Genomic DNA, 40,893 nt, shown 5'->3' on the forward strand with positions numbered 1-40,893 from the left:
CGGAACTTGTCTGTCAGGTTACGCTCTATCTGCAATACCCCGCCATACTGGTTCAGGATAATGTTGCCGGCTTTGTCGTCGAGGTACGTCTGGCGGCTGTAAGCTACATCGCGCTGGTAGTTCAGGCCAGTTACAATGTCAAAACCTGCAAAATTGTTGTTGTACTGTAGTTCACCATTCAGGCGGTGGCTCAGGTCAATAAATCCCGGGAATGCAACTGCTGGAGAACCTTCAAATATCTCGCCTGCTTTGGCGCCTGTTCTTGAGTATTTGTGTGCCTGCTCTTGTGTAGCACCCTTGCTAAGTAAAGTATAGTAGTTGGTGGTACGGGCGTTTATCTGGTAGGTATCGCCGGCATCGTTCCAGGTGGCGTATAGTTGGCCAAATACTCTAGGCGTTACAATACGGCCCTGCAGGTACTGGAATGTCCAGTCGTTGATCTGGTTACGACCGTTGTTAGTTACGCCAAGGTTAGAGCCCTGCCCGAAGCCATAGTCTGCAATAAGGTCTATTTTATCGGTTGGGCTATAGTATAACGCCGATCCAAAACGCTTCGACTCAAACTTATAATCTACATCATATTCCGGTACGCCCACGGTGCCTATATAAACCGAATCCTGGAACTCGAAGTCATTTCCGGTGGTGTATTCGCCGGTTACTTTAAACGCAAATTTCGGGCTGATAACGCTGGCATGGCGAACGCGGGTGCTTAGTACATCCTGGTTACCGGCACTTAAGGCAACTGTTGTGCCTTGGTAGCGGCGTGGGTCTTTTGTAATAGTGTTGATGATACCGTTGTGGGCATTCGGGCCATAAAGCGCCGAAGACGGACCAAGAATAACCTCTACACGCTCGATGTCTTCTTTTATAGTTGTGTTGTAGAAACCGGCTGGCAAGCCAGTACCGCCCGGCAGCATCGAGTTACGGCCATCCGTCATCTGGTACATTTTCACGTTGAAGGCATTGTTAAAACCACGTGCGTTTATACCAACCCCGATCACACCAGAACGAACCACTTCCACGCCCTGTACCTTATTCAGCACTTCGCCAATGTTGAACGAAGGAAGCTCAGTTAAGTCACGGGAAGAGATAACACCAATGGCAGCAGGCGCTTCGGTAATTTTTTCCGGGCGACGGGTTGCTGACACCACGATCTCATCGCTCACCAGCGACGAAGCTTTCATGGAGATGGTGCCTACGTTAGCGGAGCCGCTGGCGTCAACTGTAATAGCAATTTTAGGATAAGAATACCCCACATAAGTAATGCGCAGGTTATAGTTACCAGCCGGCACGCCGGTAATGGTAAAATCGCCGGATGCGTTGGTAGTTGCTCCTTTAGATGTGCCCTCTACCAGCACCGAAGCGCCGATCAAAGGTTCCTGTGTGTCAGCGCCCAATACCCTACCGGTAATGGATCCGCTTTGTGCCAGCGCCATCTGTGTAATACAGAAAAGCGACAGCATGAGTAAGTAAAGTTTTTTCATGAGTAGGTCAGTTAATTTATGTTTTATAGGTTAGGTGTTAATTATTTTTTTCATTTATAAACTCCCGGACAGCTTTATTAAAGGCCGCGGCTTGCTCGTACTGCACAAAATGTCCCGCTTGTGGCAACAACAGCACTTGGCTGTTCTTTATGCGTTCTTTGCCTATAGTTGCCACTGCCTGGGTCGTTAAGGTCGGGTTCAGGTATTTGTTTGGTATCAGGGCATCTTGTTCCCCGAATATGATCAGGGTTGGGGTTTGTAGTTGCGTCAGCTTTTCGTGAACCGGTTCGTCTACCATAGCGGCTACACTGGCTGCTACCGCCTTACTATAGTTTGCAAAGTCCGGCGAGGTAGCCATCTTCATTCTGTCATCCACCATAAACTGCGCATCGGCAGGCATCTGGTAAAAGTTGATTTTAATGTTAGCTGCGGCTTTTTCGGGACTGGTGTTCTGTACACTTTCCGGCGTTACCGTCATTTTAAACAGTTGCTTCTGCTGCTCGGTAAATGTCTCTAATCCGGCAGGTGCTGCCAGTACCAGTTTCTTTACCCGCTCCGGGGCCTGCAGTGCAGCGGTAATGGCAATCTGCCCACCCATCGAATGGCCAACTAAGGTCGCCTGCTTTATTTTCAGCTTATCCATTAACTGCAGCACGGTTTGCGCGTAAGCGGCCATGCCTACCTCTATGTTCTCTTTCGATGATTTTCCGTAACCCGGCAGGTCTATGGCTATAGTTCTATAGTTTGTGCTGAGGTCTTCAATGTTCTTGTTCCAGGCGGGCAGGTAGCTGCCGAGGCCGTGTATAAAAATAAGTGTTTCGGAGCCCTTGCCCTGGTCGGTGTAAGCTATAGTGGTGCCGTTGGCCAGCCTCAGTTTTTGAGTCGGGTATTTATAGTTCAGGTTCTCGAATGTGGGGTCTGTGGCCGGGTTTGCTATAGTTGCGCCGGTGGCTATAGTTGCCGGCGACTGGCATTGGGCATTAAGGCCAGCCAGGGAAAGCAGCAACAGCAGTGCCGGAGTTTTATACTTCGTTCTCATAAGCAACAGGTTGTTTTAAAGCGTTAGAAGTTACCATTTCTTTGGCAGGTTCTGGCTTCCGGAAGGCATAATAAAGGGCAAGGCCAACTATAACCGAAGCAAGTATAGCCAGTGCGGCGGCAATGCCGGGGTTGCGCACCGGCGCATCCATGTAAGATGTAAGGCCACCGTAATAAATAGCAAAATGTACCACCACCGATGTAAGCGAAGCCGCGACCGGCGCAACAAGCGGCACGCGCTTCAGGAACATGCCAAAAAGCACCGGCACAAAGGCAGCAGAAAAATAAGCATACACCCCGTTCTGGGCAAAAATACCAACGCTCAGGTTCGGGTTCTGCAGCTGGTCGAAGGTGAGCAGAATGGTAACTATAGCCAGCACAACAATTACAAGCCGGTTTATCAGTACGCTTTTAGTTTCTGAGTTTATGCCGAAAAGTGGTGTGATGATGTCAGAAGTGATGGTGATGGAAAGCGACTGAATAAGCCCTTCCAGCGTAGAAAGCCCCGCCGAGATAAGGCCCATAACAACCAGCAAGCCCATGTATACCGGAAACTCCTGCACCACATACGCTGACATAATGCCATCTACAGGTATGGCAGTGCCGTTTATAGTCAGGTCTGGGAAGGTAAGGCGGGCATAGAGGCCGGCGATAACCACTAGGAAGAACAGCGCCTGTACGATAATGCCTACTAGCAGGTATTGGTTTACATCCTTGGCGTCTTTCAGCAGCAGCGATTTGGTAATGATGTGCGGCTGGCAAACAATGGCTACCCCTATAATGATCTGGCAAAAGATACTTTCAAAGCTATCCCTGAACAGGAAACTGTCGGGGTTGGTAACAGTGGTAAGTGCCGGGTCTATGGCAGCAAGTTTATCCAGGAAGCCATGCACGCCGTTGCTGAAATGCTCGTAACCCGAACCTAGCAAGATTACAGCAACAATAAGCATCAATACAGCCTGCACCAGGTTGGTATATACCATAGAGTTGGCACCGCCAAACATCATGTACCCGAACACAAACACCACAATGCCCACACAGGCATACAGTTCGTTCAGGTTAAGCACGCTGGCCAGCACTTTGGTCAAGCCCACACAGATCAGAACTATAAACGTGATCAGCAGCAACGACAGAAAGGCAAAGAACAAGGTGTAGCCTTTGCTTTTGTAAACAGCTCCCATCCACTGGGCCATAGTTTGTGCTTTTACTGCTGTGCCCATCGCCCGGAAGCCTTTGGTAAGTATTACCAGCGACACCAGGGCGGCGGCAGGCAACGCAATACCCATCGAGATGACACCGCTGATACCGTAAAGGGCTACAAAACCGGGATTGATAATAAAAGTGGCAGCGCTCGTCATGGAGGCAGCCAGCGCCAGGCCAACAGCTACCGGTGAAAAGGTAACACTGCCAAGCGCATAATCAGCGATGGAGCTGGTACGCAACGCACCGCGTATCACGAAAAACAGGATAACAGCAGCATAAGCAATTACCAGTATCCAGCCTGCTGTTACAAGTTCAGAAGACGCTAAGGTGTTCATAGGGGTGGGGCTATTTGTAATAAAATGTTCTATTAATTTAGATAATATTACACATAGCTCCACAGCTATACTTGCCAACTTCGCTTTTTTCGAGGTGAAATCGGGAAGCTGTGAGGTGAGGCTGTTTAATAGTTTCGGGTACTGAGTTAAAGGTAAGGCGGGTATAAGTGGCTGTAGGCTGGCGCTGATCTTCGATTCGTGATTTACGCTGTTGCCGGATTTGCAATTCTACCGGGCCAGTTCCCAACTATAGTCGTATCTGCTGATGAACTCATCCCTTACCCCTACAAAGAAGGACTCGCTGGGAATTAAATCTGTTCTATCCTCTTTTTTGTCATCCTGAACGTGTTACATCCTGAACTTGATTCGGGAAATCTTGTAGCCTATAGCGAGAGCTTAACTTCCCTTCCACCAGGTTTCTTTACAGAATGACAGCAAATTCTTAAAGCTTATGCTTAGCCTTAAAAGTCCCCTTTAAAGAGTGCAGGGGCGATAATCGTTTTCTGAACCTGAATACAGTGTGCTCTAAATTATCTGCAGCCGCTTGAGCAATGCATCTTTATGTGTGTTACCGATCGGGATGCTTTTGCCGCCGATCAGGATGTTATTGTCTTCGATAGCCTCGATGGCCGTGAGGCGTACAATATAGGAACGATGAACCCGCATAAAATCTTTGGCAGGCAGGTGCTGTTCCAGGTTTTTCAGGCTTTGGCTAACCAGGTACAGGTGCTGTTGCGTTTTAATATTGCAGTAGATATCCTGTGCTTCTGCCCAAACTATATCTGCTAAGGCCACTTTCTCCAGGCGGTTGCGCACCTTCAGGAACAGGGTATCGTGGAGCAGGTAATTATCAGTTATCTGATTAGTTGGCGCTTCGGGTGTAGTTTCTATAGTTGCAGCTGTGGGTGGTTGCTGTCTTAAGCTAGCGTTGTGGATGGCTACCTCTATGCTGCTTTGCAGAGTGCGCACATCAAAAGGCTTTACCAGGTAAGCGTGCGGGCTGGTGAGTTTGGCGCGGTCAATGGTCTCTTTATCCGACAGGGCCGTCATAAAAATAAATGGTATTTTACTCACCTTAGCAAGTATAGCTGCCGTGTCAATCCCATCCAGTTTACCATCCAGGGTAATGTCAAGTATAGCCAGGTCGGGGTTGTGCTCATGTATCTGCAGCAGCAGCTCTTCGCCAGAGCTCACAATGGTGCACACTTCATAGCCCATTTCCTCCAGCGAAAACGCCAGGTTCTGAGCGATCACCACATCATCTTCCGCTATCAATAACTTTACGTTGGCCATACCAGCTGCTTTTACCCGATCAAGATAGAAAATTTACTTTTAAGAGCATGTTTAAAATTCATTCTTTGCGCTGCAAATCATCCAAATAAAGACCTGCCTTCATCTTTTTCTTACCTCGTAGCACTGCTATGCGGCTCACAAAACATTTCGCCAGAGCCTTTTCTGTCTGATTTTACCTTGCAAAAACGAAATTTAAACATGCTCTAACTAAGAAGCCACTACAGCTTGTGTTAACTATAAGTATAGCTTTTTGCTTATTTTTTGTAAATTGATGAATGCATTTGCCCTACACGCTACAGTATAACCACCGCTGCAACTGGCTTTTTTGCCTGCTGCTGTGGCTGCTGTGCCTGCCGGTGCTGGCTGCCCAATCGCACCCGGATACCGTAGCGCTACAACCAGGGCAACAGGTGCTGGCGCACCAGCTACAGGTCTACCACGATGCAAGTGGCAAACGTTCGGTGCAGGAGGTGGAGCATTTATACTTCGGGAAGCTGGACACGGTAGCTACGTTGCAGGCCGGTAAAACAGTGCATTGGGTACGGGTGGTGCTGCAAAACAACAGCAAAAACGAGCAGGAACGATACCTGTACGCCGGTGACTGGAGCAAACTGCAACTATATACGCTACAACCTGAGGGCAACTATACAACCCTGCAAACAGGGCAACTTGTGCCGGTGCAGGAGCGGGACGTGCCGCAATATAAACCGTACCTGCGACTTAAACTGATGCCCCAAAGCCACACACTGCTTTACCTGCGCCTGCAAGGCGACCTGAACCTGTACAAACCACAGCGCCTGAGCCTGGAACTATACACCCCGGAGCAAGTGATAAAGCAAAACAACAACCGCTTACTGGTGCAGGGCCTGTTTATGGGTATTATTTTAGTGATGACGCTTTATAACCTGGTGCTGTTCATATCAGTGCGCGACCGTAGTTATTTATACTATGTACTGGCGCTGCTGGGCACGGGCTTATACTTTATGTTTTACCACGGCTTTGCCCTGGAGCTGCTCTGGCCAAACGCCCCTTACTGGAACGCTCATAGCTTTGCGTTTATAGTTACGTTCAATGGCCTCTTCCGGCTGCTGTTTACCCGTAGTTACCTGGGCACCAAACAAAACCTGCCGCTCTGGGACAAACTGCTGTTACTGCTGGCTATACTTTATGCGCTGCCTATAACCATGGGTTTACTGTCGTACTTTACACCGCTGGACCTGTTGCAGCCTTGCGTAGATTTGATAGGCATTATTGGCGGGGGCGTGCTGGTAGTGATGCTGCTGGCAGGCATTGCGTCGCTGAGGCAAGGGTACAGGCCGGCTTTCTACTTTCTGGTTGCCAACGTGTTTTTTGTGGCAGGCGCACTGCTGTTTATACTAAAAGAAACACACCTGGTACCCGATAATTCTTTTACCGTGTACTCGGCACAGGTAGGCGTGGTAGCGCAGGTGGTGTTATTCTCGCTGGGACTTGCCTACAGGCTAAACACCGTAACCAACAAACTGGCTACGGAAGTGCTGGAGAAAAAACGCCTGGAACTGGAAAAGGAAACCGAACGCAAACGCTTAATAGAGCGCCAGAAAAAAGAACTGGAAGTAACCGTAGAGAACCGCACCGCCGCCCTGCGCCTTAAAACACAGGAACTGAACCAGACCGTACGCCAGTTGCGGGCATCAGAGCACAAGCTGCGCCGCCTTAACCAGCTAAAAGACCGTTTTTTTTCGATCATCTCCCACGACTTGCGCACGCCGCTAGCCACTTTAGATTCTTTCCTGAACATCCTGCTTAACTTCTCTGACCGCATGAAACCGGAGCAAATGCAGAAACTGGCCAACCACACACAACTATCGGTGCGTAACCTGCAGGCCCTGCTCGAGAATTTGCTGCAATGGGCCGCCTCCCAAACCGCTTCCGATCACTCCATGCGCTTCGAGCCGGAACCCCTAAACCTGCAGCAACTGGTACAGCGCAACATTACCCTGCACCAGGATACCGCCGCAAACAAGCAACTGCAATGGCAGCTACAGGAGCCGGAGCAGATGCAGGTTTTTGCCGACGCTAACATGCTTGATTTTGTATTCCGGAACCTGCTGCACAATGCTATTAAGTTCTCTAACCCCGGCGGCGAGATAAAAGTAAGCGCAAAAATAAAAGCCGGCCGATTTGCCGAAGTGTATATTGAAGACAATGGTATAGGCATGAGTGCCGATGTAGTGAAATCGCTTTTCCATACAGACCAGCCTGCCATTACAACCAAAGGTACCGCTAACGAGAAGGGCACTGGCTTAGGGCTGCTGCTGTGCCGCCTGTTTGTAGAGCGTTGCGGTGGAAGCATCAAAGTAAAAAGCGAAGAGGGCAAAGGCTCCTGTTTCTGGTTTACGATACCATTAGTGCCTGTTAAACCCAACCGTACTATAGCCCGCGAACTGGAAGGAGAAATTTGCTAAGGGTAACAAACCAACTATAGTTTCACTTTCTCAAATATTCCGATAGCTTTGCCAGATACCTACACATAAAACCTGCCATGAAACACACCTTACCCGACGGACTACAGCTATACTATGAACTGCACGGCGATGTAAATGCTACGCAGGCTATTGTTTTCCTGAACGGACTTTCGCAGTCTACGGCGGCCTGGGGCGGGCTGGTACCGGTGCTGGGTAAAAAGTATAGGTTAGTGCTGATAGACCTTCTGTTTCAGGGGCAGAGCGATGCAGCGCCAAAACACCGCAGCTTTGAAGGCCACGCCGCCGATGTAGCCGACTTGCTAAAAACGCTTGATTTACCGGACACCTTGCTGGCTGGCATATCGTATGGCGGGGCGGTGGCGCAACGCTTTTTAGTGAACTACCCGGATCTGGCGCAGGCAGGGGCATTGCTTTCAACGTTCCCGTACAAGGATGCTTTTTTTGATGCCATAGGCTATAGTTGGGAAGCTGCTTTAAAAGCCGGAGGTTATCCGCTGATGCTGGATGTGATGCTGCCAACGGTGCTGGGCCGTAGCTATTTCCTGAACCCGATTATCACGATAGAGAACCTGAAGAACGCTAAAACTACCCAAAGCCCGACACCTGAAAAAATCCTGAACCTGACACAGGCTACCAAGGAAAGCAGCAATTACCTGGAAGAATTGAAAAAAGTAGAAGTACCTGTATTAGTGGTGCAGGGCGAAGAAGATTATTTGTGCACTATAGAAATGGGCAAAGCCATGTACCAGGCACTTCCCAACGCCAAGCTGGAGATACTGCCAAACGTAGGCCACACGCTAAACCTGGAGTGCATCCCGGACCTGATACAGTTGCTGGATACTTTTGCTACAAAGGCGAGGCAGACGGTATAGCTTGATACTTTAAAAAAGCAGCACTGGCTTTTAACCCATTCCTGGTTTGGTAGTAAGCCAGCGCAGCTTTACAGTAGTTATTTCACGGTTTCCCGATCCCAGTTCCGGATCATATCTGCTATACTCTTATCGGCCTTTTCTGCTAGCAGCAAGGTCAGCTGTTCATCGGTTAGTTTTTCTTTATTGCTTTTAAAGGCATCCCACCATCTTTTGCTTACCTGTTTGCCACCAGCCTCATAAATGTTTCCGGCGGCTATATGCCAGCGGCTCTGGTACCAGCCATAATTCTTCGGGTGCTTCTGCCCTATTTCGTTGTAGCGCTGGTCAGCATCCTGCAGGCTGGTATAGGTATACTCGCTGGCCCCGCTGCTTACCACCATGCGCGGAAATAGCGTGAGTGCGGGTAACGCAGCAGGTTCTTTCTCGGCAATGTAAGTGTGCAAAAGTGTATTTGTAAACAGCTCGCCCAGCCATTTGCGCTGCATATTTAACCCAGCTTGGAAATGGAAAGCATGGCCCAGTTCATGCAGGGCTAGTAAATCGAAGAAAGGTTGCATGCTCAGGTTACCCGCGTCGTCCTGATATACTTCCCGGATTTGCTTACTTAAATCTTGGGGTAGCTGGTTTAGTGGAGGTATAAAACTTTTCCAGAATGGATTGTCTTCAGCTGCTACTATAAGTGTTTGGTCGTCAGTATAATGCGGCATGCCATATACCATGGGCCCTTTCGTATACCTGGTCCAGTCGTCCGGGCTCAGAATGAGGAGTGTTACGGCCGGTTTAAACCCCAACATCTGTTGGTAATAAGCCATGGCTTCGTCTATACGGTGGGCTATGGTTTCTGCACGTTGCTTGTGACCAGTGCTATAGTGCACCTGTGAAGTATGGCCCTGCAGGGCGTGGAGCTGACTGTAATGCTGTGCCCCGGCAGGCTGTGCTGACAGTAAGGCAAATGCTAATAAAAGTAAGATATACGGCTTCATAAATCTGTGTTTTTAGTTTACCTAAAGTTCAGATAATGTACCGACGGGAAATAGTATAAAAACGACAACTATAGGCGCAATTCGGCCTGCAGGCGCACCGGGGCTTTTTGCAGGTCTTTTTCGATGGTGCCCGGTGCCACACCAGCAAACTGTTTAAAATCACGGATAAAATGCATCTGGTCGAAGTAACCACAACTATAGGAAATGTGAGTCCAGCTTAGTTCCGGGTAATTTTCGTGCATGCGGTAGGCTTTAGAGAAGCGGACAAGACGGGCAAAGAATTTAGGCGTAAGCCCGATCCGCTCTTTACTCACCCGCTCAAACTGGCGCAGGCTAAGGCAGGCAAGTGAGGAAATTTGCTCTATCGGGGCGTTTCCATTATGCCGCATCAGTTCCAGCATCGCCCTGTCAAAAGGGAGCGCTTGTTTCAGGGTCTTTACTTTGCTTAGCAAAAACTCCTCGATCACAATCTTTATCTCATCAAAGCTTTGCGCTTCCTGCAGCCGCTCGTTTACCAGTGCCATTTCGTTGCCATACACATCAGTCGCGTCAAAGTGGCTATCGATCATCTCACACATTGGTATGCCCATAAACCGATGCAGCCCACCCGGATGAAAGCCAACCCGCACAGCTTTGTGGCTTCTGTTGATATCGAGCATTACGCGGCTAACCTGCGGCCCTACAATTACGCTGCGGGGCTGTTCTACAAACTCAGTAGTACCTTCCTTTTTTACTTTGATGCGATCGTTGATATAAAAGAAAAGGGAATTTTGCGGGGCAGGAGGATAAGGGCAGGCGGACGAGGTCGGACCTACTTCGGCATGAATCACCATAATGCAGTTAACGAATTCCTGCAACAGAATGTGCGGTGTGTAGAATTTAGTCTGCAAGGCGCTACTTTTTAAAGTTTAATACACAAGTTGCTATTGCCCGGATTATAAGATAATGTATGCTTTTGTTTATGCTAAGTAATTTGCTGTCAGTAGCTTATGCTGGGTTGGTGTTTGTGGGTACGGATGGCTATAGTCAAAGTTTTAATGAGTGAAGCTGACCGCTATACTATAGTTTCTCTTCCAGCCACAAAAAACCGCTGCTAAGAGTAAACAAAACAAAAAACCAGATCAGCGAAACGGGCTCATCTTTATAAGCTATAGCGCTTTCGGTTGCTTTTATAGTTTGCCTTGCGATAAATTCTTCCGTAGCCATTTTACGGTTAGCTATAGTTTCAAACTCCCAATCCGAAGGTTGCTGCACATAAAAAAAGTATGGCGCAGCGTCCGGGGTTTCTACTTTATGCCAGCCAGATTTTCCAGGCCAAAAAGTGCCGCTATACTTTTCGGGTTGATGCACGTTTTGGGCCAGTGGCAGGTTTATAGTTGTGGAGTCGGTTAAGCTGGTTATAGTTGCAGTTGGCGGGGTTGCGCCTGTAGTTAAAGTATAATCTGTAAACGAAAGTATAGCTGGCTTGCGGGGCTGCGGTACCTGCGGCTTTTCCAGTTGCCAGAACTTATCCCTAACCTCTTCTTTAACGATAGCTGCCAAAATGGTAGCCCAATAACTGGCATATACGTTTTTGTTACCCTCCAGCTGCCACTGAAAAGTTTGCGGCACATAGCTCATGGCTACTTTTCCCCAGCCGGCTTTTTTGGCTGCAACCAACAGGTTGTTGCCTTGCGCGGCTACCAGGCCTGTAACTGCCTCAGTGGGTGCCAATGCATAAGCCGATGCGTTTATAGTTGCCTGGTTTCCGGGCCAGCTGGCGCGCGTGCTGCGGCTACTATGCTGCGAGAGGCGTTTGCTCCGGAAGCCGGTAAAAAAGCCCGTAGTTTTACCTGAGGCCGGCTCCGTAACTATAGTTAGTACACCCAAACCATCTTGGGTTACGGCTCTTTGTAAAGTTGCTCTTTCACGGGCGCTTAAATTTTGGAGCACCTGCTCGTCTGTTATTACCACATCAATGTTTTGCAGCAGTTTAGGGGTTAGCTGGCTCAGGTCGGTTTTGGGTGTATTCACAAATTCGGTCTGGCTGATGTTGCGGCTAACGGTAGCGCGATAGGCCACTTTGTGCTGTTGTGCGGCCAGGTGGTTTTTCAGAAATTTAAATTCGAAGGAAGGAGTTGCGGCAAGCAAAAGTATCTGCAACTGCTGCTGCTCTTTTACCTGCACCGGGACATGGCCCAGCGTATCCTGCTGCCCGTCGGTTTTGGCCAGTAAAGTATAAACCCACCGCCCGGTTTGTTTAGGTGCGTAGCGTAGGTTAAACGTAAAGGTACTATCCGGTTGCAGTTCTACGGAATCGCGGAGCTGGCCTGCTGCTTGCAGGTATAGTTTGGTTTCTGATGCTGTTTTATACTTGCCGGCTATAGTTACAGTCTCTCCCAGGTTTACGCTCTCTGGCCATTGCACAGCACTTATGCCCGCCGGTGAGGCAGACAGGTGCGGTACAAGTTTGATTCCTTCCAATGTTTTTAGTTGGGCCTCGTCCAGGCCATATCCAAGTAAATGCAGTGTTTTAAGGTTGGGTTGCTGCTGGCGTAGGGTATGCAGATCTGCTAAAGAAATGGCATGTTCTGCTTCGGCCTCTAAACTATAAATTACAGGTTTTGCGGGCTGCCGGTTGAGCAAAGCATTTAGCGTGTCGGTGTGGTAGCCTTTGGTTAAAAGTGTAGCTGCGCCCGGGTTAATGGCATGTTGTATAGTTGGCGGAAAAACGATCAGCACCAGACATATGCCTGCTACCAGGCTTGCCAGTAAACGCCAGGCCAGCCGCTTCCGGGCAGGTCTGCGCCATGCCAGCCATAGCAGTAGCCCCACAACCAAGGTTGCTAAAAGCCAGGGTAAATATGCCGGAGTTGTATACACGCTTTACTTCTGATTCAGTTGTTTTAAATATTGCTGCGATAACCTGCTTCTGACTGCTTGCTGCGACTGCGGCGTTGGTGTAGCCGGCGGCAGCAGGTTAACCCAGGCGCGCTCCACAGTAACCAAACAGGTTTTGCACAGCGTTTTGCCAGCCTGCATCGCTGTAAGTATCATTCGCAGGTCACGTAGCGCTTTCAGGTTGCTGCCGGGCTTCTGCAGTGTTTGCCGCGCCAGCTCCTGACCAGCTTTTTCAAGTATGGCCGCATCGGTAGGCTTGTATTTGCCGGTTTGTTTATAGGTTGCCAGCCATTGCAGTGCAGCTTTGGTTTGTGGCAGCTGCTTTTCGGTAACTATAGTTTTGCTTTCTGATGGGGCTGTTATCTTGTTTAGTTCACCTGTCAGGCGTAGTTCAGGCTCTTTAAGCGGTGGTGCCTCAAAGCCGGTTTTAGCTACATACGCCCGTTGCGATTGCTGCACTTCTTTTAACATGCGCAGCGCTTTGTACTCGTAGGGCAGGGCATCTTTGGGTTTGTGCGTGCGCAGGCGCAGTTCGGCATCCCACATCTGGGCCAGGGCTCCTTTTAGTTTGGCTTTCACGGCGGGCTCAAAAATGGTAGCTTCGCCTTCCTGGTCGTGTTTGTGCATGTAGGGGTCAAGCAGCGCTTCCGGGCTGTTCTTGTCTTCAAACTCCTTGTGGTCGTGGCCATCGCCTTTGTAGTGTTCTTCGCCTTCGGGTATGCCGCCACCCGGCCCGATGCCGCTTTCAAACTCCTCACCCAGAAATTTACCATACCGCAGCCTTAACAGTTTCTGGTCTACGCCCAGGTTGTTGGCACGTTCCTCAAACTGAGCGCGGGTTATAGTTTTCTGCTCTTTCAGTAGTTTTTCGGTGTCTATAATGATCTGGCGCTGGCTCCTGAAATACTCCGGCACCGGGTTCACGCCCATCGACAGGTCAAAGGAATTGTCAACTATAGTGGTATCTTCTATCTGCACAAAATAGGTTTCGGAGCGGGTATAGCCACGGTGGCGGTCCCAGGCCTGCAGGTAAAAGTATAGTTCATCGCCGTAGGTCATGCCCAGTTTTTGCAGGTCCAGGGTTTGTTTTACCGCATAGTTTTTAGGGTTGCCATTCAGGTTTAGGTTGATCTTTTCTTCCCTGAACTTCACAGCCTCGCCGGTTCCTTTGGCTACGGTAGCCACCATGTTCGCTTCCCGGATGCCGTAATCGTCGGTTAGCTGGGCCTGTAAGGTTACGCGCTGCGGCTGCCCAAACAGTATCTCGGTATACTGTTCAGGCTTCTGTATGGCTATAGTTGGTGCCTCGTCGGGGATGATCTCTAACGTATAAAACGCTGATCTCTGCCCGTTCAGGTTAATCGTGTAAAGTCCCGGAGTAGTAAAGCTGCGCGACAAACTATAGCTGTTGCCTTGTTTTTTGAAGTTGATGGGTTGCTGTTCGTTTAGCTGCAGCTGTAATATTGCAGGTTTAGTTGTGCTGATGCGCCAGGAAACGGTGGCTCCTTGCTCTATTAGCAAATTGGGGTTCTGGGCACGGTAAGTGCCTTTGCCGGTGTAAGCAGGTGGTGTTACCGTTATTTCTGTTTTCTCAATTTTAACAGCTGTATCTGCAGCGGTAACCGGATTGTCAGGAAAATCAACTTTTATAGTTTCGGGCTGAGGTGCGGTAAGCGGTGCGGCCGGCAGATATAAAATACCCGCCGAAAACAGTAAGCCTACACCCAGTAAAGTATAAGTGGCAGTGCTGCGCAGAGTAAATATCTTTTCGTTCTCCGGGTGAAGCTGCTGTAGCGTTGCTGCAACGCGTTGTTGCTGTAGTTGCTGAAGCAGGTTTTCGGGTGCCTTCAAAAGTAATTCGGTGCTGTCCTGTAGCTGCGGATATTGCCTGTTTAGGTGCCGTGCAACCTGTTGTAAGCTTGTTTTAGTAACTGCCCTCCAGCCAAGTACAAAGTATAAAACTGCCGCCACAACTATAGTTACAGCCGTTGTAGCTAATAACGAAACTTCTAACTGCCAGCGCCAAAGTATAGCCAGGCCTACAACTATAGCCGCCAATGCCTGCAGCGCATACAGCCACAGCTTTGCCCGCACGTACCGCCCGCGAATTTGGTGTAGAATATGGATGCTTTCCGGTGTGCTCATTTATAGGTTGCTGCGCCTGTTGGCGATAATCCGTTCTATCAAAAATAAAATAAAAGCTGCCAACACAAACCACTTCAGTAATGGGATTTGTGCTGTGTTTAGTTTGGGTATAGTTGCGGCTTTTATAGTTTTGGCTGGTAACAATTGCTGGTCATCTACAGCGCTATAGTTGTAAGTTGGCTGCGGTTGCGGTAAAAGTAAAGGAAGCAACATTTCCGGGAGCTGCGCACTCTGCCCCAACTCACTCCAGGCAGGCGCAAACCCACTCCGGAAAGTATAGATTTTGCCCTTGCCATAGTTGTCGGAGTAAAGTACAGGTTCTCCGTTGGCTGTGGCCCAGAGTTGGTTCTGTTGCTGAGGTTGCAACTGGCTAAGCTGGTGTACTTTTATAGTTGTGCTGCCTATCCCTGTTATATGAGTTGTTACAGGTTGCGGTTTTTGACCTGGCTGCACCCATATGTTTAGTCCGTTATTAACTTGCTGCGCTATACTTTCAGGCAGTTCGTCTTTTCGAAGCCAGAAAACCCAATCCGCCTGTGTCGTATCTGCCTTAAATTGAAAAGGAAAACCTGTATAGTTGCTGATTGCCTGCAACGCAGCTTTCAGGTACTGCACTTCAGGTTGTTGCGCTTCATCGGTGAATATAGCTACCTGCAAAGCGCTGGTTCGTATTTTTACTTTATTACTGCTACCAGATATGATAGCTTCTAAACTGTCCTGCTGGTGTTTTAACTGTAGTTGCTGGTTGCGGGGCAGCGCTATAGTTTGTGCCGATGCAGCTGTTTTGAACTTGCTGTAATGGGTACCTTCTCGGGAACTATGGCCAAGTATAAGCAGCAGACTGTCGGGTTTAATTTGAATGGCCGCCTGTAGCCAGGTTATACTTTTATCAGTAGCCACCGGAATCCATTGTATATGCTGGGAAATACTTTCGGGACGGGTGCCTGCAAAATACTGCTGCTGGTCTGAAGTGAAAAGCAATACGCTATCCTGTGGTAATTTATACTTTGCTGCCAATGCCGGCAAAAGGCCCCAGTAGTTATAGTTACTATTCACCAAACTGTCCTGTGTGCGGTTGCTGATCTGTTGCCATTCTTCCTGTGATAGCTGTTTGAAATCCGGAGTATAGCTATGCAAACTATAGCCGCGCTGCAACAGCGAATCTATAGTTGGTTTGATGGGTTTTAGGGCAGAAGTATAAAGCAACTCTTCACCGATAACTATAGCCTTAGCTTCTTTTTGCTTTTGTGCCTGATGCTCCCAAACTGGTTGCGCCAGCGCCACGGCCAGAAGTATAAGTATAAGGCAGCGCAGCACCAACAGCCAGAAGTTGGTCAGCTTTATACTGCTCCAGCGGTTACTCGCCGACGCCTCCAGCCAACGCAGACTACCCACCTTTACCGTCTTCCCCTGCCGTTTATTCCACAGATGAATAGCAATCGGTATAACTATAGCCGCCGCTGCGAAGAGAAAGTATGGTGCGAGAAAAGACAAGAGAGTTTAGGAGTTAGAGAGTTAAAAAGTTAAAGAGTTGTTTTTTTCTGTCATTCTGGAAGAATCTTGAGTGCAAATAGCAAAGGCTTAACCTCCCTCTTACCAAGATCTTTCCAAAATGACAGGTGCGTGCCTGAGCTTTATTTTTTGAGTAAACAATCAACAATTTAACATCAGTAATTAAACCATCACCCATACAGCAGCCGTTTTTGCAGGAATGTTCTCAGCGCCTTATCTAGTGGCTCGTCGGTAACAAACCTGTCGTAGGCGATCTGACGGTTGCGCATGTCTTTTTCTATGTCCTGCAGCCACTCCTGCTGTTTGGCTAAATAGGTTTGCTTTTGAGCGGCGCTGCTTACCTGCAGCGTTTGCCCCGTTTCCAGGTCCTCAAAGGTGAGGGTGCCGTTATAGGTAAACTCCAGCTCGTTACGGCTCATGAGGTGTGCCAGCAGCAGCTCGTGCCCCTGTGCGCCCAGTTTGTATAGCAAATCTTTTATCTCATGCTCATGCTCATACAAATCCGACAGAAAAACGGTAAGCTCTTTCTGCCGGCGGGCCGCAAATAGGTTAGCTGCCACCTCCATGCCCGGAAACTTACCTTGCGGCTTTACCTCGGCCAACTGGTGCCAGAAGCGCTGCAGGTGCATGTTGTCTGATCGCGGCGTCAGGTTAATGAGTTGGTTCTCGTGCAGTACATACAGTCCCACCGCATCGCCCTGCGTAGTCGCCAGGTAAGCCAGCGAGGCCACCATAAACCGCGCGTAATCCATCTTGCTGATACCATTTACATCTTCGTGTGCCATCGAGGCGCTGCCATCCAGAATAAACCGCACCGTGATGTTGGTGTCTACCTCGGCCTCCCGGATGTAATAGCGGTCGGAGCGGGCAAACATCTTCCAGTCGAGTTGCCGCAGATCGTCGCCGGGCTGGTAGCTGCGGTACTGGCTAAACTCCAGCCCCGCCCCACGCCGCAAACTCTGGTTCTGCCCCGCCAAAAAGCCCTCCACCACCGTTTTAGCCAACAGCGGCAGGTCTTTTATGGTAGCCAATACCTTCGGGTCGATGAATTTATGGGTGGTCAAGGAGTAGGATTTTAGAGTTTTATGTGATGGATGGGCTTATCTAATTGTATCAATTGCAACTAACTCATTATTTTGCCATACTTCCTCAATTTTGTAATCATCTTTATAAATTATCTTCTTTCCTTCAGCAACACCATTTACATAATCCATTTCAATAAAAAGCTCTTTTCGGGGATGATAAACTGTAAACTTCCCGTGTGGTTTTCTATTTACTAAATCAGCTAAACTATAACTGTATTGCTCATAAAAGCTGCTGGCAAAAGCACGGGCAGGTGGTACAATATTAGGGGCTTTCATGTATACTGCTTCTTTCCAGTTCTTTTCAATTACTTTGTCACGTTGAAAGAATATTAAAGTATAGCAGTAATTAAGCGACTTAAAGTTTTCTAAAAACTCAATGATAGAATTCCGATCAGTTGAACTAACATAAAACAGATATAGATTTTCATTTTCATGCCCATGCCAACATCTATTTGGGCTCTGTTGATAATCAAGTAGCTCAAAAGTTGTACTGCCTATTTGAGTTAACCTCTTTACAGCAGGTTGGCTCCAATAGACAGTATAGTTTGTTAGATAATGAAAAGAAGAAACGATTAAAAGCAAAACCGCTACAACCAGAAAAATATACAGATTTGTCTGATTTTTAAATATCTTATATGGTTTTCTATGCTTCATAAAACCTATACCAAACTCTGCCGCAACTTCAGATCCACCAACTCAGCCTCAATAGCTGCCTCATCAAGTATAATATCTACCCCACCGATTAACTCTTCACGTACTTTGAGCATATACTTTCGGGTGTCGGTATAGAGTACAATGGCTGCGTCGTAGTGTATAGTTTCGTAGAACTCCTGATTCCAATCCTGGTACACTTCCAGCATCAGCACCTGCGACGACAGTACCTTTATCTCTGAGTATTGCCCTGACTGCAGCAGCTTTTCGCAACGGAGCGGCATTTTACTTTCTTCTATGGCAAACTCGTAGTAAGTGGTGCTTGTATCAGGCGTAAGTTTATAGTCTGCGCTGATGTTGATGAAAGTGAGGTCGCCGCGGTTGGTTTTAAGGCCAAGCGCAAACTCCGGAGCCCAGTACAGCAGCTTATCGCCATTTGCTTCAACTTTTAGTCTGTCAGTGAAGAAGTAACAGATCCTTTCTCCCACAATTTTCCTCAAGAGTTGTGTGCTCGTCTCTGTCAGTTTTATAGTTGCTACTTCTTCCATCTGTTTCTTTTTGTAATTATGGCGCGAGCGTCTTCGCTCGTGCTTATTATAGTGTGGCCTCTGGCCACTTTATGACAGATCTACACGGGCCAGAGGCCCAGCTATAGTTAGTCACAGCGAAGACGCTCGCGCCATGATTTACTACACCAACACTGCTTTTGGCAGCTTTATACTTTGCAGCAGCTCGTCTACTACATTATCCGGGGTAATGCGCTCTGCTTCGGCGGCAAAGTTTACCAGTACGCGGTGGCGCAGGACAGGATAAGCCATTGTTTTTATATCATCTATAGTTACAGCAAACCTACCATGCAGTAAAGCTCTGGCTTTGGCGGTAAGTATAAGTGCTTGGCCGGCTCTTGGACCTGCTCCCCAGCGGCAATAGTTTTTTACGAAATCTAAAGTTGTGCTGTCGGGGCGGGTAGCACGTACCAGTTGGTTTACAAAGCTCAACAGGTCTTCGTTTATGCTTACCTCGCGTACCATTTGGCGCAACAGCATTACTTCTTCACCGCTAAGTATAGGTTGTACCTGTGCCTGCCGTGTGCCGGTGGTGCTGGATAGTATATTTAGCTCCTCCTGCTCGGTTGGGTACTTTATTTTGATGAAGAGCAGAAAGCGATCGAGCTGCGCCTCCGGTAGCGGGTAGGTTCCGGCCTGTTCTATCGGGTTTTGGGTTGCCAGCAGAAAAAAAGGTTTCGGCAACGAATATGTTTTACCGGCATAGGTTACTTCGTGCTCCTGCATGGCTTCCAGCAAAGCGGCTTGCGTTTTAGGTGGCGTCCGGTTAATCTCATCGGCCAGCACAATGTTCGAGAATATCGGACCTTCGTTAAATTTGAAAAAGCGCTTGCCGGTGGCGTGGTCTTCTTCCAGCACCTCAGTACCAAGTATGTCTGTCGGCATCAGGTCCGGGGTGAACTGTATTCTTCTAAAACCTAGATCCATAGCGCTACTCAGCGTGCGAACCAGCAACGTTTTAGCCAAACCTGGTACACCTTCCAGCAAACCGTGTCCGCCAGCCATCATGGTTATCAGTACCTCGTCAAGTACCTCTTCCTGGCCTACAATTATTTTCTGTATCTCCTGCTTTAGCTGCGGTAGCTTGCCTAACAGGTGGTTTATGTCTTGTTCAGTCACAGTTCTTAATTACTAATGATGAATGAATAATGACTAATTATTGAGCAGCTTTCGCAGTCTATTAATCATTACTCATTAATAACTATTCATTAACTAGTTAGCGCATACATAATAATGTTTACGCCAAATTTGGTGTTGTCTTCGGCCAGCCAGCGTTTGTTTCTAAAGTCGTAATCCCATTCGCAGCCATAGTCTTTGTTGCTGTAAAGCACGGCTACGCGGCCGTTTATCTCTATCGCTTTCAGGTAGTCGTGCACCAGGTCGTCGCCCCAGCCGTTTAGCTCAAAACTTGTAGTAGGCGGGCCGTCCTCGAAGGTAAAAAAGCTGCGGTATAGTTTATGGTTATTGGGTATCTTCTTCAGCGCTCCCGCCCCAAATATCTGCCGCATCTGCTCCTCAAACGACTTGGCAAAAAGCCCATCGATGTCGTGGTTGCAATCGTCTACAAACACGAAGCCACCGTTGCGCACATAGGTCTCAAAGTTCTTTCGCTCTTTCTGGTTAAACTGCACCAGTTTGTGCCCGCTCAGGTAGCTAAATGGGTAATGGAACAGCTCCGCACTCTCCAATGATACCACTTTCTCCTGCTCGTTTACCTTTACAGTAGTGTATTGGATAAGCGAGTGCATCAGGTTGCTTGGCATACGCGGGTCGGTATCCCAGTTGCCGGATCGGTATTGCAGGCGTACGAAGGTAAAAGGTTGCACTTATAAAACAGATAGTGTTTAAACTAACTGTCATCTCGAACAACGTGAGAGATCTATTTCGAACACTTGTATCAGATCTCTCCTATCGTCGAGATGACAGGAAAATTATACTATAAATCTTCAGCAATTACACGGCATCCGATAAGCTGGTGAAGGTAAAGTCGCGCACTTTCATCGGCGGAATAAGGTTGCCACTGATGCGTTGCGGTTTACCAAGTGCCTCCAGGTTATTAAGCATGATAATCGGGCTCTCGTTGAAACGGAAGTTCTTAACCGGGTACATGATCTTACCATTTTCAATGTAGAAAGTACCGTCGCGGGTTAGGCCGGTAAAAAGTAATGTCTGCGGATCAACGGAGCGGATGTACCACAAACGGGTAACCAGTATACCGCGCTTGGTGCTCTTGATCATATCTTCCAGCGACTGGGTGCCACCTTCCATAATCATACCGCCCGGGTTTGGCACTGACTTGGCTCCTGTTTTTTGGGCCCAGTAAAGCGAGTTCGACAGGTTCTTTACAACGCCCTTCTCAATCCAGGTTGTTTTTTCACGCGGGCGGCCGTCTCCTGAGAAAGGTGCTGACGGAATTTCAGGGTGAGCAGGGTCAGAATAAACGGTTACACGCTCATCTACCAGCTTTTCGCCCAGCTTGGTTTTGCCACCTGCTTTGCTCAGGAAACTGCGGCCTTCTTCGGCGCTACGCTGGTCCAGGCCACGGAACATGCCTTGCAGTAAATCTATAGATGCGGCTGGCTCCAATATAACAGTATACTTACCCGGCTCCAGGGCTTTAGCGTTGCGCGAGCTGGCAGCTTTCTGGGCAGCTATTTCCGATGCTTTGCCTGTATCAAGCTTACTGGCATCTGAGAAATCCTGGGTTACGTAGCCGGAGCCGGTTCCGTCTTCGGTACGCATCGTTACCGAAAAGTCTATTACCGTAGCCGGATGATAAGCGAACAGGCCTTTGTTGTTCATCTTGGCCGTAAAGTCGGTATAGTGCTCCAGGAAGCCCGCAGCCGTAAGGCTTTTAGCGTTTGCGGCCGCTATACTTTTTGCGGCAGCCTCTGCTCGGTAAGCTGGGTCTATTTTAGCTGTGGTATCAAAATGCTCTTTGGTAGTGATGTATTTCTGAGGTCCCAGTAGCGGTACATATTCCGGGCTTTCAGGAGCCAGGCGCGCAATTTCTTCAGAACGACGAATTACTTTTTCCAGTGATTTATCGTCGAACTCGTTTATAGTTGCCACACCAGAACGCTTGCCAAAACGCGACTCCACAGACATAGCCGTGTTTTCTTCGGCACCGCTGGTAGATACTTCGTTTCGGGCATAGCGTATGTTGCCGCCATTATTGCCGCTAAGTGTAATCTCACACTCATCAGCCTTTGAATAAGCAAGCGCTTTTTTAAGTATAGCCTGTGCTTCTTCTTTACTTAATATTGCCATGTTTAGATAGTTAAGAGTTGAGAGTTATGAGTTAAGGAGTTAGAAAGTTAAAAAGTTAGAAGGTTAGAAAGTTGGCTACTGTAAGTGCTGGCGTTTCTAAGAACATCTACTTTTAACTATTAACTTTTAACTCTAAACTAAATCGTTAGATTTTACGGGCAGTGTTTATCACATTTACACCGTTGAAACGGGTGTGGGCAGAGCCGTGTGATACTGCGCTTACCTGGCTTGGCTGACCTTTGCCATCGAAGAACGAACCGAACAGGCGGTAGTCGCTTTCGTCGCAGGAGCCGGCACAAGAGTTCCAGAATTCCTGGGTGTTGCTCTGGTAAGCCACGTCCTCTAACATACCAACAATTTTACCTTTGCTGATTTCGTAGAACACCGTACCCCCAAACTGGAAGTTATAGCGCTGCTGATCGATAGAGTAAGAACCACGGCCTGCAATGTAAATGCCTTTGTCTACTCCAGCTATCAGTTGGTCTACATTCTTTTTCTCTTTGCCTGGCGCCAATGATACGTTTGGCATGCGCTGGAACTGTACAGAACTCCAGTTATCAGCGTAAGCGCAACCATGCGATTCTTTCTCGCCAATTATATGCGCCTGGTCGCGGATGGCCTGGTAGTTTACCAGCACGCCGTCTTTAATCAGGTCCCACTGTTTAGTTTTTACACCCTCATCATCCCAGCCTACTAAGCCAAGCGAGCCTTTCTGTGTTTTATCGGCAAAGATGGTTACTTTATCAGAGCCATACTTAAAGTTCTTCGATCTCCATTTGTCCAGAGTGGCAAAAGAAGTACCGGCATAGTTGGCTTCGTAACCTAGCACACGGTCAAGCTCCAGCGGGTGACCCACCGATTCGTGTATAGTTAAGCCCAGGTGGTTCGGGTCAAGTATAAGGTCATATTTGCCGGCTGCTACTGATTTGGCGGTTAGTTTTGCGCGGGCCTGCTTGGCTGCCAGGGCGGCATCTTCCAGCATGTCGTAGGCATAACGGTAACCCATCATACCTGTGCCTTCCGGTCCTTTAATTTTTTCAGATGCCTTCGGGATCATGTACTCATAACCCATGCCCATTGGGGCGCTAAGCGCTTCGCGGGTTCGGAACTTACCGGATGCTTTATCTACAGCAGTTACTGTAAAGTTTGGCCAGATGCGGTGAATATCCTGATCGATGTAAGAGCCATCGGTAGAGGCAAAATATTTCTGCTCGTTTATCTGGAATAGCGCCGAGTTTACAAAGTTGGCACCGTTATCAAGTGCTTTGGCGTTGGCGGCCAACAGCAGTTCTGCTTTCTCGCCAACAGGTACTTCAAAAGCGTTTTTCTCGAGCGGGGTTTTCCAGCTTACTTCGCCGTAGCCTTTTACAGGGGCCAGGTGTACCGGCTCTTTCTGTAGCTTGGAGTTGGCTTTGGCAATGGCTACGGCCTGTTCTGTTGCTTTGGCTATCCCTTTATCCGATACATCGGAGGTAGCGGCAAAGCCCCAGGTGCCATTAGCCAGCACACGTATACCTACGCCATAAGACTCTGCGTTTACGATGTTCTGTACTTGTTTTTCGCGGGTAAACACATACTGTTGCAGGTAACGGCCTATGCGCACATCGGCATAAGAGGCGCCTTTGCTTTTGGCAGTGTTAAGGGCTACGTCGGCAAGTTTCTTTTTAAGAGCCGTATCAACGGTCTCCAGCAGGCGCTCCGGCGAAACCGTGTCGCCAAAGACCGGGATGGAGGTAAGCATTAAGCCCCCAAGCCCCATGGCCGACAATTCGAGGAAGTTTCTTCTTTTCAAAGTAAGGCAGGTTAGTAAAGTTTGTAGGTTTAGTTTTCGGTAACTAAGTATAAGTATATCTGAATAGTTTTCAAAACATAAGCCTACTAAATAAGCTTAACCCACCACAACTATAGACTAAACACCTGATAACCTATATAAAGCATGAGTTGCTTAGTAAAAGGTATAAAACAAAAAAGCGGCCCTGTTAAGGAGCCGCTTATCTGTAATCAAATAATTAACTGTCAGGATTCTCGTACCAGGCCTTCGAGGCCTTCTTCTTTCAGGAGTTCGTTAAAAGCTTCGGCGTGCTGTCTGCTCTCGAACGTGCCAATTCTAACCTGGTGTACTTTTTTGCCTTCTATCTTTTCCGCTTTCAGCTCTACCTGCAGGTTTTTGTCAAAAGCCTTTAGCTTTTTAGTCTGCTCCAGGGCCATCTCTTCTGATGTAAACGCGCCTTGCTGAATGGTAAACAGGTTTGGCCTGATTGGGTCGCCGGCAGCAATGGCTTTGCCATCAAGCTCTATCACTTCCACTTTTACGTTGGCTACACCTGCGCCGTGCATATCAAGTTTTCTGGCGGCTACTTCCGATACATCAATAATGCGTTTGCCTACATACGGGCCACGGTCGTTGATGCGTACTATTACAGATTCGTTGTTGGCGAGGTTGGTAACTTTTACCTTTGTGCCGAAAGGAAGTGTATTGTGGGCTGCGGTCATGTCGTTCTTGTTATAACGTTCGCCGCTGCTTGTTTTTCTGCCGTGGTATTTGCTTCCGTACCAGGAGGCAGCCCCTGTTTGGGTTTGAGTGTTGTCTTGTGCTAATGTTACTTGGCCGATGCCGATAAATAGAAAAATGATTACTGTTAGCAGGATGCACTTTCTATTATATATCATATTACTAATTGTTGGTGAAACAGCAAATTTACGAATAATTTTTTAAACGAGGCCTTTTACGCCAATATTGTGCGTTGGATGTGGGGGGATACAGGATAGGGTACAAAGTTGCTATAAGGGCTCTAATGCAAAAAGTGCTTTTTATGCAAGTATAGGCTTATTTTAATAAATTAATTCAGCCAAAAGTGCAATAAAAAAATTATCAATATATTTTCATAACAGCATAATTTCATGCGTTGGCACAACCTTATGTTTGTTTGCGTATAAAACAGGCTACTACTTATAACTATGGATTTCGGGAAATTACAGAACATAACGAACGTAGATTTTACACTTCCTTCAGATCATCCTGATAATCAGAGGTTATTGCTAGCGCATAAGCAGGACAGCAAGCCCGAAGTATACATTGGATTACCGGTTTGGGTTAACAAGTCGTGGATAGGAAATATATACCCGGCCACCATGCGCGAAAAGGATTCGCTGCTGTGGTATGCCAGGCAGTTTAACACCATTGAGCTGAACAGTACGCATTACCATATCCCCGGCGAAACCACCATAGAACGCTGGCGTAATTCGGTACCGAGAGGCTTTCGGTTCTGCCCTAAGTTTCCGCAACTTATTAGTCATGAAAGTGCCTTACGCAATACCCAAAGTATAACGGCTGCCTTTTGCGAAGCGATTGCCGGATTGGAAGATAACCTGGGAACATCCTTTCTGCAGTTGCCGCCCTACTTTAGCCCTGACCAATTACCGGATCTGGAAGAGTTCCTGAAGTTTATACCTGAAACCATACCTGTTGCTGTAGAGCTACGCCACCCTGACTGGTTTGTAGACAATATTGCCAGCCTGGAGCTGTTTGAGGTGCTTGAGAAGTATAGCGTTGGAACTGTGCTAACTGATGTGGCCGGCCGCCGGGATGTATTGCACATGCGCTTAACCACCCCAACAGCTATGATCCGTTTTGTTGGCAACGGCCTGCATCCGACGGACTATACCCGCATAGATGACTGGGTTTCAAGACTAAAAACCTGGTTTGACAACGGCTTGCAGCAGCTATACTTCTTTGTGCACGAACCCGACAACACTTTTGCTCCGGACCTGGCCATTTACCTGATAGAGCAATTGAACAAAGTGTGCGGTCTTGACCTGAAAGTACCGAAGAAATACGTGCAGCCGGTGCAGGGAGAGTTGTTTTGATAGTTTGACCTCACCCCAGCCCTCTCCTAAAAACAGGAGAGAGGGTTTTTGTCTGAACCAAGATTTTTAGGATTAATGGATTTGCAGGATTAAACTATAGTTTACATACTACCCTATTCCGCTGGCTTCCGCTGGCGCGAGCGTCCTCGCTCGTGACTAACTATGGTGTTGAGTCTCCTGACTCAACTGGCCCGCGAGGGACAGGCGTGACAGACGCTTAAGTTATAGTTTCATAGGTCGTGTAATCCAACCACCCCTGTCCCTCAGAGTTCCGCTAGCTATCTTCGAAATCGCTTCTCGGTAGTCTAAGGAGGGGAATTTTTACTGCTACAGCTATAGTTTCTTGTCCCTGCAAATTGGGATTGTAGCGACGTAATACCATTACGTCGTTTTTCGGGTTATCCTGCAAATCAATCAAATCCCCATTAATCTGCGGTTCAGACAAACAAAAAAGCGGCTGCTCTGGATAGAACAGCCGCTTTTGCTATAGTTAAGAAATTAACTTTTAGATCTTAAATGTGTCGTCGCTGATGCCTTTGTTAACTTCAACGCTTTGAACTTCAGCTTTAATCACCTGTGGACCAACAGAAGTTTCTACAGTGTGCGGTACTTTAATGCCACTTACCTCTTTATAGTTGCTGTAGTTTTTGGTTTGTGTTAATACACCTTGTGGCGACTGCATGCTTTTCACATCTTTCAGCAACAAACCGGTATTTTTATCAAAGTAATGTAGTGTTTTCTGGCCGTTTGCTTGTGTAGCTTCTACTACGTAAGCTTCGTTACCGTCTACATCTTCAATACCAGTTACTTTAGTTTTTACGCCAAGCTTGTCGTAGCGCGATTGGGCAAACATATCAGACTCAAGCTTTTGGGCAGCCAGCTCTTCAGCAGACATTTCTTTGTTAACGCCTTGCATTGGGGCTTCCATTTTACCTTTGCTACCGTTAATTACCACACGCTGCAGCGGGTTGTTGTTCATGCTTACAAGCGCTACAAACTTATCAGTGCCTTTTTGCTGCTGCTTAATTACAAGTGGCATGCCTTGTATAGTTGCATTGCTGGTAATGGTAATGTCTTTTACCTTGTCGATATTCGCTTTGCCGCCAATTGCTTTAATATAGTTAGCAAGCACTTTCTCGGCAGTAACATCAGCTGGTACAGTGGCTGAAGCAGCTGAGCGTTCTACTTTCTCGCCAACAGCGTTGTAGTAAGCTATTTTGCCATCTTCCAGGTCGAATTTCTTTAGTTTACCAGCTATGTCAGAAGCATTACCAACAGCTACCAGGTATAGGTTATCTGGTGTAATGTATTTCTGGGCCATGCGCTGGATATCCTCCACCGTAACCGCTTCTACCTGCTTCAGGTAATTAGCATAATAGTCTTTTGGCAGGTTGTAGCGGGCTGTGTTAATGGCATAAATAGCTACTGTTGCAGGGCTTTCCAGGCCACGGGCAAAGTTACCGGTCATATAAGCTTTGGCGTAAGCTAGTTCTTTATCAGTAACACGCTCGTTACGGATCTTGGTCAGTTCTTTCATAAACTCGGTTGCAGCGCTGTCGGTAACGGCGTTACGCACATTAGCCGATGCATTGAAACGACCTAAGATCTCATCTGAAGAAAGAGAAGAATAAGCTCCATAAGTATAGCCTTTGTCTTCGCGCAGGTTCAGGAACAAACGGGCAGAGCTGCCACCACCAAGTATAGCATTCATCAGTTGTGCCGCTACGGCATCAGGAGCACCTGGCTTCAGATCGGCTGGGTTAACGAAAGAAAGCACGCTTTGTACCGCACTTGGTCTGTCAACTATAACTACTTGGGTTTTAGCCGGGGCTGCCGGTAAGGCAAATGTTTTGGTTGGTACTTCGCCTTTCTTCCAGTTTTTCAGCGATTTGTTCAGTAGCTTTTTCGCTTCTTTCGGTGTAATGTCGCCAACTACAGCCAGGTAACCAATGTTTGGTTTAAAGTAAGTAGTGTAGTAGTTCTGAACATCTGCAAGAGTAATGTTATCAACAGTTTTCTCTGTCATAACCTCGCCGTATGGGTGGTTTTTGCCATACAACAACGAGTTGCGGATCTTTCCGGCAATGGCATCTGGGTTATCCTTCTCAGATGCCAGGTTTGCCTTCATCTGCTTCTTCACTTTATCCAGCTCTTCCTGTGTAAATTTCGGGTTTAGCAGGGCATCAGTTGTTAGCGTAAGCAGCGTTGGCAGGTGCTTCTTCATAGCCGACGCATTAAAGCCGGTAGAGTTAAACGACAGGTTGGCGCCAATAAAATCAACCTGCTCATCAAACTGATCTTTGGTGCGGGTAGTGGTACCGGTGCGCAACATCTGGCCTGCGGCCTGCACATAACCAGCTTTGTCGCCTTCTAATATAGGGTCGCGGTCCAGCACCAGCGACATAGATACCACCGGCTGCTTGTGGTTTTCTACTACATAAACTTTCAGGCCGTTCTTTAAGGTAATCTGCTCGTACTTGCCTAACTCAATTTTAGGAGCAGGACCTGCAGCAGGCGGAGACTGTTTTGTTTGTGCCGGAGCAACAGATACCAGCGCCAGAGCAAGCGCCAGTGTGGTATATAATTTCTTTATCATGAGTGATATATCTCTTTTTATACTTGACGTGAGGCTATGAAGCGAAGGAGTTGCTGTAGTATAAATCTGGCGTCCTGTAGCATCATTTCCGTTGTCTAAAAACTTACTGTTTTGGCTGAGCTGACTTTGGCAGGTAGTGTAGCACTACACGGTTGTTTTTGGTCAGGTACTCGTTTGCCACGCGCTGAATATCTTCTTTGGTAACTTTCATGTAACGCTCTAGCTCCGTGTTAATCAGGTTTGCGTCTTTATAGTATACATGGTAGTTAGCAAGGTTTTCGGCGCGGCCGGCAACTGTGCTGTTGCGCTGTACAAACTGGCTCTCGACCTGGTTGCGTAGCTTCTGGAACTCTTTATCGTTTAGCGGCTCTGTTTTTACGCGCTCAATCTCTACGTTCATGGCATCTTCAAGGGCCTGAGCATCTACGCCAACATTGGCAATTGCATACGTCAGGAATAATCCCGGGTCTTCGGTAGGGAACGGAACAGACAGGGCAGCTACCGCTTTCTGCTGCTTATCAACCAGAGCTTTTGGTAAACGTGCACTCTCGCCGCCAGATAAAAGTGTGGTCAGCATTGATAAAGCATAATGGTCTGGAGTGCCTTGTGCCGGAATGTGGTATGCCTGTATAACTGCCGGAAGCTGAATGTTGTCGTACACAATTTTACGACGTTCTTCGGTTTGCTTCGGCTCTTTTATAGTTGGGCGAGGTATTGCTTTTGTGCCTTTCGGGATGCTGCCGAAATACTGCTCTATCATTTTCCTGGTATCGTCGATGTTTATGTCGCCGGCGATAGAAAGGGTTGCATTGTTTGGCACATAGAAGGTCTTATAGAAATCGCGGAACTCCTCGATCTTCGCGTTATTAAGGTCGGCAAATGTACCGATCGGGGTAATTTTGTAAGGGTGCTCGGTGTAAGCTAAACCAAACGTGTTTTCTAACAGGGTACCGTAAGGCTGGTTATCTACGCGCATGCGTTTTTCTTCCTGCACTACCTTACGCTGTGTTTCAACACCAACTTCATCTACTTTAGCGCCTTTCATACGCTCAGCTTCCATCCATAAGCCCAACGCCACCTGGTTAGATGGTAACAACTCGTAGTAGTACGTTCTGTCGAAAGAGGTATTAGCATTCAGCGAGCCGCCTGCTGCCTGCACCATGCCCATGTACTGGCCACGGTCAATGTTTTCGGTACCTTCAAACATCAGGTGCTCAAAAAAGTGGGCAAAACCGGTACGGCCTTTCACTTCGTTTTTAGAACCTACATGGTACAGCACCGATACCGCTACGTTTGGTGTAGAGCTATCCTTGTGCAGGATCACGTGCAGTCCGTTCGGGAGGGTGTATTCCGTGAACTCAATCTTGTTGCCCGGAGTTTGTGCCAGTGCAGCCGCACCGGAAACGCACCACAAAAGGCAGGCGATAATTTTACGTTTCATATAGTGTTAAGTGTAAAATGATACTGTCTGGAAGTATAGTTTCAGCCTTGTAACAGGCGCAACTTCTCCGTTTAAAATTAGCTTAAATACCGCCAACATCCCAGCTAATATCTGGCACCTCTAACACGATTCGGCCAAACCATAGCACTCACAGACGAACCTGCCCTATTTCTCGACGAACTATAACTATAGTTTTATCTGATGTAGCTTAAGCTATAGTTTACAAAAAAAAGCGCCCCGGTTAAGGAGGCGCTTTTCTGTATTTTATAAGTGGTTAAACTTATGGGAAAACAACTGTAGTGTATTGTGTTTCGTCAACTTTAGGTATTCTTGCCTTGTAAGTTTTGTTGATCGCATCAATAAACTCGTTAGCAGCTAATGCAGCACCACGTTGTGTAAAGTGGATACCATCTAAGCTAAAAATGTTGCCTGTAACGAATGTTGAACTATAGGTAATGCCGTTTAATGAGAAGCCTGTTGCTACTCTGTTTAGGTAGCTATTAAAGTCAGCATAGGCTAATCCTTTTGCAGTTGCAGCTGCTTGAATAGCGGCGTTGTAACTGTTTGTATGCTCGTTTATGATAGCCAGTTCAGCTTCTGACAGTACATATTTGTCATCAAGCGGAACCGCAGAGCCGCCTTGCTGGCACTTCAGCAGGTCAGATGCTGGCAACAGGATAAGCTCTGTAGATTTGATCTTACGTGGCATACCATCCTCTAATACAACAAAAGCGTTGGCGCCAGCCTGGAACGTGATGTGCGTCAGACCTTTTGAAGCATAAGCTGCTGTAAGCTGTGTAGCCTGCTCTGCAGTAAGGTTAAGGCCGTTGTAAGGTATAGTTGTAAAGTAAGGTATCTTAGATACGTTCGGGATGTTACCTATAGCTCCTTTGGCACCTTTTGATGTAAGCTGTGTAACCAGCATGTTGATGTAACCAGCAAATTGCTGCTGCCCTGTTGGGTAATCTTTTTCGCCTACGGCCGGAGTACCACCTGCCAGTGCATAACCAAGCACGTCGTTGTTACCGATCCAAAGGGTGAAGAACGTTGGGTTCTGCGCCATTGCATCAGCCAGTACACTTGTAGTTGCTGAAGAAGCAAATCTTACAAAGAACGGGTTAGCAGTACCATCTGCCAGGCCGGCCGGGTTACCATAGCCAGGGGCCAGCAGGTGGAAAGACTTAGCACCCGGTACACCCATGTTGTTGTATGGACCCTGTACGGTTGGGGCCGAAGCCAAAAATGCATTTGGATAAGGAGCTCTTTCACCAGCTTCAACCGGCGAAAGTCCTGCTACGCCGTTGCAATCCTGCACGATCTTCAGAACGCGCTTTTGAGGCACCTGCGCGCCAGTTGAAGTAATTACCGGGCTACCTACGCTAACACCTGCCGGCATCAACGGTTGCTTAAAAGTCTGGCTACCGCCTACAGTTGCAAATTGCTGTGCAAGTATAGATGGGTAAGAGCTCTGCTGGCCTTCCAGGTACAAAGCACCATCTGTAAAACCAGCTGTAAGCGAGTTACCAAGGGCTACATATGTTGTAAAATCAGCCTCACCCGCAGTTGGATTCGGAGTATCAATCTCCGGGTCGCAGCTGGTAAGCGTTAGTACACCGGCAAAAAGCGCCAGCATACCAGATCTATAGATAAAATTCTTCTTCATATCGTAAGAGAAATAAAATTAGAAGTTATAGTTAAGGGCAACACCTGGGATATAAGCAATTGACTTATAAGTACCTGCTATACCACCAGACAGGTTAGACGCATCTGTTCTCTCCTTTTTGTTGATATAAAGGAAAGAAGCATCTACACTGATTTTTTCAGAGAAAGTGTATCCGATACCGGCAGACAGACCACGAGAGTCAGAGTCCGGAGTTTCAGGAGTCAGGTAACCATCCTGTACAGGAGTTTCGTCGTAGTAAGCACCGGCACGCAGGGCCAGGGCGTCTGTAACTTTATACTCACCACCAATACGGTAAATGTATACATCTTCGTAGTTGCGGCTATTTTCTGTAAAGTTACTGCCGTTCACGTTCTGGCTATAGTCGAAGCGAAGTTTCTCATATGCGCTCCAGCCTACACGGCTAATATCTACAGCAAGCGTAAGTTTTTCGGTTGGGTTAAAGCCGATACCTAGTGTTAAAGTAGATGGTAAAGGCAATGCTGCTTTAAAGGTAGTACCAGCCGGGAAGCGGGCGGCCACAGAAGCAGGTACATCAAACTCAGCAGTTCCTTCTTCTACTTCCATATCTACCTTAGAGCGGTAGCTTAAACCCAGGGATAGCTTATCGGTTGGGTTAAAGAAGATACCTACGTTGTAGCCCATGCCGTTTGCATCGCCATCAAGTTCGGCTCTGCCTTCCCCTTCGTTGTTTTCCAGCGGAATAGAGCGCTGCAGGTTTACACCACCTGTAGAGTATACGAAACCGGCACCTACGCCTAACTTCTCAGTTATCTGGTAGCTAAGTGTTGGCTGTATAAATATTGCTTTCAGAGATAGCTCGTTCAGCCCGAAACGGCCATTCCACTCGTTGCCCCAGTTTACAGTGCTGCCAAACGGTGTATAAACACCTAAACCAGCTTTTAATTTATCAGTGATGCCGTACACACCATACACCTGGAAAGGCGTACCGGTAGGGTTGTCAGCCATTACAGTGTTGTTGCTTTCCGGAGCCTGGTAAGCTATTTTAGAGATAATTGCACTGGCACCTATAGTTATACCGTTGCGCGCCTGCGCCATAGCACCCGGGTTAAAGAAGATGCTGGAAGTTCCGGTATTTAAACCAGTACCTGTATGGCCCATACCAATTTGTCGCTGGCTTGCCAGGTTCACTTGGTATCCGCCGGCCATTGCCGTGCCCGTAAGCAGAGTGCTGCCCAGCAAGGCTAAGATTTTGCTTTTCATAAAATGCGACTTTTATTTTAAATGTAGAGTGTTAGTACGTCTAAACAAATATAGAAATAATATATATGCACGCTAATGGCTGTTGCATCTTTTTTCAAATATTTTTTAATATCGGTCGAAAAATTGGTTTAAGCCTGTAAATGGCACTGATAAGGCTATTTTGTGGGTTATAAGCTTACAACACCAACTATAGCAACCTATAGTGTAAAGGCCAGGAATGTGCTGTCGCGCGTAAATTTTATGTTTTTGCAACCACCTGTTGGGGCATCCATACGTTTACATAGTCTTTAAATCTGGATTAGAAACGACTTTATGTATGATGTTATAATTATTGGCGGAGGCCCTGCCGGGCTGAATGCCGCCATGTTGCTGGGGCGCTCGCGCCGGAAGGTGATAGTGTTTGATAACGGGAAACACCGTAACCGGTGGGCAGTGCACATGAACGGCTTTTTGGGGTGTGATGGCATGGACCCGCGTGAGTTTATAAGAATAGGCCGGGAAGAAGTGGAAAAGTATGGCGTGGAGATTCAGTATAAAGTAATTGTATCGGCGACGCACACCAAAGGCCACTTTGTAGTTAACGACGACGAAGGCACCATGTACAAAGCCAAAAAGCTGCTGCTGGCTACAGGCCTTAAAGACAAACTGCCCGAAATAGATGGGATTGAAGCATTTTATGGCAAATCGGTGTACCACTGCCAGTACTGCGATGGTTGGGAAAGCCGTGGCAAAGCACTTGCCGTTTATGGCAGGAACCGCGACGGCATAGGCCAGGCCCTGGCCATGAAAACTTGGAGCTCCAATGTTACCTTATTTACAGATGGCACCAACAAAATCAGCCGCCTTGACATGGAATTGTTACAGCGCAACGATGTGAAAATTTGCACCGATAAAATTACTGGCCTGGAAGGTACAGAAGGTATATTGGAGCACATTATACTGGCTAATGGCGAGAAGCGGGCACATCAGGCTATGTTTTTTTCTACAGGCAGCTCGCAGCAATGCGACCTGGGCGAGCAGCTGGGCTGTGAGTTTACCAACAAAGGAGTGATAAAAACACGCAGGCAGCAAAAGTCTAATATACCTGGCTTGTATGTGGCCGGCGATGCAGCCCGCGATATGCAATTGGTAATAGTGGCCGCTGCCGAAGGCGCCAAGGCTGGTGTAGCTATAAATATGGAATTGCAACGCGAAGAGCGAAAATAAAAAAACTATAGCAGGCTTCTGTTACTTATACAAAAGTATAGTTGCCTGCTATCGTTATTTATGCACCTCAACAGCGTTACCGTTAACAAATGACGCCTGGTGCTCTACCGGCTGAAACAGGTGCTCACGCAGACAATAGCGATAACCTTCTATCAGTAGGTGCATAACCAGGTTCTCAACAGCTATAGGTTCGTTTTCTTCGGCTTTGCGTACCCTCGAAAATTTAATGTTGCTGGCGTCAATTATAGTTACCACACCCGGCCCGAAAACTTCTACCTGATCGCCGGCCTTTATTATAATGCCCATTTCTTCGCTCAGGCCAATACCGATGTGGGTTGGGTCGTGGGCTACGGCGTGGGCCAGGCGGCCAAAACGCCCACGTTCTGCAAAGTGTGTATCTATGTAAACGTTGCTTATAAACCCGAAACCATGCGTGGTTTTCATTTCTCCTTTTATCAGCGAATAATGCCCGTACCCGTCGTATATCATCCTGTCAGACATTACGGCTGCACCGGCGCTGGTACCCGATATAATAATGTCGTCTTCGCGGTAGCGGCGTTGCATTATCTCCAGTAGTTTGGTGCCGTTCAGAAATTTGGCAAGCCGCAACTGGTCTCCGCCCGTAAAAAAAATCACATCAGCCACTTTTATCCGCGAGATGTTCTCAGGCAGGTCCGCTTCGTGCTCTTCATCTATCTGCATAAAATGTACGCTGCTGCAGCCCAGTTCCTCAAAAGCCTCTTTATAAGCCTTGGCAGAATCAACAGCATCCGATGACTTGGGTGTGGCCGTTGCGATCACTTCTATATTAGAGTGCCTGTCGCAGATCTCTGATCGTATCAGCTTAATGAGTCCGTCGTCGTCTCCGCCGCCAAGTGCAATCAATTTACCTTTTACCTGTTCCATATGTGCTTTCGCTAACTGTTGTGTAAGTTATACTTGTTTTTACCTGCCTTTGTTGATGTAGCTGGCCTATAGTTTAGAAGCTATAGTTGCCTTTCATTTCAATCTGCTTTTCATAGTGTATTATAGTAATTGGGGCAGTGCCGTTTTGTGCATTGATATAGCGGTTTGGAGGATTTGCAAGGAGTGGAGGATTTGGGATTAGACGCTCCGAGGTCATTTTGTTAACCGTTTGTGGCATAGATGCTTGCAGGAGCTGCGAACGCTGCAAGGTCTGAAAAAAGTTTTTTACTTAGTTAAAAAGGTATTGAAAGGATTACTACTCTATTTATAGAACTATAATGTCAACTATAGCTAAGGCAGAAAAGGCCTCCTTTGAAGGGGGTAAGGGGATGACAAACAGCAACTATAGAACTATAGCCAGCGCCTTTATCATGCCTGTACCTAGTGGGCCAATTGTACAACGCTATAGTTTGACACGAGCACGGACACCTGCGCCAGTATCCTTAAGTATCCTGTTAAAGCAAACTATAGCTTTACTCACATCGCCTTACAGCATTTAGAAAACCTGTAAGCGTGTCGTGCCGGTAACTTCTCACCCTTCATTGCTCATAAACCTCTGAAAAGAATTTGCAGCATAGACAAAAGTTAGCTGTACGGAGGGTAAAAATCTGTTCGCTTCTGAACAAAAAAGTGTACGGCACCGGACACTTTTTAAAAGCTATATAGCTAGTGTTTTAATGTAATATACTGTAAATCATTGTGTTACATGGTTTGGCACGCAAAGTGTAATATCCCAATCAGAAATAAAAAAAATTATAAAGGCCCAAGCAACCTTTTAAATAAGAGCACCATCTATTAGTTACAAAGCATCAGAAATTAAAAACAATTTATAACCACCTAACTACCTAATATTATGAAAATTCTAGCATTGCTTCTCGCTTTATTACTGGGTATCGGTTTCGGAATGAAAGAAACTGCTAACGCACAAAAAGATATAAGCTTCCAACACGAGCTGAACCAGTATAAATCTTACCCTAACTTATTACCAGTTGTAGAAGTTGTCGGACATAAGAGCTAACCTGTTATAAAACCAATTATCAACCTATTAAACCTAAAACTATGAAAATTATCGTTTTGCTTTTAGCACTGTTTGTTGCTTTCGGTTTCGCTGTTAAACAAGCCGCCGAAAATGTAAAAGAAATCGCTATTCAGCAGGAAATTGAGCAATTGGATGCTTACCCTAACCTGCTGCCGGTTGTAGAGGTGGTAGCGCACAGCTAACACCAGATACACTGCCTGATCACCGTACCACAACATACCTGACTTTTGGCTACGCCACCTATACTATGAAAACGTTATTGCTACTACTGGCGCTGGTACTGGGCTTGTACCTGGCCCTGAACAAAGCCCGAAGTGCCCGATCTCTGATGACGCAACCTGCTGATAACCCTGCATTACTGGTTGGCCCTACCCAACTGGTTTACGGACCTACGGCGGTTACACGTAACGTGTAACGCACCACGGTTTCAAACACACCCTTCCCCAATTAAAAAAAACCTGACATATTAATTTGCCGCCACTGTTACAAAACATGACAATGGCGGCTTTTTTTTGACAAATAAATCCGGCTAGCGCTGTAGATGCAGCCTTTTAGAGCAACCGGGCTGCCAAAAAGCGATGTTACGTTGGTATAACCGATTGCCTTTTTTGGAAATTACAAAAAGCCTACTTTTGATGTGCAGTGCAATGTTAAGGTGTTAAAGTGTAAAATTGCGCTGCAAAACATGCCTGCGGGCTGTTACAGGGTAAGTGTAAGCTTAAACCCAATTACCAACTAACTTTGTTGCGGACGTAAAGAAGTAAGGCACGTGGTAGCCCCCTGCTATAGTTGGCCAACCAATACAACCTAACTGGTAGAAAACAAACCTGCCGCAACAAACGGACTTACACATACCTATAAAGACCCGGTCCCCGCCGGGTCTTTTGTTTTTTAGTTGTCTCCGCCCTTCAGAATATCGAAAATGGAAGGTTTGGTGTCTTCGTCTTTATTTTTTCGTTTCTTCTTTCTGCTGTCGTCGTCGTTGTTGCCAAATGGCCAGATAGGGTTCTTTTTCTTTTTTTCTTTTACCAGCACATACCTTACCGATACGCCGGAGGATAAACCCACCCAGTCTTCGTGGTTCAAGTGAAAGGCCGGTTTTATATCAGCAGACAATAAGAAAGGTAAGCCGTTTACTTTATACTCCAGGCCAAGTATGGCATCGGCACCGGTAAATACGCCGTGGTCTTTTAGGTTACCCACGTGCGCGCCGGCACCCAGATAATAGTTAAAGCGCTCGCCCAGTAACGGAAAGTGCCATTCATATAGTGCGGTTCCGCTGTATTCGCGTTCGCCAAGTGTGGCAATGCCCTCTATGGTTCCGCGCTCGTGCACTTTCTGCTGAATAGAGAAACCAATTTTATCGCTTTCAAATCGGGCACCGGCGGCGGTACGGTACTTCTGGGCGTGGGCATTTATAGTTATGGTAGCAATTACAAGTAAGGTCAGGAGTGCTTTTATTTTCATATCGGGGTTATGCGTATTTACTTAAATGGCTTTACAAAAACCTTTCCGGGATTAAGGCGCAAGGTGTGTTTTTGTGTAAGTAACTGGTACTGTTGCTGTAGGACTTTAAATTATTCTCAAATTTTTAAACTTGTATAACTATAGTTGATGTTCTGGTAAACGTGCGGGTTATCGGATTATGATACTAGCACAGGTTTAATTCTAATGTCCACGTTCACAAATTAAAAGCTACGGAGCAGCCATAAGGTTGCTCCGTTTTGCATTTGCTCCAACTATAGTTTGTGGGTTGCCCCTTAGCTCTCTCCCCTAAATCCTCTGTTCATTTTTTTCTGGGCCTGCTTTTTCTTGCTTTCCAGGCGCTGTTTAACCGATGCGTGCGTAGGTTTTGTGGCTTTTCGTTTTTTCTGGCGTGTCAGGGCCTGGCGCAGCAGTTCGTAAAAGCGGGCTATACTTTGTTCCTTGTTCTGCAGCTGGCCGCGCTCTGTCTGGCTTACTACCTGCAAATATCCTTCGCTGTTAATGCGGTTGGTGAGTTTTTCCAGTACCAGGGCTTTTTCCTCGTCGGTCAGCAGTGCAGAGTTCGCCACATGAAAACGCAGCTCGATCTTAGATGACACCTTATTTACGTTCTGACCGCCCGCACCCCCGCTCCTGGAGGCCTGAAAGGTCAGTTCCTGCTCTAATCCTCTTTCTTTTATATCTGTCATGCTTATTTTATGTGTTGCTATAGTTGCTATAGTCTGGCCCTAGGCACACCTATACGGGTAAAATTATTTTGTGAACCCATTTCGGATACAGCAAACTCACAGCTCAAATTTACCTTACGCGCTTGCCGGTATCAACTATAAAGATAGGCTGGGTTTTGGCTTTTTTCTTTTTTATAGCTCCACGCACTAAAGGTTTTTTAACCGTTCCTGTAAATGACTGCGTAGCTATAGTTTATACTAAAGCCAGAATTATGATGAAGATAGGGTACCATGCCTCGCACGAGCAGTTTAAACCGAGTGCTCTTTTAAAGTATGTAAAACTTGCACAATCGGCTGGTTTCAACGCTGCTATGTCCTCTGATCACTTCTTTCCGTGGAGTCCCGACCAGGGCGAAAGCGGGTTTGCGTGGTCGTGGTTGGGGGCAGCTATGCAGGCTACTTCCTTATCGTATGGGATTGTTAATGCACCGGGGCAACGCTACCACCCGGCCATTATAGCGCAGGCAGCAGCCACCCTGTCCGAAATGTTTCCGGAGCGTTTCTGGATTGCTGTAGGTAGTGGGCAATATATAAACGAGCACATTACCGGCGAGCATTGGCCTGTAAAACAGTTACGGAACGAGCGCTTGAAAGAGTGTGCAGCAATTATGCGTGCCCTGTGGCAAGGCGAAGCCGTAACGCACCACGGGCATGTGGTTGTAGAAGATGCCAAACTATACACACGTCCCCAAAATCCGCCACAACTTATAGGAGCAGCAGTTACCCCCGAAACAGCCGAATGGGTTGGCAGCTGGACCGATGGCCTGATTACGACGTCGCGCCCGCCGGAAGAGCTTAAAAAAATGGTAGAGGCTTTTAGAAAAGGTGGAGGCGAAGGAAAACCCATGTACCTGAAAGTGCAGCTTTCTTATGCCGCCACTGACCATGATGCCCTGAATGGCGCTTGCGAACAATGGCGCAGCAACATTTTTGCAAGCAGCGTACTTACCGAACTCCGAAGGGCCAAACAACTGCAACTGGCCGCCGAGCACATCCCTAAAGATGTAATGCGCCAACATGTTCGGATATCGCATGAGCCTGAACAGCATCTGGAGTGGCTCCAAAAAGACCTGGACCTCGGATTTACACAACTGATACTGCACAATGTAAACCTGCAGCAAGAGCGTTTTATAGATGTGTTTGGCGATAAAGTAGTGCCGCAGCTGTTAAAGTAGTAAGTGGCTGGTATAAAGCACACTAACTATAAACTATAGCCTGGTTTATCCGTTTCAGAAGAAAGTACCTATTGGTTGTTGCAATATGAAATGGGCGTTAAACTTAGGGCGCGTAGCGGGCATTAAAATACTGGTGCACTGGACTTTCCTGTTCCTGATCGGGTGGATTGTTTTTACCGAAATGGGCCGGGGCAGCGACCTCGCCACTACCTTGCTGTCGGTTGGGTTTGTGCTTACCATTTTCCTGTGTGTAGTGCTGCACGAGCTGGGCCATTCCTTAACGGCTCAAAAGTATGGCATCAACACTAAAAGCATAACACTGCTGCCCATTGGCGGTGTAGCCAGCCTGGAGCGTATGCCCGAAAGCCCGAAGCAGGAACTGCTGATAGCCATAGCCGGCCCTGCCGTAAACGTGGTCATAGCGTTTATCCTCTGGCTGGTGCTGCCACCGCTTACCCAAATCCCCGACGAAGCCTTTTTTGCTCGCGTAACACCAGCCAACTTTTTCTACTTGCTGTTTTTTGTTAACCTGATGCTGGTGGTTTTTAATGCTATCCCGGCATTCCCGATGGATGGCGGACGTGTGCTGCGTGCCTTGCTGGCTTTTAAACTGGGGCGCGTACGTGCCACGCAAATTGCTGCCAATTTAGGCCAAATACTAGCTATCCTTTTTATTTTCATGGGGTTTTTCTCTAATCCTTTTCTGATACTGATAGGTGTTTTTGTTTTTTTTGGCGCTTACACCGAGAACATGATGGTGCAGCACCTCGACTTTTTGCGAGGCCACCTGGTGCGCGAAGGTATGATGACCAACTATGTAACCCTGACCCCTGAAAACACTGTGCGCGATGCCCTCGAAAAACTGCTGATGGGCTCGGAGCACGAATTTATAGTAGAGCTGGATGGTAATGTAGTGGGTACGCTTACCCGGAGCCAACTGATACAGGCCGTAAAAGAAGACAAGACAAACACACCGGTTGCCGAGATCATGTCGCGCGACTTTGAAACATTTGATGTAAAGGATAAGCTGTCGCAGGCGTACACTGCCCTTCAGAAAACCCGCTCCCCGTTATACCCGGTGCTGGAAAATGGCCGGCTGGCTGGCGTTATCAATACTGATAATATCAATGAGTTTATCATGATCAAATCAGCGCTTGTGCATTAAAGTATAGTTGCTTTTAAAGTTGCAGCTATAAGCTATAGTTGATTATTTGTCATTTCGAACAGAGTGAGAAATCTATCACAGCTTATAGTTGAAGACTTCTGCAATATGAAACAAGTCTTCCTTTCAAACTTCCTGTACTCCTGGGAGCTTTACTGACTTATCGTTTCATCTTTAGCTTTGGCTCCCTCACGGCCGGGAGGCCTCGTCTTTTGGCATCGCGCTGCTGCCTTCTTGCTATCCTCCTGCGTCGGATTGCCTATCGGCACCGCAACAAGTCAAAGGCGCTCAACCCAAAGACTGATATCTTTCTACTATTCACCACTAACTATAGTTTGAACTTGCTCGCTCCGAAATTGATCGTGGTTATAGTTCCGTAGGGACAGGTCGCGACCTGTCTGCTTCAAAGGCCGTCACTATAAAACCATAAATCAGCTATAGCAAAGCCAGAAAGTCCCCCTTTGAAGGGCAGGGCCGTTAAGTTCTGCCGAGAACTATCCCCTTGAGGGGATTATAGGGGTGTTATTCAGGACCAAAA

At 47.4% G+C, this 40,893-nt stretch carries 33 protein-coding genes (1 of these 33 running past the window's edge); 9 read left to right on the forward strand and 24 right to left on the reverse strand.

Annotated features, from left to right (window positions below; translation table 11 throughout):
- From GWO68_RS03455 to GWO68_RS03470, 4 genes are all read right to left on the reverse strand, one after another.
- Window positions 1-1,484 carry the 5' portion of a TonB-dependent receptor gene (locus GWO68_RS03455; RefSeq protein ID WP_162345010.1) on the reverse strand. 1,006 nt of this gene lie to the left of the window's left edge, so only the first 1,484 of its 2,490 coding nucleotides appear in the window; it begins with the start codon at window positions 1,482-1,484; the stop codon falls past the left edge of the window.
- A gap of 37 nt (window positions 1,485-1,521) precedes the next feature.
- Window positions 1,522-2,523 (reverse strand): alpha/beta fold hydrolase, encoded by a 1,002-nt coding sequence (locus tag GWO68_RS03460; protein ID WP_162345011.1) that lies wholly within the window; start codon window positions 2,521-2,523, stop codon window positions 1,522-1,524.
- On the reverse strand, window positions 2,507-4,060 hold the full coding sequence (locus GWO68_RS03465; protein ID WP_162345012.1) for a sodium/pantothenate symporter: 1,554 nt from the start codon (window positions 4,058-4,060) through the stop codon (window positions 2,507-2,509). The genes GWO68_RS03460 and GWO68_RS03465 overlap by 17 nt, the downstream gene beginning before the upstream one ends.
- A 525-nt stretch (window positions 4,061-4,585) precedes the next feature.
- Window positions 4,586-5,353 carry a LytR/AlgR family response regulator transcription factor gene (locus GWO68_RS03470; RefSeq protein WP_162345013.1) on the reverse strand — a complete coding sequence of 256 codons (768 nt, stop codon included), beginning with the start codon at window positions 5,351-5,353 and terminating at the stop codon, window positions 4,586-4,588.
- 275 nt (window positions 5,354-5,628) lie between these two features.
- On the opposite strand from GWO68_RS03470, the gene GWO68_RS03475 reads away from it, so the two are divergent.
- Together GWO68_RS03475 and GWO68_RS03480 are read left to right on the forward strand one after the other, a co-directional pair.
- Window positions 5,629-7,800: a sensor histidine kinase gene (locus GWO68_RS03475; RefSeq protein ID WP_162345014.1), complete on the forward strand. Its 2,172-nt coding sequence runs from the start codon at window positions 5,629-5,631 to the stop codon at window positions 7,798-7,800.
- Window positions 7,801-7,877: 77 nt separating this feature from the next.
- A complete protein-coding gene (locus GWO68_RS03480) occupies window positions 7,878-8,693 on the forward strand; it encodes an alpha/beta fold hydrolase (protein ID WP_162345015.1) in 816 nt (271 codons plus the stop codon).
- Window positions 8,694-8,770: 77 nt separating this feature from the next.
- Here the strand turns inward: GWO68_RS03480 and GWO68_RS03485 are convergent, their stop codons facing one another.
- From GWO68_RS03485 to GWO68_RS03545, 13 genes are all read right to left on the reverse strand, one after another.
- Entirely contained in the window at window positions 8,771-9,676 is a 906-nt protein-coding gene (locus GWO68_RS03485) for a hypothetical protein (RefSeq protein ID WP_162345016.1), read from the reverse strand.
- A 68-nt stretch (window positions 9,677-9,744) separates the two neighbouring features.
- Window positions 9,745-10,566, reverse strand: coding sequence for a helix-turn-helix domain-containing protein (locus tag GWO68_RS03490; RefSeq protein ID WP_162345017.1), 822 nt, complete (start codon window positions 10,564-10,566; stop codon window positions 9,745-9,747).
- A 169-nt stretch (window positions 10,567-10,735) separates the two neighbouring features.
- Window positions 10,736-12,538, reverse strand: a complete 1,803-nt coding sequence (locus GWO68_RS03495) for a hypothetical protein (protein ID WP_162345018.1) — start codon at window positions 12,536-12,538, stop codon at window positions 10,736-10,738.
- Window positions 12,539-12,541: 3 nt separating this feature from the next.
- Window positions 12,542-14,701, reverse strand: coding sequence for a DUF4175 family protein (locus GWO68_RS03500; protein ID WP_162345019.1), 2,160 nt, complete (start codon window positions 14,699-14,701; stop codon window positions 12,542-12,544).
- Entirely contained in the window at window positions 14,702-16,195 is a 1,494-nt protein-coding gene (locus GWO68_RS03505) for a BatA domain-containing protein (protein ID WP_162345020.1), read from the reverse strand.
- 188 nt (window positions 16,196-16,383) lie between these two features.
- Complete coding sequence (locus GWO68_RS03510) at window positions 16,384-17,277, reverse strand: DUF58 domain-containing protein (protein WP_162345021.1); 894 nt, start codon at window positions 17,275-17,277, stop codon at window positions 16,384-16,386.
- A 36-nt stretch (window positions 17,278-17,313) separates the two neighbouring features.
- Complete coding sequence (locus tag GWO68_RS03515; RefSeq protein ID WP_162345022.1) at window positions 17,314-17,952, reverse strand: hypothetical protein; 639 nt, start codon at window positions 17,950-17,952, stop codon at window positions 17,314-17,316.
- A 5-nt stretch (window positions 17,953-17,957) separates the two neighbouring features.
- Window positions 17,958-18,497 (reverse strand): hypothetical protein, encoded by a 540-nt coding sequence (locus tag GWO68_RS03520; RefSeq protein ID WP_162345023.1) that lies wholly within the window; start codon window positions 18,495-18,497, stop codon window positions 17,958-17,960.
- A gap of 141 nt (window positions 18,498-18,638) precedes the next feature.
- Window positions 18,639-19,634, reverse strand: a complete 996-nt coding sequence (locus GWO68_RS03525; RefSeq protein ID WP_162345024.1) for an AAA family ATPase — start codon at window positions 19,632-19,634, stop codon at window positions 18,639-18,641.
- Between the two features lie 89 nt (window positions 19,635-19,723).
- On the reverse strand, window positions 19,724-20,341 hold the full coding sequence (locus tag GWO68_RS03530) for a DUF4159 domain-containing protein (protein ID WP_162345025.1): 618 nt from the start codon (window positions 20,339-20,341) through the stop codon (window positions 19,724-19,726).
- A gap of 127 nt (window positions 20,342-20,468) precedes the next feature.
- The gene (locus GWO68_RS03535) at window positions 20,469-21,785 is read right to left on the reverse strand and encodes a TldD/PmbA family protein (RefSeq protein ID WP_162345026.1); all 1,317 of its coding nucleotides are present in this window, start codon (window positions 21,783-21,785) and stop codon (window positions 20,469-20,471) included.
- Between the two features lie 145 nt (window positions 21,786-21,930).
- The gene (locus GWO68_RS03540) at window positions 21,931-23,577 is read right to left on the reverse strand and encodes a TldD/PmbA family protein (protein ID WP_162345027.1); all 1,647 of its coding nucleotides are present in this window, start codon (window positions 23,575-23,577) and stop codon (window positions 21,931-21,933) included.
- Window positions 23,578-23,801: 224 nt separating this feature from the next.
- The gene (locus GWO68_RS03545; protein WP_162345028.1) at window positions 23,802-24,455 is read right to left on the reverse strand and encodes a septal ring lytic transglycosylase RlpA family protein; all 654 of its coding nucleotides are present in this window, start codon (window positions 24,453-24,455) and stop codon (window positions 23,802-23,804) included.
- A gap of 288 nt (window positions 24,456-24,743) precedes the next feature.
- Between GWO68_RS03545 and GWO68_RS03550 the strand changes: the two genes are divergently transcribed.
- Complete coding sequence (locus GWO68_RS03550) at window positions 24,744-25,652, forward strand: DUF72 domain-containing protein (protein WP_162345029.1); 909 nt, start codon at window positions 24,744-24,746, stop codon at window positions 25,650-25,652.
- A gap of 505 nt (window positions 25,653-26,157) precedes the next feature.
- Here the strand turns inward: GWO68_RS03550 and GWO68_RS03555 are convergent.
- From GWO68_RS03555 to GWO68_RS03570, 4 genes are all read right to left on the reverse strand, one after another.
- A complete protein-coding gene (locus GWO68_RS03555; RefSeq protein ID WP_162345030.1) occupies window positions 26,158-28,248 on the reverse strand; it encodes an insulinase family protein in 2,091 nt (696 codons plus the stop codon).
- 103 nt (window positions 28,249-28,351) lie between these two features.
- Window positions 28,352-29,689: a M16 family metallopeptidase gene (locus GWO68_RS03560; protein WP_202923655.1), complete on the reverse strand. Its 1,338-nt coding sequence runs from the start codon at window positions 29,687-29,689 to the stop codon at window positions 28,352-28,354.
- A gap of 280 nt (window positions 29,690-29,969) precedes the next feature.
- Complete coding sequence (locus GWO68_RS03565; RefSeq protein ID WP_162345031.1) at window positions 29,970-31,352, reverse strand: SGNH/GDSL hydrolase family protein; 1,383 nt, start codon at window positions 31,350-31,352, stop codon at window positions 29,970-29,972.
- A gap of 18 nt (window positions 31,353-31,370) precedes the next feature.
- Window positions 31,371-32,594, reverse strand: coding sequence for an OmpP1/FadL family transporter (locus tag GWO68_RS03570; protein ID WP_162345032.1), 1,224 nt, complete (start codon window positions 32,592-32,594; stop codon window positions 31,371-31,373).
- Between the two features lie 312 nt (window positions 32,595-32,906).
- On the opposite strand from GWO68_RS03570, the gene GWO68_RS03575 reads away from it, so the two are divergent.
- On the forward strand, window positions 32,907-33,800 hold the full coding sequence (locus GWO68_RS03575; protein ID WP_202923656.1) for an NAD(P)/FAD-dependent oxidoreductase: 894 nt from the start codon (window positions 32,907-32,909) through the stop codon (window positions 33,798-33,800).
- Window positions 33,801-33,854: 54 nt separating this feature from the next.
- Here GWO68_RS03575 and GWO68_RS03580 read toward each other — a convergent pair whose 3' ends face one another.
- A complete protein-coding gene (locus GWO68_RS03580) occupies window positions 33,855-34,706 on the reverse strand; it encodes a cyanophycinase (protein WP_162345033.1) in 852 nt (283 codons plus the stop codon).
- 913 nt (window positions 34,707-35,619) lie between these two features.
- Between GWO68_RS03580 and GWO68_RS03585 the strand changes: the two genes are divergently transcribed.
- From GWO68_RS03585 to GWO68_RS03595, 3 genes are all read left to right on the forward strand, one after another.
- Complete coding sequence (locus tag GWO68_RS03585; RefSeq protein ID WP_162345034.1) at window positions 35,620-35,784, forward strand: hypothetical protein; 165 nt, start codon at window positions 35,620-35,622, stop codon at window positions 35,782-35,784.
- A gap of 41 nt (window positions 35,785-35,825) precedes the next feature.
- Window positions 35,826-35,987 carry a hypothetical protein gene (locus GWO68_RS03590; RefSeq protein ID WP_162345035.1) on the forward strand — a complete coding sequence of 54 codons (162 nt, stop codon included), beginning with the start codon at window positions 35,826-35,828 and terminating at the stop codon, window positions 35,985-35,987.
- A 65-nt stretch (window positions 35,988-36,052) separates the two neighbouring features.
- The gene (locus GWO68_RS03595; RefSeq protein WP_162345036.1) at window positions 36,053-36,220 is read left to right on the forward strand and encodes a hypothetical protein; all 168 of its coding nucleotides are present in this window, start codon (window positions 36,053-36,055) and stop codon (window positions 36,218-36,220) included.
- 476 nt (window positions 36,221-36,696) lie between these two features.
- On the opposite strand, the gene GWO68_RS03600 is transcribed toward GWO68_RS03595, so the two are convergent.
- On the reverse strand, window positions 36,697-37,272 hold the full coding sequence (locus tag GWO68_RS03600; RefSeq protein WP_162345037.1) for a hypothetical protein: 576 nt from the start codon (window positions 37,270-37,272) through the stop codon (window positions 36,697-36,699).
- A 293-nt stretch (window positions 37,273-37,565) separates the two neighbouring features.
- On the reverse strand, window positions 37,566-37,979 hold the full coding sequence (gene arfB, locus GWO68_RS03605; protein ID WP_162345038.1) for an alternative ribosome rescue aminoacyl-tRNA hydrolase ArfB: 414 nt from the start codon (window positions 37,977-37,979) through the stop codon (window positions 37,566-37,568).
- 251 nt (window positions 37,980-38,230) lie between these two features.
- On the opposite strand from arfB, the gene GWO68_RS03610 reads away from it, so the two are divergent.
- Entirely contained in the window at window positions 38,231-39,193 is a 963-nt protein-coding gene (locus GWO68_RS03610) for a TIGR03885 family FMN-dependent LLM class oxidoreductase (RefSeq protein WP_162345039.1), read from the forward strand.
- Window positions 39,194-39,278: 85 nt separating this feature from the next.
- Window positions 39,279-40,358, forward strand: coding sequence for a site-2 protease family protein (locus GWO68_RS03615; RefSeq protein WP_162345040.1), 1,080 nt, complete (start codon window positions 39,279-39,281; stop codon window positions 40,356-40,358).
- Window positions 40,359-40,893 lie beyond the last annotated feature (535 nt).

This window comes from Pontibacter fetidus, from assembly GCF_010119545.1.
Classification (GTDB): Bacteria; Bacteroidota; Bacteroidia; order Cytophagales; family Hymenobacteraceae; genus Pontibacter; species Pontibacter fetidus.

What these genes read in the sequence shown, in the direction of transcription:
- GWO68_RS03570 (WP_162345032.1), bottom strand. Translation starts at nt 32,594, where the DNA reads ATGAAAAGCAAAATCTTAGCCTTGCTGGGCAGCACTCTGCTTACGGGC.
- GWO68_RS03465 (WP_162345012.1), bottom strand. Translation starts at nt 4,060, where the DNA reads ATGAACACCTTAGCGTCTTCTGAACTTGTAACAGCAGGCTGGATACTG.
- GWO68_RS03520 (WP_162345023.1), bottom strand. Translation starts at nt 18,497, where the DNA reads ATGGAAGAAGTAGCAACTATAAAACTGACAGAGACGAGCACACAACTC.
- GWO68_RS03470 (WP_162345013.1), bottom strand. Translation starts at nt 5,353, where the DNA reads ATGGCCAACGTAAAGTTATTGATAGCGGAAGATGATGTGGTGATCGCT.
- GWO68_RS03615 (WP_162345040.1), top strand. Translation starts at nt 39,279, where the DNA reads ATGAAATGGGCGTTAAACTTAGGGCGCGTAGCGGGCATTAAAATACTG.
- GWO68_RS03555 (WP_162345030.1), bottom strand. Translation starts at nt 28,248, where the DNA reads ATGATAAAGAAATTATATACCACACTGGCGCTTGCTCTGGCGCTGGTA.
- GWO68_RS03480 (WP_162345015.1), top strand. Translation starts at nt 7,878, where the DNA reads ATGAAACACACCTTACCCGACGGACTACAGCTATACTATGAACTGCAC.
- GWO68_RS03475 (WP_162345014.1), top strand. Translation starts at nt 5,629, where the DNA reads ATGCATTTGCCCTACACGCTACAGTATAACCACCGCTGCAACTGGCTT.
- GWO68_RS03485 (WP_162345016.1), bottom strand. Translation starts at nt 9,676, where the DNA reads ATGAAGCCGTATATCTTACTTTTATTAGCATTTGCCTTACTGTCAGCA.
- GWO68_RS03575 (WP_202923656.1), top strand. Translation starts at nt 32,907, where the DNA reads ATGTATGATGTTATAATTATTGGCGGAGGCCCTGCCGGGCTGAATGCC.
- GWO68_RS03590 (WP_162345035.1), top strand. Translation starts at nt 35,826, where the DNA reads ATGAAAATTATCGTTTTGCTTTTAGCACTGTTTGTTGCTTTCGGTTTC.
- GWO68_RS03550 (WP_162345029.1), top strand. Translation starts at nt 24,744, where the DNA reads ATGGATTTCGGGAAATTACAGAACATAACGAACGTAGATTTTACACTT.
- GWO68_RS03560 (WP_202923655.1), bottom strand. Translation starts at nt 29,689, where the DNA reads ATGAAACGTAAAATTATCGCCTGCCTTTTGTGGTGCGTTTCCGGTGCG.
- GWO68_RS03500 (WP_162345019.1), bottom strand. Translation starts at nt 14,701, where the DNA reads ATGAGCACACCGGAAAGCATCCATATTCTACACCAAATTCGCGGGCGG.
- GWO68_RS03565 (WP_162345031.1), bottom strand. Translation starts at nt 31,352, where the DNA reads ATGAAGAAGAATTTTATCTATAGATCTGGTATGCTGGCGCTTTTTGCC.
- arfB (WP_162345038.1), bottom strand. Translation starts at nt 37,979, where the DNA reads ATGACAGATATAAAAGAAAGAGGATTAGAGCAGGAACTGACCTTTCAG.
- GWO68_RS03595 (WP_162345036.1), top strand. Translation starts at nt 36,053, where the DNA reads ATGAAAACGTTATTGCTACTACTGGCGCTGGTACTGGGCTTGTACCTG.
- GWO68_RS03585 (WP_162345034.1), top strand. Translation starts at nt 35,620, where the DNA reads ATGAAAATTCTAGCATTGCTTCTCGCTTTATTACTGGGTATCGGTTTC.
- GWO68_RS03580 (WP_162345033.1), bottom strand. Translation starts at nt 34,706, where the DNA reads ATGGAACAGGTAAAAGGTAAATTGATTGCACTTGGCGGCGGAGACGAC.
- GWO68_RS03545 (WP_162345028.1), bottom strand. Translation starts at nt 24,455, where the DNA reads ATGATATATAATAGAAAGTGCATCCTGCTAACAGTAATCATTTTTCTA.
- GWO68_RS03535 (WP_162345026.1), bottom strand. Translation starts at nt 21,785, where the DNA reads ATGGCAATATTAAGTAAAGAAGAAGCACAGGCTATACTTAAAAAAGCG.
- GWO68_RS03515 (WP_162345022.1), bottom strand. Translation starts at nt 17,952, where the DNA reads ATGAAGCATAGAAAACCATATAAGATATTTAAAAATCAGACAAATCTG.
- GWO68_RS03600 (WP_162345037.1), bottom strand. Translation starts at nt 37,272, where the DNA reads ATGAAAATAAAAGCACTCCTGACCTTACTTGTAATTGCTACCATAACT.
- GWO68_RS03460 (WP_162345011.1), bottom strand. Translation starts at nt 2,523, where the DNA reads ATGAGAACGAAGTATAAAACTCCGGCACTGCTGTTGCTGCTTTCCCTG.
- GWO68_RS03610 (WP_162345039.1), top strand. Translation starts at nt 38,231, where the DNA reads ATGATGAAGATAGGGTACCATGCCTCGCACGAGCAGTTTAAACCGAGT.